40 protein-coding genes are annotated in these 45,441 nt (G+C 41.7%); 36 read left to right on the top strand and 4 right to left on the bottom strand.

The features are described from left to right. Window positions 1–129 precede the first annotated feature (129 nt). The 3 genes from UB32_RS06270 (at window position 130) to UB32_RS06260 (ending at window position 3,553) form a co-directional block, all read left to right on the top strand. Window positions 130–468: an acyltransferase gene (locus UB32_RS06270; protein WP_241768436.1), complete on the top strand. Its 339-nt coding sequence runs from the start codon at window positions 130–132 to the stop codon at window positions 466–468. A 156-nt stretch (window positions 469–624) separates the two neighbouring features. Next, entirely contained in the window at window positions 625–1,833 is a 1,209-nt protein-coding gene (locus UB32_RS06265) for a glycoside hydrolase family 88 protein (RefSeq protein ID WP_044392132.1), read from the top strand. A 175-nt stretch (window positions 1,834–2,008) separates the two neighbouring features. Next, entirely contained in the window at window positions 2,009–3,553 is a 1,545-nt protein-coding gene (locus tag UB32_RS06260) for a lipopolysaccharide biosynthesis protein (protein WP_044392131.1), read from the top strand. A 52-nt stretch (window positions 3,554–3,605) separates the two neighbouring features. Here the strand turns inward: UB32_RS06260 and UB32_RS06255 are convergent, their stop codons facing one another. Next, window positions 3,606–5,930, bottom strand: coding sequence for a right-handed parallel beta-helix repeat-containing protein (locus UB32_RS06255; RefSeq protein WP_241768435.1), 2,325 nt, complete (start codon window positions 5,928–5,930; stop codon window positions 3,606–3,608). 129 nt (window positions 5,931–6,059) lie between these two features. On the opposite strand from UB32_RS06255, the gene UB32_RS06250 reads away from it, so the two are divergent. The 12 genes from UB32_RS06250 to UB32_RS06195 all read left to right on the top strand — a co-directional run bounded on the left by UB32_RS06250 (window position 6,060) and on the right by UB32_RS06195 (window position 17,356). Continuing rightward, window positions 6,060–6,497, top strand: a complete 438-nt coding sequence (locus UB32_RS06250) for a VanZ family protein (protein WP_241768434.1) — start codon at window positions 6,060–6,062, stop codon at window positions 6,495–6,497. Window positions 6,498–6,645: 148 nt separating this feature from the next. Further along, a complete protein-coding gene (locus tag UB32_RS06245; RefSeq protein WP_044392130.1) occupies window positions 6,646–6,849 on the top strand; it encodes a hypothetical protein in 204 nt (67 codons plus the stop codon). A 48-nt stretch (window positions 6,850–6,897) separates the two neighbouring features. Then, window positions 6,898–7,677, top strand: coding sequence for a hypothetical protein (locus tag UB32_RS06240; protein WP_044392129.1), 780 nt, complete (start codon window positions 6,898–6,900; stop codon window positions 7,675–7,677). Then, window positions 7,677–7,937, top strand: coding sequence for a PqqD family protein (locus tag UB32_RS06235; RefSeq protein ID WP_044392128.1), 261 nt, complete (start codon window positions 7,677–7,679; stop codon window positions 7,935–7,937). Before UB32_RS06240 ends, UB32_RS06235 begins: the two co-directional genes overlap by 1 nt. Beyond that, window positions 7,927–8,406: a S24/S26 family peptidase gene (locus tag UB32_RS06230; protein WP_044392127.1), complete on the top strand. Its 480-nt coding sequence runs from the start codon at window positions 7,927–7,929 to the stop codon at window positions 8,404–8,406. The genes UB32_RS06235 and UB32_RS06230 overlap by 11 nt, the downstream gene beginning before the upstream one ends. Next, window positions 8,382–10,178, top strand: a complete 1,797-nt coding sequence (locus UB32_RS06225) for an ABC transporter ATP-binding protein (protein ID WP_044392126.1) — start codon at window positions 8,382–8,384, stop codon at window positions 10,176–10,178. Before UB32_RS06230 ends, UB32_RS06225 begins: the two co-directional genes overlap by 25 nt. Before the next feature lie 15 nt (window positions 10,179–10,193). Further along, the gene (locus UB32_RS18960; protein WP_052806969.1) at window positions 10,194–11,192 is read left to right on the top strand and encodes a nucleotidyltransferase family protein; all 999 of its coding nucleotides are present in this window, start codon (window positions 10,194–10,196) and stop codon (window positions 11,190–11,192) included. Window positions 11,193–11,238: 46 nt separating this feature from the next. Further along, window positions 11,239–11,535, top strand: a complete 297-nt coding sequence (locus UB32_RS06215) for a DUF5658 family protein (protein WP_044392125.1) — start codon at window positions 11,239–11,241, stop codon at window positions 11,533–11,535. Between the two features lie 134 nt (window positions 11,536–11,669). Next, window positions 11,670–13,208 carry a SulP family inorganic anion transporter gene (locus UB32_RS06210; RefSeq protein ID WP_052806968.1) on the top strand — a complete coding sequence of 513 codons (1,539 nt, stop codon included), beginning with the start codon at window positions 11,670–11,672 and terminating at the stop codon, window positions 13,206–13,208. A 174-nt stretch (window positions 13,209–13,382) separates the two neighbouring features. Further along, on the top strand, window positions 13,383–14,612 hold the full coding sequence (locus UB32_RS06205; RefSeq protein WP_044392123.1) for an ATP-binding protein: 1,230 nt from the start codon (window positions 13,383–13,385) through the stop codon (window positions 14,610–14,612). Window positions 14,613–14,826: 214 nt separating this feature from the next. Further along, on the top strand, window positions 14,827–16,017 hold the full coding sequence (locus UB32_RS06200) for an HD-GYP domain-containing protein (protein ID WP_044392122.1): 1,191 nt from the start codon (window positions 14,827–14,829) through the stop codon (window positions 16,015–16,017). A gap of 118 nt (window positions 16,018–16,135) precedes the next feature. Next, window positions 16,136–17,356, top strand: a complete 1,221-nt coding sequence (locus tag UB32_RS06195; protein ID WP_044392121.1) for a hypothetical protein — start codon at window positions 16,136–16,138, stop codon at window positions 17,354–17,356. A gap of 375 nt (window positions 17,357–17,731) precedes the next feature. Here the strand turns inward: UB32_RS06195 and UB32_RS06190 are convergent, their stop codons facing one another. Next, window positions 17,732–18,784, bottom strand: coding sequence for a M20 family metallopeptidase (locus UB32_RS06190; protein WP_044392119.1), 1,053 nt, complete (start codon window positions 18,782–18,784; stop codon window positions 17,732–17,734). A gap of 285 nt (window positions 18,785–19,069) precedes the next feature. Here UB32_RS06190 and UB32_RS06185 point away from each other — a divergent pair, with 285 nt between their 5' ends. From UB32_RS06185 to UB32_RS20690, 5 genes are all read left to right on the top strand, one after another. Then, window positions 19,070–22,561 (top strand): bifunctional 2',3'-cyclic-nucleotide 2'-phosphodiesterase/3'-nucleotidase, encoded by a 3,492-nt coding sequence (locus tag UB32_RS06185; protein WP_241768433.1) that lies wholly within the window; start codon window positions 19,070–19,072, stop codon window positions 22,559–22,561. Between the two features lie 305 nt (window positions 22,562–22,866). Then, a complete protein-coding gene (locus UB32_RS06180) occupies window positions 22,867–25,260 on the top strand; it encodes an immune inhibitor A domain-containing protein (RefSeq protein WP_044392115.1) in 2,394 nt (797 codons plus the stop codon). A gap of 302 nt (window positions 25,261–25,562) precedes the next feature. Further along, window positions 25,563–26,705 (top strand): DEAD/DEAH box helicase, encoded by a 1,143-nt coding sequence (locus UB32_RS06175; protein ID WP_044392113.1) that lies wholly within the window; start codon window positions 25,563–25,565, stop codon window positions 26,703–26,705. A 115-nt stretch (window positions 26,706–26,820) separates the two neighbouring features. Then, window positions 26,821–28,308 carry an amidase family protein gene (locus tag UB32_RS06170; RefSeq protein WP_044392111.1) on the top strand — a complete coding sequence of 496 codons (1,488 nt, stop codon included), beginning with the start codon at window positions 26,821–26,823 and terminating at the stop codon, window positions 28,306–28,308. A 24-nt stretch (window positions 28,309–28,332) separates the two neighbouring features. Next, a complete protein-coding gene (locus UB32_RS20690) occupies window positions 28,333–28,467 on the top strand; it encodes a hypothetical protein (protein WP_260983522.1) in 135 nt (44 codons plus the stop codon). A gap of 107 nt (window positions 28,468–28,574) precedes the next feature. Here the strand turns inward: UB32_RS20690 and UB32_RS06165 are convergent, their stop codons facing one another. Then, entirely contained in the window at window positions 28,575–29,441 is an 867-nt protein-coding gene (locus UB32_RS06165) for a YitT family protein (RefSeq protein ID WP_044392109.1), read from the bottom strand. A gap of 154 nt (window positions 29,442–29,595) precedes the next feature. On the opposite strand from UB32_RS06165, the gene UB32_RS06160 reads away from it, so the two are divergent. The 14 genes from UB32_RS06160 to UB32_RS06095 all read left to right on the top strand — a co-directional run bounded on the left by UB32_RS06160 (window position 29,596) and on the right by UB32_RS06095 (window position 42,662). Further along, on the top strand, window positions 29,596–30,468 hold the full coding sequence (locus tag UB32_RS06160; protein WP_241768432.1) for a CBS domain-containing protein: 873 nt from the start codon (window positions 29,596–29,598) through the stop codon (window positions 30,466–30,468). A gap of 193 nt (window positions 30,469–30,661) precedes the next feature. Continuing rightward, on the top strand, window positions 30,662–31,804 hold the full coding sequence (locus UB32_RS06155) for a trans-sulfuration enzyme family protein (RefSeq protein ID WP_044392107.1): 1,143 nt from the start codon (window positions 30,662–30,664) through the stop codon (window positions 31,802–31,804). Window positions 31,805–31,910: 106 nt separating this feature from the next. Then, window positions 31,911–32,483, top strand: coding sequence for a general stress protein (locus tag UB32_RS06150; RefSeq protein WP_084221738.1), 573 nt, complete (start codon window positions 31,911–31,913; stop codon window positions 32,481–32,483). A 502-nt stretch (window positions 32,484–32,985) separates the two neighbouring features. Further along, window positions 32,986–33,843 (top strand): MurR/RpiR family transcriptional regulator, encoded by an 858-nt coding sequence (locus tag UB32_RS06145; protein ID WP_044392105.1) that lies wholly within the window; start codon window positions 32,986–32,988, stop codon window positions 33,841–33,843. Window positions 33,844–33,857: 14 nt separating this feature from the next. Beyond that, complete coding sequence (locus UB32_RS06140) at window positions 33,858–34,991, top strand: M20 peptidase aminoacylase family protein (RefSeq protein ID WP_044392104.1); 1,134 nt, start codon at window positions 33,858–33,860, stop codon at window positions 34,989–34,991. After that, window positions 34,988–35,794 (top strand): GNAT family N-acetyltransferase, encoded by an 807-nt coding sequence (locus tag UB32_RS06135; RefSeq protein ID WP_044392103.1) that lies wholly within the window; start codon window positions 34,988–34,990, stop codon window positions 35,792–35,794. Before UB32_RS06140 ends, UB32_RS06135 begins: the two co-directional genes overlap by 4 nt. A 16-nt stretch (window positions 35,795–35,810) precedes the next feature. Next, a complete protein-coding gene (gene menC, locus UB32_RS06130) occupies window positions 35,811–36,926 on the top strand; it encodes an o-succinylbenzoate synthase (protein ID WP_044392102.1) in 1,116 nt (371 codons plus the stop codon). Window positions 36,927–36,964: 38 nt separating this feature from the next. Further along, on the top strand, window positions 36,965–38,140 hold the full coding sequence (locus UB32_RS06125; protein ID WP_044392101.1) for a YkvI family membrane protein: 1,176 nt from the start codon (window positions 36,965–36,967) through the stop codon (window positions 38,138–38,140). 344 nt (window positions 38,141–38,484) lie between these two features. Then, the gene (locus tag UB32_RS06120) at window positions 38,485–38,739 is read left to right on the top strand and encodes a hypothetical protein (RefSeq protein WP_044392100.1); all 255 of its coding nucleotides are present in this window, start codon (window positions 38,485–38,487) and stop codon (window positions 38,737–38,739) included. Between the two features lie 359 nt (window positions 38,740–39,098). Further along, complete coding sequence (locus UB32_RS06115; protein WP_044392099.1) at window positions 39,099–39,443, top strand: hypothetical protein; 345 nt, start codon at window positions 39,099–39,101, stop codon at window positions 39,441–39,443. 43 nt (window positions 39,444–39,486) lie between these two features. Continuing rightward, window positions 39,487–40,131, top strand: a complete 645-nt coding sequence (locus UB32_RS06110) for a PspA/IM30 family protein (protein ID WP_044392098.1) — start codon at window positions 39,487–39,489, stop codon at window positions 40,129–40,131. A gap of 127 nt (window positions 40,132–40,258) precedes the next feature. Continuing rightward, window positions 40,259–40,993 (top strand): cell wall-active antibiotics response protein LiaF, encoded by a 735-nt coding sequence (liaF, locus tag UB32_RS06105; protein ID WP_044392097.1) that lies wholly within the window; start codon window positions 40,259–40,261, stop codon window positions 40,991–40,993. After that, window positions 40,990–42,033 carry a sensor histidine kinase gene (locus UB32_RS06100; protein ID WP_044392096.1) on the top strand — a complete coding sequence of 348 codons (1,044 nt, stop codon included), beginning with the start codon at window positions 40,990–40,992 and terminating at the stop codon, window positions 42,031–42,033. Before liaF ends, UB32_RS06100 begins: the two co-directional genes overlap by 4 nt. Further along, the gene (locus UB32_RS06095) at window positions 42,030–42,662 is read left to right on the top strand and encodes a response regulator transcription factor (protein ID WP_044392095.1); all 633 of its coding nucleotides are present in this window, start codon (window positions 42,030–42,032) and stop codon (window positions 42,660–42,662) included. Before UB32_RS06100 ends, UB32_RS06095 begins: the two co-directional genes overlap by 4 nt. 76 nt (window positions 42,663–42,738) lie before the next feature. Here UB32_RS06095 and UB32_RS06090 read toward each other — a convergent pair whose 3' ends face one another. Then, window positions 42,739–42,933, bottom strand: a complete 195-nt coding sequence (locus tag UB32_RS06090; protein ID WP_044392094.1) for a hypothetical protein — start codon at window positions 42,931–42,933, stop codon at window positions 42,739–42,741. Window positions 42,934–43,105: 172 nt separating this feature from the next. Between UB32_RS06090 and UB32_RS20755 the strand changes: the two genes are divergently transcribed. Together UB32_RS20755 and abc-f are read left to right on the top strand one after the other, a co-directional pair. Beyond that, entirely contained in the window at window positions 43,106–43,261 is a 156-nt protein-coding gene (locus tag UB32_RS20755) for an RAxF-45 family protein (protein WP_307192150.1), read from the top strand. A 143-nt stretch (window positions 43,262–43,404) separates the two neighbouring features. Then, window positions 43,405–45,291 carry a ribosomal protection-like ABC-F family protein gene (abc-f, locus tag UB32_RS06085; protein ID WP_044392092.1) on the top strand — a complete coding sequence of 629 codons (1,887 nt, stop codon included), beginning with the start codon at window positions 43,405–43,407 and terminating at the stop codon, window positions 45,289–45,291. Window positions 45,292–45,441 lie beyond the last annotated feature (150 nt).

Here is a 45,441-nt window from a genome sequence, read left to right as displayed (position 1 = left end):
AGGTAATTACTTTTTTGGCTCTTAAAGATGAAAATTATTAAACTGAAAATTGTGACATTATTTATGCAACACTAGTGAGGGAAAGTAAGTCCTGAAGAATTAACTGTGCAAGCATGTAAAGAGTTGGGAATGAGAGTAGGGAAGAATTGTCACGGATTAGCTGCGAGCACGATTGATGTGGCTCATTGCTGGTTAATTGAAATTGGCGATCATGTTACCTTTGCGCCTCAAGTATATTTATTAGCGCATGATGCTAGTACCAAAAAATACTTAGACTATACGAAAATTGCCAAAATCATCATTAAAGATCATGCGTTCATTGGAGCAAGAGCGTTAATTATGCCTGGAGTAACAATTGGTGAGAATGCAATTGTCGCTGCGGGAAGCGTCGTAACAAAGCAGTACCCGATAGATGTGTCGCTGGTGGAAATCCAGCAAAAATACTTGCGAAAACGGAAGAATACCTAGATAAACACCAAAAAATGATCGCTCAATCGAAGGTATACGATCAAAGTTGGACAGTTAGCGAGAAAATAACGGTCGATAGGAGAGAAACGATGTCTAAGGAACTTGAAACTACTATAGGTTATGTAAAGTAAAACCGTACCCGGAAAGGAATCAAAAATGGTATTCCAAACATTTGTTTACATCATTACCTGTCTAGCGATATTGGTTGTGTTAATAGACTTTATATTGATAGGAACAGATTGGCTGTTCAGAATAAAGATAGGAAGGTTCAAAAACGATTCAACTTGGAATCAATCGATTGTCAATAAAGGGAAGCGGTGGCTGAATCATACTCCGAGAATCAGAGTTACTGATAATACCAGATTAATCGTGATCGATATGGTAAGAGGGAATTACGCTAATACAACCATTCAGCATTGGCAGGAGGCGGCGTTGTTATTAGGGTTGGCAGAGGCTGCAAAACAGGATGAAGAGCTACAAGAAGAAATAATCAGATATATGGACCGGAGCTTTACTAAAGCGGGGAACTGGAGAAAAAAGCCTCAGCATATTGACGGAGCTATTCTTGCTTATGCGTTATTTAAGCTGGACTTCATAGAAGTAGATAAATATAGACCAGCACTCGATGATACTTGGAAATTAATCTTGGACCATATTGGCGACGACGGAACCGTCCAATATCGCAAGGCCAATAAAACTTATAGATACGTGGATACGATCGGTTTTATTTGCCCATTTTTAGTTGCGTACGGCTTGCGGTATCAAAAGGAAGAATGTATTTCTTTAGCCTTTAAGCAGATCATGGAGTACAAAAAGTATGGACTTATGGAGAAAAGCTTTATCCCTTGCCATGCTTACGAAGTAAACAATAAACTTCCTCTAGGAGTTTATGGCTGGGGAAGAGGTCTGGGATGGTTTGGGCTTGGCTTAATTGATACATGGAAGGAGCTCCCAAGCAATCATCCAGCTAAAAAGGAACTGGAACATCTTGTAGTAGATTTTTCCAGAACGATCCGACAATTTCAAAATGAGAATGGCAGCTGGAACTCAACGGTGACAAGGACTGAAAGCAGAGCGGATTCTTCTGCAACAGCCACACTTTCCTGGTTTTTACTGAATGCTACGGAAGGTATTCAGAATCATCAAGAGAACTGGTTAGCTGCCGAGAGAGCAATTCATTATCTGATGACAGTAACGAGAAGGGACGGCGCGATCGATTTTTCCCAAGGAGATACGAAGGATATTGGCGTTTATGCATCGATGTTTACTATTATGCCTTTTACCCAAGGATTTGCTATTAGAAGTATGAATTTGTATAGGCAAAAAGCAATATCACAAAATAGCAAGATCAAAAATGTTTCATAACTTATATTATGAGTTCGTGAAGGATGAACTACAGGTCAGTCAAATCGCTCGTTATTTGGAAATACAAAGATTTACTCTGTTATCGGCAATTTCAATGGTTCGATTCAAAAAGCTAATCCGATTTTTACAATCGTAAGTTTACAGTTAAAGATTAGATAGAAAAGTGGAGAAGACAATGAGAGTAAAAAATTCCATGCTAAATATCGCCGCAGGCTTGGCTAACCAATTCATTATTACAGCACTCAGTTTTATCTCAAGAACTGTATTTATTTCGACTCTCGGGATTGAATATTTGGGTGTAAATGGCTTGTTCACGAATATACTTGCTATGCTGACTCTTGCTGAGGCAGGCCTTGGGGTAAGCATCATGTATAGTCTGTATAAACCAGTTGCCGAAAATGACCATCATCGAATCAACGTGTTAATGAAATTCTATCGCAATACCTATATGGTCATAGCTGCTGTCATTTTAGCATTAGGTCTTTTGATTATGCCATTCTTGGATCTCATTATAAAAGACACAAACGTGGAAGATATTCATCTCATCTATTTGATCTTCCTGTTAAATACTGTTGCCCCATATTTCTATGTTCATAAAAATTCTTTCTTAAACGTTTCGCAAAAAGGCTATATTGTAACGGGAATCTACTCGGTTTCTTCGATTATCTCAGTTTGTATAAAAATTGGAATCCTTCACTATACACAAAATTATCTTTTATATTTGATCATTGATAGCATCATCACGATAGGGAATTCTCTCCTATTAGCGGTAATCGTAAACCGGATGTATCCATATTTAAAAGCTAAGGTAAAAGATAAACTAGATCCGGAGACAAGGAAGCAAATTACCACCAATGTAAAAGCGATAGTGCTTCAAAACATTGGAAACTATTTCATTTTTGGGACAGATAATATTATTATTTCTTCTTTTGTCAGTGTTGCTGCGGTTGGCCTTTACTCAAACTATCAGATGTTAATTGAAATCTGTCGTACATTTGTAAATCAAGTATTTACTAATATTTATCATAGTATCGGAAATCTCGTGGCGAGTGAAAATGCCGATAAGGTATATGCCATTTATAAAATTTATCGGCTGGTAAACTTCTGGCTTTATTCTTTCTTCACCATTTTTCTAGCAATCATACTAGAACCGTTTATCTCTATCTGGTTAGGTGCGGAATATTTATTAAATGGATCATTGCTGGCGGTATTATTGGTCATTTTTTATGAGAGAGGGATGAGGAATTCCATTACAACGATGAAAACAACTGCTGGAATATTTCACGAAGATCGGTTCGCGCCACTCTTGCAGGCTGTCATTAATATAGGCTTTTCTATTATTTTGGTTCAGAACATAGGGATTACGGGTGTCTTTGCAGGTACATTAATAAGTGCGATAGCTGTTCCGTTTTGGACGACTCCATACCTAGTGTTCCAAAAGGTATTTAAAAAACCGTTGTGGATGTATTATAAAGTCTATATTGCCGATGTTTTTATTTTAATCGGTACGTATTTTATTACCGCTAAAGCAGCGGATTTAGTGCCGATAGATGGGTATCCCTCCTTCGTTGTTACCATATTTTTCTGTCTGGTCATTCCTAATATTATTTATGTCCTCCTCTTTCACAGAACCGCTGAATTTGCCTATTTAATGGGAGTAGCCAAGAATGTATTAGCAAAAATATTCGTTAGAAGGTTCAAATGGAATTATAAAGTATAGAAAGCAACATAAAAAATCTCACCCGAATAAGAATAAGGGTGAGTGGAAAAAGTCAGATTTTCGTTACGACAACCTGTGCCTTTTGCGGTTGGCTATCTTGTAATAAAATCGAATTAGAATCGACAACTTTTATTAACGGCTGAATCATAGTCTTTGTGTCTGAAAAAATTAATATAAAGGGATATTCTGTATTTAAATTGTGAACGACAAGCGTTTCTTCCTGTAAGGTAACTTCTGTTTTAAAGGTAGTTTGCGGATTATAATCCAGGAAGATTGCTGGATCTGGCTGTGGGAGCAAGATGTTTTGAAAGTCATTATCTGCAGAAATGAAAATTTCCATTGGTTTTATATGATTATAGTAATTTAGTTTAAGTGGGGACTCCCCTTTATAAACGAAGTTGTTCTTATAAAGTGAAATGGCAAAAACTTTGATTACAACCGGCTTATCATGATGAATTAAATAGGAGAAATCAGCATTGTCTATCTCAATCGAACAATTTCTTACTTCAATAAGCGCTTTTGGCTGATTCAAATCAGTTGCAAATAGATACTTGTTAGCGATAACTTTTAATTGACAATCTTCGAGAAGGATCGTTGCTATTTTGCCAGCTGTATTAATGTTTCCTGCTTTTATAATAGTATCTGTAAATATCGATCGAGTAATTTTAACATACCTTTCTTTTGTGGCAAGGATGAGATTAAATACAGTACTATTCAGGTATTCACAGTTGTCAATAAAAACACTTTCCCCTTGCGTTGTTCCATTTTGGGTCTGGAGGGAAATAGTAAGATTCTTAAATGTACAGCCATTTTGATGGTATATGCGCAAGACTAATTCTTTTGGAGAGGAAGATTCAATAATACAATCCTCTATACTATATGCTGTAATAAATGGAGTATTTGTAAGAGTAGAGTATTTGATTCGATTTTGTTTAAATACGCATTTTATCGGATCGATTCCTAAGTTCATACTCGGAACATCGACAAAATTATTATTAGTCACCGTCACCTGATAAGTATTATTCGCGAAAAAGGACATATTGCCGCCAGTAAAACTATTTTCTGAAATATTCACATATGCATTGGCGAAGTGGGAGGTCATCAATCCAATATTGGTTGTGCAATTGGATAGGACATTTCCTCGGATATTTGCAAATAGCAAGCTATATAGATTAATCCCGATGGAATCTATATTGTAAATATGATTGTTTTCAATCTGAATCGAGTAACAGCCTGCCAAAATTCCATGGTTGCTTCCATAGATGAGATTATTTCTGATGACACAATTGTCTCCAAAGGAATCCTCCTGATTGATGCCATATCTTGTCGGATCACTAAAAATCGGCTTTCCATCCAAAAAACTATTGCTGCCTTTGCCATTATCGCGAATGACATTGTGCTGAATAATATTATAGCTGCCTCCTAGAGAAATCCCACCCCTATGCCCATTGAAAACTTCATTGTATTCAACCAAATTATGATGAGGAATGGATCCGAATTTCAAGGTGATTTGCATATTTTTTGACGGATTCGTCTCATTAAAGAAAACCATCCGCATTTTTGCGGCGCCAACAGGAATAGAGATATCAGTATATATTCTCCGTTTCTTCAGTACCCCTATAAAGGTATTGTCAGCCCGGAAGAAGAACACGTCGACTTCTTTTGTCATTAATGCGGTTAGTCTCGAATATCCTGCCCCGGTAATAAGAAAAGTGGAAATATTCGTATCTTGAGGGATGGCAATGAATCCGGTCGTCAATGTGTTGGCAGCTGATATTGCTTCTCCAGTTGCATAATCTAAATTGTTCTGACTTAGGTTTAGATTAAACTCGGCAAGTTCTCTAACAGCTGAGCTGGAAAAAGTGATATTATCCCCCATATAATCTCTGACAACGCAATTTTTGATCGAACTGTATTTGGTGCTCTTGTTGAAAACAACTCCATATGTGTGTTCCATCTTTCGTTCAGCGGCTACATTAGAAAAGCTTCGATCATCGCGGTCTCCAATAATTGTTCCGCCAATCAAGTGACTATTGTGTACATTGTCAAATTCAATACTATTTCCTTTAAAATTGTAATAGTCAGTTGTCGTTCTAGTATCAAATGGTGATTTTCTGTCAGAGTCATAGATAACCTTTAAAATAGAGCCGTTTAAGTCGAATGTCAGGTTGCTTACCATCTTTATGACCCGCGGAAAACATAAAGCATACTCCCCTTTAGGCAAAATTGCTTTAGAATATCCAGCCGTGCGAGCGTGCTCCAGTGCATGATTGATTCCGATAATATTAGAATCTGCCATTCGATAATCTGCATCTGTATAAGGCTTTGCAGGGATCCCTTGCGTAATATTCCACCGCTGTAATTCAATAATGTACAATTTACTCGTCTCCTTTTTCCTAGTAATCTTGTTGAATTCTTTATAAAATATGACTATTGTTGCTCGATTGCTTGGACTTGCTGTAGGAAAAAAGACTATTTGTCGGATAATTGGGGAGGGACGTATCTTTTGAGCTTAAGAAGAATATTTTTTATTGGATGGACCATTGCTTATATGACTTTCATCTGGATTCAATCCAGTTACTTTGATCCTGAAAGCCTTGCTGCCATTACTAGCACTTTAAACCGATCCGTTTATTTGATAATCGGCACGAGCTTAGAGCTAGCCCATCTCTTTCAATTTGGATTGTTGTACTTATTTATCGTGATCGTCTTCCTCAGTTTCGGCCCGTTGAGAACCTGGCAAGAGCTTACTGCTGCGGCAATCGCATTGGCGTATGGAGTGATAGATGAAATACACCAGTTGTATGTTCCGTTCCGGTCTTTTTCGATAGCAGATCTAGTAAAGGACACCATTGGGATTGTCTTTTTTTGGTGGATGGTGCATCGAAGTTATTTTTCTACGAAGCGTTCAAAATTAGGGCACTGGTTAAAAAGGGTGACGTAAATGCTGAAATTTGTCGAAAATATATTCTTTAAAAAGAACAAAAGAAAGGTTACACTTAATAGAGAGTTAGGTAACAGCCAAGGTGCGTAAAATACGCGCTATTATTTTGACTTTATCGTTCTTTATAATGAACAAAGGAGGGTATTCAATGAAAAAGGAAAAAGCGAGCATAAGTCCATTGGTTTTGAGTCATCAACCAATTAAGTTTGAAACTGCCCATAGCTGGAATAAAGGGCGTGGTAATAAGAACCCAAAAGGTGATGGCGATCATGGAAATCACTATCCAAATGAACCTCGACCTGGCAAGCCAGGACCAGGACCATTCCCTGACAAGCCATGGAAAAATAAATGATCATCGTTTTTGCTCTATTAAATTAGTACGACATTGAGGGATTATCTGATGAATACTATTTTCGTGAAAATGGCAGCTCATAGTTTACGTATATCCGCTGATTGGAATACATTGGAAGGTCTTGCCGCGCAATTTCTTCCTGTCTTGAAAAGAAAAGAGGAAGATGTAGATATCCAGTTAACCGTTTTGCCTGGATATGGAACGGTGTTTCAAAATTTCGATGTTCAGGTTGGAAAAGAGCCGAACAAAATCACCTTCAAACGAGCGGACTACCTAATAGAATCCAGCCCAGACTACACATCAGCTACCATCCAAGTTCATGACCAACTAGCTTTAAAGCATGCGTTAATGAATTTCTATAGCTCTTTTATCGTCTACCATAACTGGGGTCTATTAATTCACTCTTCCTGCGCAATTCAGAATGGCAGGGCCCACATCTTTGCCGGTCATTCCGGAGCAGGGAAGTCGACTGCTGCTAGACTATCAGAACCACGGGCGCTATTATCGGATGAAGCCACTATTGTGAAGATCGCCGCGGATGGGATGGTTGTTTTCGATTCCCCTTTCCGCAGTGAGCTGCAATCCACGTATCAACAACCAGCCCCGTTGGCAGGCATTCAGCTTCTGCACCAGTCTGAAAGAAACAGGCTGGAAAGGATGGGAGGGCCTGATGCGCTTGTTGCACTAATGGATAAGGTGTTTTACTGGAACGATGATCCGGCTGAGACGCATCGAATTATGGGCTTACTGCGGAATTTAGTAGAGAAGGTTCCTGTTTATGAACTGTATTTTCGCAAAGATCCTACATTTTGGGAGCTGATTTCGTAATGGTTCAATTTGTTCAAAAAAAGAATGTTGCTCAAATCGAAGTGGAGAATGAGTGGATCATTCTGGATACTGAGCAATATACGGTCACGAGGCTGAATGATCTTGGGGGATTCTGTTGGCAGAAGCTTAGGGAAGCCCAGACGGTGGATAGTCTGTACAAGGCAATTGACCTCGAATACGGGGTGGAATGCGAAAAAGATGCGATTGATCACTTTTTAGCGGATTTAACCAAATACGGGCTGATTTCCCATGCTGTTTGATCAAGAAACGATTCTTTTTTTAAAGATGGCGATTGACAAAGATGGCTTTCTCGAATTGCCTGCTGATGGCAACAGCATGTTTCCGTTAATCGAGAGAGGGGATGTATGCAGATTTGTACCTTGCAGCCGTGCTTCTTTTCAGAGAGGAGACATTATTTTGTATCACACTGGTCAAGGGCAATTAATAGCCCATCGGTTCATTCGCCAGGTAGCAAACGATTGCTTTTTCAAAGGGGACACGAATCTGGGATATGACAAGGCCGTCCAATTTGAACAAATAATTGGAAAACTGATGCTTATTAAAAAACAAAGATGCGAAGTCTCCATGAATCATTCCTCGGTGAAACGATGGGGAAATCTGATTATGGCCTTGCCTGCTTTGTCAGGAATGTTAAGGAAATACCTAAACGGGAAATCTCATTTTGCAGAAATGTGGAGTACGCTATGGCGAAAAGTAAACAGCTTATGAACCAGTATTTTTCACTCAAGGATATTCGTAAAACCTTTTCGATGTTGAAACCGTTTTTTCAAAGGCATTGGAAGGCTTATTCGGCACTCCTTTTTTTATTATGTTTCGATATTTTGTTCACGATTGCGTTTGCCTGGTTTTTCGGAAGGATCACGGACGCAGCAATTCGCGGTGATTTCGAGGAGTTGAAGAGACTGATCCCGATCGGAATTGGCCTTACTGTTTTGAATATCATCGCGAATTTCTGTGATATTTATTTTGAAACAATTGCTTCTAACGGCTTGAAAAAGGATTTGAAAGAATATTTATTTAAGCATATTCTCAGCCTGCCTGCAGGTGTTGCCTCTAATCTTCGTTCCGGCGACCTTCTTTCTTATTTTACCAATGATATCCACAGCATTGATGGGGTTACTGGCAGCAGTTTGTTGAATCTAATTCGCCTGCCGCTCACCTATCTTGCCGTCCTTATTTATCTCTTCCAATTAAACTGGGTTTTATCGATGATCAGCATCGTGATCGGTCCAATTGCGATGGTCGCGGGAGCGGGATTTGGCTTGCTGCTGAAACGAAATGGGCGCAAGCTTCATAGTTTGATTGCTCAAATTAATAATACGTTAAGTGAAACATTCCAGGGCTTCCAAGTCATCCGTTCGTTCACGCTTGAAAAAAAGGTTTTTGAAAAGTTTACTCGCGAAAACGATGCTTATTTTAAATTGGAACTTGAAAATGCAAAGCTGCAGGGCTGGTATTATTCCGGAGGGTACTTAATCAGTTCTGGCGTTTTTCTGACCTGTCTGTCGCTCGGTGCTTATTTTGTCTACCAAAAAGAAATGTCGATTGGCTCATTACTGACGTTTACCAATCTTGTTGGCTATCTTGTTTATCCGCTGACTGGATTAGCAGGACAATGGGCCGGTTTCCAAAGGTCGATTACAGCGATCGACAGAGTCATTGAGTTGGTTGAAAAACCAGTAGCATCATTGGACTTGCCAACCCATATACCGGTGAAACGCAAGCCGAAATCGATCGAATTTCAAAGGCTAACTTTCAGTTATGACGAAAATAAACAGATTTTTTCAAACTTAAGCCTGCAAATTCCACCGGGGAAAATGATCGCATTGGTAGGTCCGAGCGGAGCGGGGAAAACGACGTTGTTCCATCTGCTTCAAGGTGTTTATCAGCCGCAATCAGGAAAAATTTTGATCGATGGAATTCCAACAGAAGAAATGACCCTGTCAGAATTAAGAAGTACGATTGCTCATGTGCCGCAGGAGACATTTTTATTTGCGGGATCCATCCGTGAAAATCTTTCGTTAGCGAGAGAGGGGATTTCAGAGGCAGAAATGATCGAGGCTGCAAAACAGGCCTGCATTCATGACTATATCATGAGCCTCCCTCAAGGATATGATTCGGAAATTGGGGAACGTGGCATGAAACTGTCCGGCGGTCAAAAGCAGCGAATCGCAATTGCAAGAGCGATCTTAAAGGATGCCCCGATCCTGCTCCTCGATGAAGCGACATCTGCCTTGGATAGCAATACGGAATCAATCGTCAAACAAGCACTCGCGCAATTAATGAGGGGAAGAACAACGATCGTGATTGCCCACAGATTATCGACCATCCAAAACGCAGACGAAATTATCGTGCTCGATGAAGGGGAAGTAATCCAGACAGGCACCCATGAACAGCTAATTGCCGAAACTGGTCTTTATCGGAAGTTGAATGGCACAAAACCGAACCAAAAGAAATCTCTGTATCTTGTATCAAAGTGAGGGGAGTGGTGAAAAATGACGAATCAATTGGTAGCAGCGCTATATACAAAAGAGACTGGGTTGCCGAAAGAGGAAGCCTATTACAAACAGCTCTTACTTGATCGGCAATTCACTTCCATTGCTCCTCAGATTTATCATTCTTTGAAGGAAAAAGGCAGGTTAGAGCAAGTACCAGACTTTTTTAGCCACTATCTTAAAGGGCAGTACGATCAAACCATGCAGCTGAATTTCTTTGTAAAACACGAAACAACGCAACTTCTCGATGCATTTGAAGAACGCGGGATGGAAGTTATTCCTTTGAAGGGTGTTTGTTTTGCTGAAGACTATTTCGGAAGCCTCGGTGCAAGGAAAACATCAGATATAGATTTGCTCGTGAAGCACGGCCACATTGATGCAGCTGTAAAATTAGCAAATCAACTAGGTTTTACAGGGGAAGAAGCGAAGATTCCCGGTCATTTTCATTACAGTTACAGCAAGAAGCTTCCTTGGTCAGAGATCCCTCTCGTTGTTGAACTGCATTGGGATTTACTGAAGGAGTCGACGGCGCAGCTTGCGATCGAAGAATTTTGGCAGGCATCAGAGCCATTAGGACAGTACTCTTCTGTGAAAAAGTTATCCAGTCTCCATGTATTTTACATGATTGTTCTGCACGGATGGCGCCACAATCTTGACTCTCGAAAATACTATTTGGATATCATTCAACTGCTTCACTTTTTACAAGATGACTTAGACTTCGATCAATTGATAAATATGTCAGAAATGCACAAAACAAGAAAACGGCTGGTCCGAACGCTTTCCGCCGTGTATCAAGAGTTTCCTTTTCTTCATCAGCTCAAGCCTTTTCCATATCAATCTTCACGGAAATACCTGGAATTTACCTCGAAACAGGATGGAAGCAATTTTTACAAGAAATATACCGATTACGTCGATTACCAATTCTTTAGCTATGATACTCCGAGCGATACGATGAAGGAAATAATGGCAATCCTTTTTCCAAGCAGGAAAAAGTGTTAGCAGCAAGGTTGGATGGGAATAATAAAGGGAAAAGGGGGTGAGCAGCGTGGTCCTGTTATTCTATTATCTTGCTCTTCTAAACCTCGCCGATGCAGCCTTGACAGTTGCCGGAGTGGAAAGCTCGCGAATAACAGAAGCAAATCCTTTAATGGAGACGCTCTATGTCAATGATATCGGGCTCTTCCTTGCGCTAAAAGTTCTTCTTTCTGTGGCGTTAGTATTGTTTGTACTGTATAAAAAAGTTCCGCAATCAAAGTTCGTTAAGGGTCTGACTATGCTTGCAGCAGTTAGTTATACAACCGTCATTGGCTTGCATAGCTTATGGCTGGTCCAGCTTGCTTGACCAGTCAGCTCTTCCGTTCCCTCCTCGTATTGCTCCGTAAAAAATTCATTTCTTTTCTCAGTTTCCATATTCATTATCCGGGAAAAGGCGTATAATTTTTCTCATAAATGGATAGGAAAGAAGGCGTATTGTGGATGTTTCAGACGCTCAAGCGTGAACTGTTAGCCGGGATTACGGTTTCGGTTGTGGCGCTGCCGTTGGCACTGGCTTTTGGGATGCAGGCAACGGGCAATTCTGATGGTGCGATCATTGGATTGTATGGCGCAATCATCACTGGGTTCTTTGCGGCTTTATTTGGCGGGACGAAGAGCCAGGTTACAGGTCCGACTGGGCCGATTACGATTATTTTTACAGGAATTGTTGCGACACAGGGGCTGGAGTATGCCTTCATTGCTGCATTCATGGGCGGACTGTTTCAAATTGTCTTTGGGTTGCTGAAGGCAGGAAATTATTTAAAATTCATTCCGTTGCCGGTGGTCAGCGGCTTTATGAACGGAATTGCGATTATCATTATTATCGGACAGCTGCAGTATGTGACTGGCAGTTTTTTGGTCGTCATTTTAACGATTCTTTTCATGCTTGTGGCGATGAGATGGATTAAGGCGATTCCACCCAGCCTGATGGCGCTAATTTTAGGGACAGTTGCTGTGGTTCTTTTGGAAAAAGTGTTGCCGGCGATTCATTTCACACTTCCATTCCTCCATGATGTAATTTTCTTTGACAGTGTTGAAAGAATAGGAGAAATCCCTAAAGGACTGCCGCAATTCCACTTTCCTGCAGCCGATCTCTCAACGATGATTCAGCTGATTCCGGCGGCTTTAAGCATTGCAATCCTTGGTTCGATAGACTCGCTGCTAACGTCTGTCGTCATGGACAATATGACGGGAACAAAGCATAAGAGCAACAAGGAATTGATTGGGCAGGGGATTGGCAACACGCTAGCTGGAATGTTTGGGGCAATGCCAGGTGCTGGTGCTACTGTTCGCTCAGTTGTTAATTTGCGCAGCGGTGGACAAACAGCTATGTCAGCGATGGTGCATAGTGTTACCTTGCTGCTTTTCATGCTTGTGTTCGGGCAGCTAGCGGCGGAGATTCCGCTGGCGGTACTTGCTGGAATCCTGATCATGACAGGAATTACGATGTTTGATTACGACAGTTTGAAGATTTTAAAGGATGAACCAAAAACCGACGCTGCCATCATGCTGGTAACGATGATCCTAACTGTAGCGATTGATCTGATGGTTGCAGTCGGTGTTGGCATCGTGATGAGTGCACTCATCTTCATGAAGCGGATGAGTGAAGAAGGTTTTAAAATAAATCACACATCGGAAAGCGGATTGAAAATATATAATCTCGAAGGCCCGCTTTACTTTGGAGCCACAGAATTAATAGCGAAAACGATCAGTTCGGATAACAGTCCAGACATAGCGATAGCGATCGAAAAAGTAACCATTGTCGACGCTTCTGGTGCCTTGCTGCTACTGCAATTAAAGGATCAATTAAAAGAGCGGGGACAGAGCCTATATCTTGTCGGCAATGACCTTGACCTCGGCGGAATTCTAAGAAAGATGAATGTATTCCACGAATTTGGCACAACTGGCCATTTTGAAACACTGGAAGAGTTAATTACTTATCTGAAGTTTCATCAAAAATTAGGTACCGAGCCTGAATAATCTCAGGCCCGATTTCTTTCTAAACCCTTTCGTTTCTAAGTTTCTCTTTATTTGGTATAATATGAAAGTTACTACATAAAAGGAAAATAAGTTGACAATCAGACATAAAGCAACAAAAGATGACACATCCTGCTATAATAAGGCTATCAAGACATCAGGCTTAAGGAGACCCGCATGAACCCGTTTAAAAAAAATTCAGCTTTAGTATATGAAGAAGTAAAAGCAGTAAAGTTCTTTTTGTGGACTTTTTATATTATTTTATTTGCATATGATTTAGCATATTATTTTGTTGTTCCATATTATAATGATTTAAGAACTGGTTTTCCAGAAGGTAGTATGGGTTTTGTTATGCATTTTCTCCTACTGTTTTTGCTACCAATAGCCGTTTATCTGATAAAAACGAATTCACCCGAAAAAATTAAATACATCTATATGTTTAGTTTTATGTTCTTAGATATCACGAATAACGCGATGATTTTTTATGGAAATGATAAGGAATTTACAGGAGGGCACATTCTAGAAATATACTTTATACTTTTTTCACCTATCTTTGTGGATAAACGTTTTTTCAAGGTAACAACAATAGGTTTTACAATGAAATACCTTTTAGATGGAATTTTATTTCATTCGAATAATGTTCTTTTCCCTATCGCACTTATTCTTTTTATATCAGCTATTACGTGGGTGCTGTTATCAAGATTTCAATCATATTTAGCAGCAATTACTTCGATTCATGATGATTTAAGACAAAAAGAAAAATTAGCAGTCATTGGACAAATGGCTACGGCCATCGCCCACGAAATCAAAAATCCTCTATCGTCTTTAAAGGGTTTCACTCAACTTCAACAAGAGAAAGATAAGGAAGATGATCAATATTATTCTATTATGTTAAGTGAAATTGATCGAATAAACGCGATTGTAACGAATCTTTTAATCTTAGGAAGACCAAATTCAGGTGTGAAAAGTGTAAAAAATCAAAGAGAGATTATAGAATATGTTCTTTTGATGATAGAGCCTCATGCTGATAGATTGAATGTGAAAATTAAGTTGGATCTTACTGATAACCCAATGTTAATGTGTGATGAAAATCAATTAAAGCAGGTATTCATCAATTTAGTCCAAAATGCTATAGAGTCAATGCCTGAAGGGGGTATAGTAAATATTACCTCTCAAGTCGATAAAGATTTTACAACTATTTACATAAAAGATAAAGGTTGCGGAATTGAACCAGATAAATTACAAAAGCTAGGTGAACCATTTTATACTACTAAAGAAAATGGCAATGGGTTAGGGTTAATGGTTACCAGGAAAATCATTGAAGAACATAATGGGCAATTTTTTATTAAAAGTGAACTAAACAAAGGCACAACAGTTGAAGTAAAACTCCCGGTTATCCATAAATAAGATTAAATTTTAATGCGATTCATTTAAATAAACCAAAAGGACTATTCTTTGCATAGTCCTTTTGGTTTATAATGAAGAAAAATGTCGATTCTAGTCGTATTTTGATAGGTGAATTTACTTATATTAAGCGAGAGTCACTTTAATCTATTAATTTAGATAGTAATTTGGCGATAAGAATGATAGCGACAGATTAAGGAAGTAATGTGAGGTAACTATGTATAAAGAGAAGATTAGTCGAACATTTATTTATGAAGAACAAAGAGCATTAAAATGGTTTTTGCTGCTATTTTATATAATCTTTTTTCTTTATGAAGTGTTTTACCATTATTTTTATAAAAATATTGATTTGAATTTACCCCGGGAAGTAAATTATTGGATGTATTTTTGGTTACTTTTTTCTTTGCCGATTTTCACGATTTTTATGAGAAAAGAAAAGGTTTATTTCGTTAAATATATATTTGTAATAGGATATTTTTTTACTTCAATCCTCAGTGAAATATCGATTTATTCGATGAATAATCTTGAATATCAAAGTGGGAATGCCGTAGAGGTTTTAGTTGTATTATTCACCCCTTTTTTTATAAATATTCGTTTTTTCAGGGTGGTAACAAGCACAATAGTATTAAAATACATTTTTCTTGGGATTTATTTAAAATCAGAAAACACGATTGGTCCAATAGTATTAGTATTAATCTTAAGCTGGATAGCCTATTTAATTTTAATACGCTTTCAAGATTACCTAAAAGCCATAAAAGATTTGTATGACCACCAATTAAGTGGTATTGTAAAGGGAGTAATAGCAACCATAGAATTGAAAGACCCATATACAAGAGGGCATAGTGAACGAGTGGCATATTATGCACAAACATTGGCTAATGAGACGGGAAAATTCACACCAAAAGAATTAAGTTCCTTTCACTATGCTTGCTTATTGCATGACATAGGAAAAGTAAATATACCTGATTCAATTCTAATGAAACCAGGAAAACTGTCAAAAAATGAATTCGAAGTTATTAAAACACATCCTTCTGTTGGAGAAGAAGCGATCCTTAAAGTAAAGGGACTAGAAGATAGTTTACCTATAATAAAGTCCCATCATGAAAGGTGGGATGGTAAAGGTTACCCAGAAAAACTTAAAGGGGACTCGATACCATTCTTAGCAAGAGTAGTATCTATAGCGGATGCGTTCGATGCGATGACTTCCTCAAGATCCTATCGAGATGCACTTTCAGTTGATGAAGCTTACTCTAGAATAATCGAGGGTCAAGGAACACAATTTGATCCACAGTTAGTAGAGTTATTTAAAGAAATCTTCCCTTCATGGGTTAAGTTTCATAGAAAATATGATTGGACTAATACCCTTTCAAGTGAAGATGATAATGATGGAAAGGAGGTACCCTCATGAAGATTCGAAAACTGAAAAAAATAAAAACAACTTGTTGGTGGTGCATACTTTTATAAAGTCATATAAGAAAGGGAAAAGGTTAATCGCCTTATCCCTTTCTTAATATTTGGAGGCTTATATGAAGCTTACCTATACTTCAAAAATTTCACTTATACCACTGAAAGTTAGAAATGAAAAAAAAAATTTCATAGTGGAAGACGAATTGACAAGTGCTTTCTACGAAATGCCAGAGGTGTGCATTTCGGCTATCGAGTTAATAAACAAGGATATTCCACTTCAAGAAATAGAAAAGTCATTAATTCTACAGTACCCAGAAGAGGATATAGATATTATTGGGTTTGTCAACCAATTGATAGATTTTGATTTAGTGAGTGAAATTAATGGTGTAGCTATTACACAAGCTCCAAAAGTTAATTCTGAAACGGGCTTTAATTGGATTCCCAAAAATCTCGGCAGTTTTTTCTTCCCTTCTTTCAGCTCTTATCTTTATCTCGCTTTATTGATTGCTAGTATTGGTTTACTTTTGTACAATCCTGCATTGTTTCCGCGTTACTCGGATTTATTCGTTTTTGACCTTATGCTGCAGAATATTGTTGTAGTGCTGATCATTACGTTTGTTCTTGTCCTGCTCCATGAATTCGGCCATGTTTTGGCAGTTAGATCAGAAGGTCTGCCTGCTAAGATAGAAGTCGGGCATCGGCTCTTTTTGGTGGTGTTGGAAACGGATATGTCTCACGTTTGGAAGCTTCCGGCTGACAAGCGGAATAAGCTTTATTTAGCTGGAATGTATTTTGATTCTGTTGTGTTGTTTATAGGATTGCTGGGGCAAATGTTTACAAGTGAAAATGCACTTCTCGTCGGTTTATTAAAGCTGGTGGTGCTGGATACTTTCATTCGCTTAGTTTATCAGGCAGCTGTTTTTATGAAAACGGATCTTTATTATGTGATCGAGAATAGGACGGGCTGTTATAATTTGATGGAAAACGGCCGAAATTTCCTGGCGCGCTGGCTGCCATTTTTGCGGGTGCCGCAAACGGAAACATTTGCAGGAGAGGAACGGTTTGTTCGTGCTTATTCAAGTTTCTATTTGGTCGGAGTCGTCTTGACCATCGCCATCACCGGCTACTACTATGTTCCGCAAATGGTATTCGCAGTGAACCATATTATGATACCGGGCTTTTTGGCGCCGGTGACTAGTCTCCGCTTTTGGGATTCAGTTGTCTTTTTGCTGCAAATTCTTTTCGTTTCGGGATTATTAATTTATTCATGGAGCAAGAAATATCGTTTCAGCAGGAAGAAAAGCACAAGCGACTCGAAGGCATATGAGTCTGTCCAATGAAAAATTTGTCATTATTCCTATTCAATCGTTTTTTTTGAATAAAAAAATCCGTGGATTTCGCTCCGACAGACAGACTCCCAGGCGCTCGAGTTGGGCAAAAAGAAAAAAACAGCAGGTTTGGGTGTGTAGAGCGAAAAGTTTTCAAGAAAGCCTCGTTATTTTGACAGGTTCTACGTTCTTATCAAAAAACCGAGCCTGTGTGGGTTTGGGGTAAAATTATTTATTTGGATGGTGTAGGCTCGGTTGCTATCGGAGTAGGTTTGATCGAAGCAAGGAGGAGGCTCACCTGTCGCCCCGCGGAAAGCAAGTGTCTGGAGTGGAAATCGATTATCAGCCAAACCAAAAAAAGGCCGGGCGGTTTTTGCCCGGTTTTTCTTACCACGTTTTACTATATTCTATTAATATGTTTTTATACTTTTCCAGCGATTCAAGTAGCACGAACTCATCGTCTCCATGCCAGTTTGCACCGCTTGGTCCAAATTCAATAGCCGGGATTCCATGGATTGCGAAATACTGGGTGTCTGCTGCTCCGTGCTGGCCGAATAAGATGGCGTCACCGTCCGTATGCTTTTCTAAAACGGTCTTTAGTTTCGTAATGAACGGATCGTCCGACTTTGTCGCGACAGGAATCCCTTTTAACCCAACAGTAATGGTACCGTCGACAATGCTCTCAATTTGTTGGATGATGGTTTCTGCTTTTTGACCGGGAAGATAGCGAATATCAAGGGACATGACACAGTGGTCTGGTACTTTATTAAAAACTTCACCGCCAGAGATGATGGCAAGATTAATGGATGGCGATTGGTAAAACGCTGAGCTTTCTTTTGTGAATGGCAATTCCAGCAGCTTTTCGTAGGCTTGGAACGCTTTGATAATTGCATTCTCGCCTTCCCATGGGCGGCTTCCGTGCGCCGATTTTCCAATTACGTCTACTTCCAGTCTTAAGACACCTTTTGCCTGCAAGGCGATCCCGAGCTGGGTCGGTTCTGAGGCGATCACAAAATCACCGCGATAGCCATTTTCGACAAGGTAGCCTGTGCAATTTTGACCACCGATTTCTTCATCTGAGACAATTTGCAGCTGGATTTTCACTCCGAGTTTTTGATCCAGTAATTCCTTCATCGCGAACATCATCGCTGCAACGCCAGCTTTCATATCGGCTGCGCCTCTGCCATAGAGTTTGCCATCCTTCTCAACTGGCACAAACTGTTCTTTTTTTCCGCTGACAACATCTACATGGCCATTCCATACAAGCGTTTTATCCCCTTCGCCCATCTCGCATACGAGCATTTTATAGCCATTATTCTCTATCAAACTCGGTTTCAATTTTTGCTCAATTAGCCATTGTCTGCAAAACTCGATCGCCTGATTGGCCCCTTCCACGGTGGAGCTGTCTATCAGGATTAGTTCTTTTACTAACTCCTTCATTTCAAAAACACTCCCAACGGATTCTTTTATACATTACCACGTAAATCGACTTTTAATCATATATCCATGTTAGTCTTTTTTGCAGAAAAAGCATAAAAATACAATTCGTCAACAGTGCTTTTTTTCTGGCGGTGTTCGTAATTTTCAGGAGGTAAGTCCTGAATTGACAGATAAACTTTACAAAAAGTTAAGAAAATTCAGGTCCATTAGTTCATTTTCTTCCTGTCCATTCCTACTATAATTAACTCGTACTCTACCAATTTACTTATTAAGGAGATGAATTTCTTGAAGAAGCCTTTGCGCAAGTTAGGAAAAACCGTTGTTGCTACGACAATGGCATTGTCAGTTTTGGCAGGACCAGCTTCCTATACAGCATTTGCTGCTGGAAAACCTAGTCATGCCGGAAAACCTGCACAACCAGGAAAGCACGAGGTACAGCTTCGGATCATGGGAACGACCGATATTCATACGCACCTATATAATTATGATTATTATAAGGATGCCGAGACAAATGAATTTGGTCTTGCCAAAACAGCCACGCTCATCAAACAGGCGAGAGAAGAAAAACCGGGCAAGAACAATCTCCTTTTTGATAATGGCGATTTAATTCAGGGCAATCCGCTTGGCGACTATAAAGCCAAGGTTGATGTGCTGGAAGATGGGGAAATGCATCCGGTTTTTGAAGCGATGGAACTATTGGATTATGATGCAGCTACCGTCGGCAATCATGAATTCAACTACGGTTTGGATTATCTTGATGAGGTGCTGGATGACGCGCCAATGCCATATGTAAATGCCAATGTTTTCAAGGATGATGGCGACGATAATCCTGATAATGATGAAAATTACTTTAAGCCTTATACGATTTTTAACAAGAAGGTCACGGATAGTAACGGCAAAACACAAATGATGAAGATAGGCGTTGTAGGTGCTGTCACGCCGCAAATCTTGCAATGGGATAAAGCCAATCTCGATGGCAAGGTGGTTACAAAGGACATTGTAACATCAGTTGAAGCGCAAATTCCGAAGATGAAGGAAGAAGGTGCTGACATCATCATCGCTTTAGCCCACTCTGGAATTGGCGATGAAAAAGTGGTGGAAATGGAAGAGAACGCTGCCTATGACCTTTCCCTAGTTGATGGCATTGACGCAATCATTACCGGACATAACCACTTAACATTTCCTGGCAGCTTTACTGACTTGCCTGGTGTGGATTCGGAAAACGGAACTATCAATGGTGTACCTGTTGTTATGGCAGGGAACTGGGGCAATCAGCTTGGCGTGATGGACTTAACGATTGCCAAGGAAAAAGGCAAATGGAATGTGAAAAATTCCAAGTCTGAGGTAAGGGCCATTTATGACAAAGCAACGAAAACATCATTGGCAGACGCAGACGAAGAAATTTTAGCTGCTGTAAAAGAAGACCATGAGGGGACAGTGAATTATGTCCGCCAGCCTGTTGGCCAAACTGCTGCCAATATCAACAGCTATTTTGCGCTCGTTCAAGATGATCCATCCATTCAGATCGTGACGAATGCCCAGAAATGGTATGTAGAAAAGCAAATCAAAGGCACTCCCGATGAAAACCTGCCGATCCTTTCCGCTGGAGCTCCATTCAAATCAGGCAGAGGCGGAGCAAGTGACTATACTTACATCCCGGCAGGTACGATTGCGATTAAGAATGTAGCCGATCTTTATCTGTATCCAAATACCGTGTCAACGATCAAAATCAAAGGAAGCGATGTAAAGGAATGGCTTGAAATGTCTGCCGGACAGTTCAACCTTATTGATGAGAACAGCACGGGGGAACAAGCGCTGATCAATCCGGATTTCCCGGTTTACAATTATGATGTAATCGATGGCGTGACTTACGAAATCGATGTAACGGAACCGGCAAAATATGATAAGAATGGAAAGGTAGTAAACGCGGACGCAAATCGTATCAAGAATCTGGAATACAACGGGCAGCCAATTAACCTTGAGCAGGAATTCTTAGTTGTAACAAACAATTATCGTGCTACTGGAACATTCCCGGGTGTGAAAAATCAAACAGCAGTAGAAATGTATCCAGATGAAAACCGTCAGGCAATCATCGATTATATCCGCGAAGTGGGAACGATTGATCCCTCTGCGGACAATAACTGGAGTTTTGCTGGTGTGAGCAAAGATCTGAATATTACCTTTACCTCTACTCCAGATGCACAAAATGAGCTGCCAGAGAGTGGCCTAATTGACTATGCTGGCGAAGCTGCAAATGGCTTTGCGAAATTCAAGCTCCATTTGCCAATCGCCCTTCAGCTTTTAGGAATCAATGACTTCCATGGTCAGCTGGACACGTACAATGCGAAAATTAATGCAGGCGGTGTGGATTATCTTGCTGCCTATTTAAAAGAACGGGAAGCGACTAATCCAAACACCTTGCTGCTGCATGCTGGTGATGCTGTAGGTGCAAGTTCCCCTGTTTCCGCTTTGCTTCAGGACGAGCCTACGATCAAGATGTTGAACGAGCTTGGTTTTGATGCGGGTACGGTCGGCAACCACGAGTTTGATGAAGGTGTAGAAGAAATGCTGCGTTTGATCAATGGTGGAAGCCATCCGAAAACAGTGGAAAAGTACGGGGAATTCGAAGGAGCTGACTTCCCTTATGTTGCCGCTAACCTTGTCTACAAAGAGACAGGTGAGAATGTCTTAGATCCATACAAAGTCATCGATGTAAATGGCATTCCCGTTGGCGTAATTGGAGTCGCGTTATCCGATACTCCAAGCATCGTCATTCCGAGTGCAGTCACTGACGTGGAGTTCACAGACGAAGCGGAAGCCATCAACCGCTATACAGAGGAGTTAAAGGCGCAAGGTGTGGAAACCATTGTTGTTTTGGCTCATAATCCATCCACTTCAAATCAAGATGGATCGAATCCAGGGGAAGAACTTGTGGACATCGCTCAAAAGGTGGATGACGAAGTGGATGTGTTATTGGGCGGACATAACCATGCTTATACAAATACAACAGTGGATGGCAAGATTGTTGTCCAGTCGTATTCTTCCGGTACCGCTTTTTCTGATGTCGATTTACTGATCAACCCGGTTACAAAAGATGTCATCGCTGGAAAATCTGAAATTGTCACAACATACCGCGACAAAATCCAGCCTGACCCGGAAATAAAAGCAATACTCGATAGCTATGTATCAGAGGTCGCGCCGATTTTGAACGAAGTAATTGGAACCACCCCTTCCGATATTAGCCGAGAAACAAGTGTTGCTGGTGAATCTGCGATGGGCAATTTGGTTGCGGATGCCATGCGCTGGCAGACGGGGACTGATTTTGCCTTTATGAACTCAGGAGGCGTCCGTGCTGACATTGACGCAGGGGAAATCACATGGAAAGAAGCTTTCACTGTGCAGCCATTCGGAAACGACCTGGTGAAAATGAACGTGACGGGAGAAGTCATCAAAACCTTGCTTGAGCAGCAATGGGGCAGCAAGGTCCGAATCATGCCAATCTCTGGTTTGAAGGTAACTTATGATGATTCCAGAGCGGCTGGAGACCGCATTGTTTCGATCACGAAGAATGATGGAACACCTGTTGAGATCGAGAAAACCTATTCTATCACCGTCAATAACTACATGGCAGGTGGCGGGGATGGCTATGCAATCCTAGCAACCATTGCTGATAAGCAAATCGATGTAGTCGATTTGGATGCATTGGTAAACTATATCAAGGCGCACGGAGAAGTGAACCCGAAAATCGAGGGCCGTGTAATAAAAGTAAATCAATAGATTAAAAGAGAGCACAGACTTCTGTGCTCTTTTTTTCGTGAAAAAAGGATAGGTCTATCGAATCAAATTTCGAGACACGAAGAAAAATTTTTCGACGCAATACATGTCTCGACGCAAGTTTTTACGATAAAAAAAGGCCGAAAGAGTTAGATTTCTGTTTAAATAGGCTGATTTTGACAAAGAATCATGAGTTCTATAGGTAAATGTTATTATATTGATAATATTTACAATATTTAAATATCTTGCTACAATATCAATCAGAATATGTATCATCAAAACTAGGAAACTATCAGGAGGTAATCTTTTTGAAGAAAAAAAGTTCGTTGAAGGTTCTTTCCAGCGTTGCTGCTAGTGCGGTGTTCGCTTCGACATTACTTGCTGGGTCATTTCAAGGTACACCAGCAGCAACAAAGAATGTTGCTGCCGCCACAGCACTGGAATCTGCACCAATCGACCTGAATATCGTCGACCAGGATCGCCTGGCGGAAGCTTTACAGAAACGCGGGCTGATTTCAAAAGGAGCTTCTCCGGAAGAAGTAAGCAAGGCGGTCAATGATTATATCGAAAAGAAACAAGGGGAAAAGCCAGGCAAGTCCGATAAAGCTTTGACAAAGGAAGAGAAAGCTTTCGACAAAAAAGCCAAAGATTTTGTTTCAAAACAAAAGGACAAGCTTGCGAAGCAACTCGATAAGGGCCACGAAAACTTCAAGAAAGGAAAGCCAAATGGAGCGGTAAAAGTTGACTCTGCTAAGCAGGCTGACTACAATGGGGGCGTTCGTGAGGATAAAGTCCTCGTCCTTCTTGTCGAGTATGCGGACTTCCCGCACAATAATATTGATCAGGAAGATGGCTATATGTGGTCGGATGACTTTAATCGCGAACACTATCAAAAAATGCTGTTTGGCGAAGAAGACTTTACCCTTTTTAATGGGGAGAAGGTAAAGACATTCAAGCAATATTATGAAGAGCAATCAGGAGGAAGCTACACGGTAACAGGCAAAGTCTCTGACTGGCTGAAGGTGCCTGGAACTGCTGCTGAGTATGGCGGCGATAATCCTAATGGTGGCCATGATAACGCTCCTGGAGCAAAGGGTGCTCGCGGACTTGTTAAGGATGCTTTGGTTGCTGCAGCTGAATCTGGAATGGACTTAGCTGACTATGATCATTTTGATCCGTATGACTTAGATGGTGACGGTAACCTCAACGAGCCAGACGGTCTTGTGGATCACTTGATGGTACTTCACTCTGGTGTTGGCCAAGAAGCTGGCGGCGGCAAGCTTGGAGACGATGCAATTTGGTCACACCGCTGGACAGTAGGAAACGCACCTTACCGCGTACCAGGAACAACGGCTGCAGTTCCGTACTGGGGCGGACAAATGGCGGCATTTGATTACACTGTAGAACCTGAAGACGGCGCAGTAGGGGTATTTGCGCACGAATTTGGTCATGATCTTGGCCTTCCAGATGAGTATGACACTCAGTATACTGGACAAGGAGATCCAGTAGCTTCTTGGTCGATTATGTCGGGCGGAAGCTGGAACGGGAAGATTGCTGGAACAGAAGCGCCAAACTTCTCTCCTCAAAACAAAGAATTCTTCCAAAAGACAATGGGCGGCAACTGGGCAAATATTTCAGAAGTGAATTATGAAGACATTGATTCAAAAGGCTTAGCAACGATCATTGATCAAAGTGTGACAAAGTCTAATAACCCAGGAATTGTAAAAGTAAATCTACCTGGTAAAGAAGTAAAGGGTATGGAGACTGAATTTGGCGAACAGTACTACTACAGCCAAAAAGGGGATGACCTTCATACAACACTTGTAACACCGGAATTTGATCTAACAAACGCAGCAAGTGCTGAATTTTCATACAAAGCAAATTATGAAGTGGAATTCGATTACGATTATGTGTATGTAAATGCAATAGTGGATGGTAAAGAAGTAGAAATCGACAAAATCGGCGATAAAAACGTTGCTGGTGGAATGGATACGACGGAAGGCAACTGGGTTGATGTAAAGTATGACCTCAGCCAATTTGCTGGTAAAAAAGTAAAACTTGTTTTTGAATACGTAACCGATGGCGGCCTTGCTCCAGAAGGATTTACGATGGACGAGCTTAAGCTGACAATCGACGGGCAAGTGGTTTTCGCGGACGATGCGGAAGGTGAAGCAGCCGTAACGCTTGATGGCTTCTCCCAAACGAACGGAATCTTCTTAAAAGACCACTACTACTATCTTGAGTGGAGAAACTATGCTGGTACTGACAAAGCCTTGCTTGAAGGACGTGGCGTAAAGTATAACACTGGAATGGTTGTTTGGTACGCTGATGATTCCTTCACAGATAACTGGGTTGGCATCCACCCAGGGGAAGGCTTCATAGGACCAGTAGATTCCCATCCAGAAGCAATTGTTGGCACGCGCAACGGGGAGCCTTCCGTTTACCAAAGCACTCGCTACCAGGTAGCAGATGCAGCATTCTCAATGGATCAGACACCAGCCTGGTACATCGATTCTCCGTTACGCGGAATCTTTGACTACAAGGGACTTCCAGGAGTAACAGAGTTTGATTCTACTAAATCTTACATGAACGACTTGATCCCAGATGCAGGACGGAAAGTACCTGCTACATTCCCGATCAAGTTCCAAGTGATCGGCGAAGCGAAAGACAACTCTGCTGGTGCAGTGTGGATTCATAAATAAGGATTTAAGACATCGGGTGATTTTTCGTCCGATGTTTTTTTATGAATTGGAAAAAAACGCATGGATTTTCCAGTTCGCCAATAAAAATTGAAAATCGCCAATATATTAAAATTATTGCTAGAAAAATTGTGAAAATCGCCAATAAATTTTTATTTTCGCCAATAAAATTGTGAACTCCGCCAATAAAATAATTCTTGAGTGTATAACCTCATGAAAAAACGTGATTCAGTGGGGGAATACTGGACTTATACGCAGGTTTTAGCTAGTATCAATATTAGAATGTTTACGTGAAGGAGAAAAACATGTCAGAAACTCTACCAATAATTGCTCAATTGAAACCTTCTCTGCAGCTAGCCTGGGAGAAGGCCGGATTCGGGGCGCTAACTGCTGTTCAGTCGGCGACAATTCCGTTACTGCTAGACGAAAAAGACGTTGCTGCTGAATCACCGACTGGCACGGGTAAAACGTTAGCGTATTTACTTCCTGTCTTAAATAAAATCGATACGACAATGCAGAATACACAGGCAGTTATCCTCGCTTCCTCACAGGAGCTTGTCATGCAGATCCTCGGCGAAATCCAAAAGTGGGGAGAAGGCAGCGGCATTAAATCGGCAAGCCTGATCGGCGGGGCAAATATAAACCGGCAGCTGGACAAGCTGAAAAAGAGCCCACACATTATCGTCGGAACCCCTGGCCGTACAAATGAATTGATCAAGCAAAAAAAACTGAAAATGCATAAAGTCCGCATCATCGTGCTCGACGAAGGGGATCAACTGTTGACCCCTGAGCATATGGAAACAGTAAAGAGTATCGTAAAATCGACACTTGCCGATCAAAGGCAACTAGTCCTTTTTTCAGCTACACTGCCTGAGACTGTTGAAAAAGCGATCAGCAGGCTGGCGAATGATCCTGAAATTATTAAAGTGAAGAAGGATGATACATTTGACGCGGCAAAAGTGGAACATATATACTTCCGGAGCGAGCAGCGTGATAAAATAAAAATTCTTGAAAAAATCGCACGTCTTGATGGAACAAAGTCGCTCGTATTCATGAAAGATATTCCAAATTTGATTATCGCTGCCGAGAAGCTGAATTTCAAAAACATCCCGGTTGGGCAGCTCCATAGCGAATTGACAAAGCAGGATCGCCAGAAATACTTACAGAAGTTCCGTGATGGCAACAGTGAGATGTTGCTAGTCACTGACATTGCAGCTCGTGGCCTCGATATTAAGGGCGTAACCCATGTCGTCCATTTCGATTTTCCAAGGGAACAGGACCAGTATGTCCACCGTTCTGGACGTACGGGCCGTTTAGGTGCAAAAGGAACGGTCATCTCGATTGTCAATCAACGAGAAGAGCGGGATTTAAAGCGATTCTGTACTACGCTGAATATCGATCCAGTATTCAAGGAATTTTACGGTGGCAAAATAGTCGATGCAAAATAAAAAAGTGCAAGCTATAGGATCAGAGCCTATAGCTTTTTTGCTGCATTTAAAGGGATTTTCGTTAAAAATCGAGAATATATATTTCAAAGTTTATTAATCGGAAGGAACTGTTGACATGAAAAATCCACGCTTACATACATTGATGGAAGAATGGCTTCCGGAAGCGACAATCGATGACATGCAGGAAAAAATGGAGAGAGGTGAGCTGACAAGTCATGATCTTGTGCTCATGTATCAGGCTAGGATCGCTGCATTTGATAAAACAATCAACTCTGTACTTGAACTGAATCCCGATGCGCTGCATATTGCAGCTGCTCTTGATGTAGAGCGAGAACAAACGGGACCAAGGAGTCCGCTGCACGGCATCCCAGTACTGGTTAAAGACAATATCGATACTGGTGATAAAATGCATACAAGTGCCGGATCATTAGCTTTGAAGACTTCTATAGCGGAGAAAGATTCGTTTGTTGCTTACAAGCTACGGGATGCTGGTGCCGTTATCCTCGGAAAAACCAATATGACCGAGTGGGCTAACTTCATGGCAAATGGCATGAAAAGCGGCTACAGTTCACGAGGCGGCCAAGTTGAAAATCCATATGGTCCAGGCAAGTTCGACGTTGGTGGCTCAAGCTCAGGTTCTGGCGCATCAATTGCCGCCAATCTTGCAGCGGCTGCGATTGGTACGGAAACGGACGGCTCGATTTTAAGTCCAGCTTCGCAAAATTCACTGGTCGGCATCAAGCCGACTGTCGGACTTGTCAGCCGCAAGGGCATCATTCCGATAGCCCATACCCAGGACACAGCAGGTCCGATGGCGAGAACTGTCAAGGATGCGGTATATCTTTTAGAGGCGATTTTCGGGCAGGATTCGCAAGACCCGGCAACAATGGTAAGATTACCTGAATTCAACCATAACGATCTTTTCGACAAAAAAGCATTAAATGGAATAAAGATTGCTGTAGTCCAGGAAGAGTACATTGGCAAATGGACGAAGGAACAGGAGCGAATTTTCCAAAAAGCCGTAGAAAAACTGAAAGAACTGGGAGCGGAGATGATGGAAGCGGTCATTCCTGCAGCAAAAGCGAAATGGGGATACAATGTGTTAAGTTATGAATTCAAGGCAGATCTAAATGCTTATCTGAACAGTCTGACACCGACTATTCCAATCAGAACACTTGCCGATGTGATTGCTTATAATGATGAACATGAGCAAAAAACGCTGAAATATGGACAGGAAGTTCTGCTGGAATCAGAAGCGACAAGCGGAGAATTGACAGAAACAGAATACCTTGAAGAACTGGAATTCAATCTATATATGGCTAGGGAACAGGGAATTGACTATGCCCTGAAGGAATACGGAGCGGATGTCGTGCTTTTTCCAATGGCTGGCTCGACAATCGCCTCCAAGGCGGGATATCCGTCGGTTACGGTACCAACTGATTACACAGAAGAAGGTGAGCCGGTCGGGATTACTTTCACAGGCACCGCTTTCAACGAACCGCTGCTGATCCGGCTTGCCTATGCCTACGAACAGGCAACAAAGGTCCGCCGCTCACCCGACCTTAGAATAAACGCCAGCAAAAAAATCCATACTACACCTTGAATTCATTTAAAGGAGCGAGGAAGCATGGGTAAGCAAAAGCTTGGCAACGGCAACGCCCAACGAAACAATAACAAGAAAAAAGGCAACAACACCCCAGAAGAACTGGTCGAGTTTACAACCGGACAGAAGGAGAAAAAGTTCAATAATCCGATCGATTAACGAAAAAAATCCTCCGGCGGTTCACTCGCCAGGGGATTTTTTTCGCTCTTTTCATTTTTATGGACCTTCATTTTTACGACAATTATCGATCATACCAAGTCATCATTCTAATGCTCGCTGATCTTATCAAAATTACTGCCCGAAACATCGGCGATATTCTCGATCGCGACGAGTGCGTTTGAATCGATATCATCGACCACCGATCGCAGAGTGGACAATTCAATCCGGCTGACAATGATGTAAATGATTTTCTTCGGTTCACTGGAAAAAACACCTTGGCCATGAATATAGGTCATGCCACGCCCTAATTGCTTCAACAGAGCTTCCGCAATTTCTTCCGGGACATCGGAAATGATCGTAACTGATTTAAGTTCCTCCATACCCTCGACGACAACGTCAATCATCTTAAAAGCGATAAAATAGGTGATGATCGAGTACATGGCGGTTTCCCAGCTGAACACGAGCAGGGCAGCTAAAAGGAAGATGAAAAAGTTCATCACCATGACGATCTGACCGACAGACACGGTGCGCTGCTTACTGACAAGAATGGCGATAATTTCGGTGCCATCAAGAGCTCCGCCAGCGCGGATGACGAGACCGACACCGGTACCAAGGATGACGGCGCCGATGATCGTCGCCAAAAATAGGTCATCCGTTACCTGATCGAAAAGATGGAAATAAGCTGTTGCTCCGGATAAAATAATGACGCCGTACAGCGTCCGCAGCGTAAATTTCATGCCCATCCTCTTATATCCGATATAAAGAAAAGGCAGATTAAATAGGATCAGGAAAATACTCATGGAGATGTTGGTCAATTCCGCTGCAATAATAGAAAGACCGATGACACCACCATCGAGGATGGCATTTGGCACAAGGAACAAATCAAGCCCAAAAGCAGCGATGACGGCCCCAATCGTAATCGTTACAAGCTGAGTGATTTCTTTTATCAATCTTTTTTTCTTCTGTTTTGCCACTATATCAAACCCTTTTCTATTGTATATACTATTATACTCATTGTACCAAACTAAAAAGTCTTCTGGAAATTTTACAATATCTATCCATGCTTAGGAAAAGAGTATTTTTGGGTAATAAACTAGGGAAGTGATTTGAAATAACGGAGGGACTAATTTGACGAATGAAACTCAGACTAAACATAGAACAATCAAGCAACAAACACGAACGAGTCAGCAAAGTAAAAAAAATGCAAATCAAAACAATGAAAAAGCTAAAAATCAAAACACCGATACGGAAAAAACTGCTTCGTTTTCTTCAGCAAATCAAGAGGTAAAACACAAAGAACAATCCGGCAAGTTCGAGGCCGCTTTCAATCGTATCCATAAAGCGCTGAAGGAAATGGTAAAGGGGACGGACAGCGATGCGTTTGTCGAACTGCTATACTCTGGTTATAAAAATCATTCCTTGATCCGCAAGTATAAAAGTGAGCTGCATCAGTTTGCGAAGCTGCGAAATGCGATTGTCCATGAGCGGGTGAATGCGGATTATTATATTGCCGAGCCGCATATTGAGGTCGTCGAACGAATGGAGGAAATCGCCAAAGAGTTTGAGAAGCCGCAGACAGCATTATCGATCGCAACAAGTCCCGTTTTCTATTATTATGAAGATGCTTATCTGAAAGATGTGCTTAAAGTCATCAATAAGTTTGATTTTACCAGATTTCCGATCTATGACAAGGATGATAAATATGTCGCTCTACTAACTTCTACAGAAATTATCCAGTGGATGGCGCAGCATTTTTCCGACAGTGTCGTTCCCTTTGAAAATGTTCAAATCAAAGAGTTGCTGACGAAGGGAAAAAATTATTTCGTGACCTTTGTAGATGAAAAAGCCTCCCTTTATCATATCGAGGAACTATTCGAACGCTATCATACGAGGGGCAAGAAGCTTCAGGCAGTCATCATTACGGAAACAGGCGACCGACATGGAAAACCAATCGGAGTCATCACACCATGGGATTTGCTGGACAGTGATTCAGAAGACTGAAAAATCGGTCATTGACGAAATCAAGACGATATTGGTATACTTCTGCTATTATCAATGAATGAATCTGTATCAAAGTGTGGAAGGACAGACCATGAGAATATCAAAGGGCTGATTCCTAAAGGACAGGAGAGGATTGCGGTTGAAGCCTCTCCTTTTTAAAGATTGTTCTATCTTTTAGAAGCGGGTGAATGTGATGACGAACAAGTTTGAAACGGAAGTGATTCATTCCGTACATACGAAGCAACAAGGAATTAAAAGCAAAGCAACACCAATTTACCAGACGTCTGCTTTTACTTTTAACGATCTTGACGAACTGGAGGGTTTTTATCAAGGAGAAGGGAATTATTTGTACTCCAGGGTCGGCAATCCGAATACGGATGAGCTTGGACAGGCGGTTGCGGCTTTGGAGCATGCGGAGGATGGTGTCGCTGCTTCTTCCGGATTGGCGGCGATTTTGGCAGGCGTCCTTGCAGTGGTAAGGAGTGGTGACCACATCGTTGCCGCGGATGACGTATATGGCGGAAGTTTTCATATGTTAAAAGCAGAGCTGGAACGATTTGGGATTGAAACAACATTCGTGCCATTTTCTGATTTGGACAACGTTACAAATGCCATCAAGCCTAATACAAAGCTTTTGTACACAGAGTCGATCACCAATCCGCTGCTTAGGGTGGAAAAACTCGAAGAAGTTATCGCTCTGGCAAAAACCCAAAACCTTGTTGTATTAGTTGACAACACATTTGCAACTCCGCTCCATGTACGCCCATATGAGCTCGGTGCGGATCTCGTTGTCCACAGTGCGACTAAATACATTGGCGGACATAGTGATGTTACTTCCGGAGTCATTGTCGGCAGAAAAGAGCTGATAGAAGCGGCGCGGGCGAGAGTCATCAACCTTGGAGCGAATCTGAGTCCGTTTGAAGCATGGCTGACTTGCAGAGGCTTGAAGACGCTGGCATTAAGGATGAAGGCCCAATCGGGAAATGCCCGGATGCTAGCAGAAAGTTTAAGGGAGAATAGCAATGTCGAAAAAGTATATTATCCTTTTACAGAAGCTGACCAAGGTTTTGGTGCCATCGTCACAATCGAGCTCGCCAATCATGTGGACACAGACCAATTTTTCAAATCTCTTGGCTGGGTAAAAATTGTTCCGACACTTGCAGGCGTAGAAACAACGGTCTCCCATCCGCTGAAAACTTCCCATCGCGCACTTCCCCCTGAAGCGCAGGCGGAGCTGGGAATTACCTACCGGTTGGTGAGGATTTCGGTTGGCATTGAAAATGGTGAGGATATCGTTGCCCAGTTCACTGCAGCATTGGAACTTGCTGTGAACTAAAATTTTTTTAAAAAAACATATCAACAGGAATCCTTCAACATTATGTTTACGCCTCCTGTATGCGGGTATCTTTAAAAGGACTACTCGTCTAAAGGAGGCTTTTACTATGTTTGAACATGAAAAACATCTAGTTGGAGTATATGATAACGAGCAAGACGCAATTCAGGCCGTTGAGGATCTGAAAAGGCAGGGATACCATCCTGATGATATCTCCGTTATTGGCAAAAACGACGATGAGGTGGATCACGTCAACGAAGCAACCGGTACAAAGACGGAGGAAGGCCTTGCCGCAGGAGCTGCAACTGGCGGTGTATTAGGCGGTCTTACAGGATTGCTAGCAGGCATTGGAGCATTGGCAATCCCTGGCATCGGCCCAATCGTCGCGGCAGGTCCGATTGCAGCAACGCTGACTGGCGCTGCAGTAGGGGCCGGAGCTGGAGGCTTGGCCGGAGCATTGATCGGAATGGGCATTCCGGAAGAGGAAGCAGAACAATACGAAGGCTATGTAAAAGAAGGGAAAATCCTTGTAGTCGTCGAGCGGGAGGAGAACAGAGTTGGTCTGAACGACGGAACAACGACCGTTGGAATGGACGGCGCAAGAACCAACAACCCGGTTGATGCACCCCTAACCTCGGACAACCCTGCAAATACTCGTTTTGACAAAACACGTGATTTTTAATTCATGAAAAAAAACTGCCTTTTGGCAGTTTTTTTTGGAGATAAGTAAAAAATGAACTCAAGGAGCACTCTATCCTGTTAGCTGTCAAAATAAAGGAGGTTTCTTGACAACTTTGCGCTCTGCTCTCCAAACCTGTCAAAATAAAGGTGTTTTCTTGACAACTTTCTGCTCTGGACCCCCAAACCTGTCAAAAAAACGTTCGATTCTTTTCCAAGCCTCGCCTCTCGAGTTATCGCCGCTCATAAACACTCCAAAACTTCAACTCTCATCCGGCAAATTTTCGTTTGTCCATCTCAGACCCGCCCTTCAGATTGAAAATGTTAGTATGAGGAAAACTATCGGCCATGTCCGCTTTTTGATTGAACTTTTAAACAAAGTATTGTGAAAATTCAAACTTAATGTTAAAGTAATAAAAAAGCAATTCCTTCATAAATCAAAAAAATGAAGGAAATACTTCGCTAAATTGACAAGCATGCCAATTAGAAATTAGGTGATATTTTTAGTGGAAGAAATTATTTCAGAATTGAAGAAGCATTATAATCAGTTTTCAAAAGGACAGTTAAAGGTGGCGCGCCTTTTAGAGTCTGATCCAAAAATCTTTGCCATCTCTTCCGCAAAACAAGCAGGAAAGCATATAGGGGTGAGTGAGACTACCATTTTTCGTTTTTGTCATACACTAGGATATTCAGGTTACAGTGAATTTCAGAAGAGAATAAATAAAAGCTTGTTTGATGATAAAAGTAGTTTAAAGGAGTACGGGGATCAAAAAGCGTTATTAAGCGATACATCTAGTTTTCACAAAAAGATAATGTTCTCTGATTCTCATCATATCCAAACAGTTGCTGATCAAATAAGTGAACAGGACTTCAATTTAGCGGTTAATAAGCTGGCTACAGCGGAAAAAATTTTAGTTTCAGGATCTCGTTCTTCTTTTTCGGCAGCTCAATGGCTTGCTTTTTCATTGAATGTAGTTCGAGGAGGAGCTACATGCTATAAGCCCAATATAGACGATGTGATTTATGAGTTGTCTAAGATAGATGAACAAAGCGTGTTTATCGCTTTATCTTTCCATCGTTATGCACGGGACACGATCTACTTAGCTCAGGAGGCGAGAAAGAAGGGAGCCTACATTATTGGAATAAGTGATTCGGATTTTGCTCCGATCCGAGCACAAGCCCATTTAATTCTTGCGGTTAAACTGCCGTTTACATCCACGTTAGACACAGCGCCGGTTGTTTTCTCGCTTATGAATGCTCTTGTTGCAGGGGTGACTATGACTAATCCAAAACAATTTGAAATAAGACGAAAAGAATATGAAAACTTCCAAGCGAGCAACTTTTTTGCATCACTACATGAATAAGGAGTTTTTTTAAAATGAAGGAATTTATAAAAAGTATAGAACCTAGAATCATGGAAATCTTTCATCATTTACATTCTCATGCTGAAATTAGCTGGCAGGAATACCAGACGACAGAATACCTTACACAGTTGCTAGAATCGGAAGGAGTACGTGTGAAAACGTTTGATGATCATACCGGCCTTATTGGAGAAATGGGGAATGGAAAGCCGGTAGTGGCCCTTAGAGCAGATATTGATGCACTGTGGCAGGAAGTAAACGGAACCTTTCAAGCGAACCACTCGTGCGGTCATGATGCTCATATGACCATGGCGCTCGGTGTCCTGTTCGTATTGAAAAAATTCTATCCGAAGCCAAACGGGACGATCCGCTTCATTTTCCAGCCTGCAGAAGAAAAAGGGACTGGTGCCTTAAAAATGGTAGAAAAAGGTGTTGTTGACGATGTGAGCTATTTGTATGGTATGCATTTGCGACCGTTCCAAGAAATCCCTGATGGAACCGCTGTCCCCTCTATTCTACACGGGGGAGCTCGCTTTGTAAGTGGGAAGATAAAAAGTGACGATGCCCACGGTGCTCGCCCGCATCTTGGACAAAACGCGATTGAAATTGGTGCGAATTTCGTTAGTTTCTTAAATAGTATTCATATTGATCCGATGCAATCATATTCAGCAAAAATGACGGCATTTCAAGCAGGTGGTGAAAGCAGCAACATTATTCCAGGATCCGCAACATTTAGTCTTGACTTACGAGCGCAGAACAACGATACGATGGAAGAGCTGCAAAAGAAGGTGGACGGAATTGGTCAACATCTTGCCAATTATTACGGCGTTGATCTTTCTCTTGAAATAGATGCAAGTGTAGCTGCAGCAGAGGTTAGTCTCGAGGCACAAGAGAAAATGAAAGCTTCCATCATTGATGTACTAGGGGAAGAAAAATGTTATTCCCCATTAGTCACAACAGGTGGCGATGATTTTCATTTTTACACGATTAAGCGCCCGCATTTAAAAGCAACCATGCTCGGAATTGGCTGTGATTTAGCACCCGGGTTGCACCATCCGAACATGACTTTTAACCATAAGGCGATGTTGACAGGGATTGAAATCTTAGCAAAAACCATCATTAAAACAGTCGAAGGAGAGGGAACAGCGTGAAAAAAGGGATAACGATTAAGCAAATCACCCAACTGGATGAAGTGAAGCAAGTCCAACACATTGAACAGCTCGTTTGGCAAATGAATCCGATTCCTTTTCACCAAGTCTATACAGCAGTGAATAACGGGGGAATTTTAATCGGCGCTTACGATGGTGACGAAATCATTGGGTTTTTATACAGCTTTCCTGGGTACAAGGAAGGAAACGTTTATCTTTGTTCCCATATGCTTGGGATTCATCCGGATTACCGTAAAAATGGCCTCGGAACTAAAATGAAAAAGTTACAAAAGGACATTGCGCTTCAAATGGGTTATAAGCTCATCGTGTGGACTTTTGACCCGCTGGAAAGCGCCAATGCTTTTCTGAACTTGCACAAGCTTGGAGGAATAGGAAGAATCTATATTGAAAATCATTACGGAGTGATGGATGATGCACTGAATTCAGACCTCCCAACAGATCGTTTCCTGGTCGAGTGGTGGATTGATTCGAAGCATGTGGCAGACCTACGGGACAAATCTAAAAAAACGGATTTCCCAACTAATGTGATTGAGTATACAGATAAGGGATTTCCAATTATAGCTGATAGTTTCAATCCAGTAACAGACGCTACTGTCCCTGTACCAATACAATTTCAGAAAATGAAGAAAGAGGATTTACAGCTTGCAATAGATTGGCGGTATAAAACCCGGAGGTGGATCCAGCAGTTAATAGCAGATGGTTATGCAGCGGTTGACCTTACTCAATATCCTGAGGAGAAGATTAATCTTTACCGTTTTGAAAGAGTAAGCATGCTTTTACTATAAATGAGGAGGAGTACAGATGAGTATTACAATCGAAAAAGTAATTTTACATAAGCTTCAGATGCGGTTAAAGCATGCATTTACGACTAGTTTCGGCACCTTCCAGGATAAAGACTTCTTTGTGGTGGAAGCAATAGATGAAAAGGGGAATATCGGTTTTGGAGAAACGGTTGCCTTTTCAAGTCCTTGGTATAGTGAAGAAACCACTCAAACAAATGAGCATATCATGAAGGATTTTCTTATCCCACTTTTGCTGAAGAAGCCTATCGAACACCCGGATGAAGTGTTTCCCCGCTTTTCATCCATCCGAAAAAATCATATGGCTAAATCAGCTCTTGAAGGGGCGGTATGGGATCTCTATGCGAAACGGAACAACATGACTCTTGCCGAAGCCCTGGGCGGAACGAAAAAAGAGATCGATGTGGGGATAAGCATCGGTATTCAGCCGACTGTTAAGGAATTAATCGAAGTGATCGGAAAGCATGTCGAGGAAGGCTACAAGCGGATTAAAGTCAAAATAAAGCCAGGCTGGGATGTAGACGTGATGCGTGAAGTACGCAATGTATTCCCGGATATTCCGTTAATGGTCGACGCGAACTCTGCGTATACCCTGGAAGATGCTGATCATTTAAAGCAGTTGGATGATCTGAACCTGATGATGATCGAACAGCCGCTTGCGCATGACGATATTTTTGACCATGCAGAACTTCAGCGTCTGCTGAAAACTCCAATATGTCTTGATGAAAGCATTCATTCCTATGATGACGCAAGACGAGCGATTCAACTCGGCAGCGCGAAAATAATCAACCTTAAAATTGGACGTGTAGGCGGTCTGAGTGAATCGGTGCGCATTCATGATCTCTGCCAAAAGAATGGTATTGAAGTATGGTGTGGTGGCATGCTAGAGGCTGGAGTGGGACGAGCTCATAACGTTGCCTTGACAACATTGAAAAACTTTACACTCCCAGGTGATACGGCAAGCTCCTCGCGCTATTGGGAACAAGACATTATTGACCCAGAGGTAACCGTAACAAATGGTATCATTCAAGTTCCGGAAAAACCGGGCATTGGTTATGATATTAACCGGCAAGTTCTAGAAGCTCTGACGGTCGAAAAAACAGTATTTAACAACTAACTTGGCAAGTTAAAAAATTTAGGAGGAGGCGAAGAAAGATGGAAAAACAGAAGATAGGGTTTTTCGAGGGGCCTTTTGGCAGGTATGTTCTCCCGGGTGTCATCCTGCAGTCAGTACTAGTGGGCGGCGGATTTGCTACAGGCCGGGAGATTGTAGAGTATGGTGCGAAATATGGAGCCATGGGCTGGATTGGCGGTATCGGTATTTTTATCGGTTTTATCGTTATGGCAAGCTTATCCTTTGAGCTAGCCAGACATTTCAAGGCATATGACTACCGGTCCTTATTGAAACATTTAATCGGGAGAGCGTGGATACTGTATGACATCGTGTATCTCCTGTTAGCAATCCTCATCATTTCCGTTATGGCAGCGGCAACAGGGGAAATACTAAACAGCACATTAGGTTTAAACTATTGGATAGGGGTACTTGCAATTGCTATAGTTGTGGCTCTTTTAAACTTTTTTGGGGCAGATGTTATCGAACGCTTCAAAACGTTCGGCACAGTAGCTTTACTCGTCGGCTATGTTGTTTTTTCCGTAATGGTCCTCAGCACTACCTGGGAAAACGCCCAAGAGGTTCTTTCTTCAGGTGATACGAGCTTTATTGAAGGAGAAGTACTTGTTTGGCCAGTACTATGGAGCGGAATCTTGTATGTAGGGTATAACCTGGCAGTCTTTCCTGCGGCACTCTTTACGATAAAACGGCAAACATCACGTAAAGAGTCGATTATATCTGGAATCATTGCGGGCGTTCTCATGACTGTTCCTTGGTTTCTCACATACTTCAGTTTACTCGGGTTTTATCCATCAGAAGAAGTACTGGGTGCTTCAGTGCCATGGCTCCAAATGCTGCAAGGTTATGGAGCATGGGTAGTAGTTCTCTTCGGTATTGTCGTAGGCTGGACACTAATTGAAACAGCGACAGGCATGATTCATGCGTTCATTGACCGTGTGAATACACAAATGGAAGAGAAGTCGAACAAACAGCTATCAAAAAAGCAAAATGGAGCCATTGCAATTGGTGCGCTCGTTTTATCGATTATCTTTGCACAAGTTGGAATTATTGACTTGATTGCTATTGGATACACGTGGTTGGCTTACGCTATGATTGCAGTATATGCAATTCCAATGCTTACAATCGGTGTTTACCATATAGTTAAAAGCAGTAAGAAAACGAAAAACAGTGGGACAGCTGAAAAAGTAATTGCAAAGTAAAACACAAAAAGAGCGAAATGCTAATGTACTTTACCGGCGGAATGGATCACAAGACCGATAACGATTACGTCGACAAAGGGAACGACATAGTGAATTGCAACGAAGAATATTTTTTAATTATTTGAATATTAGGATTTTATATAGCGGAAATTCTTTCATCTTTTTGTTTACGGGTGCTTGTTAGTGTTTAGTTAAATTCATGCACCGCCGCCCCCTAAGAGTCTGTCCATTTTTTAGCGTATAATTACGCGACAATGCTTCAAAATCATCCGTTTTATTGTATAAAAACATTCATTTTGAATAAAAATACGTGGATTTTACTCCGTCGGGCGGACTCCTAAAAAGTGAAGGCGGATAAAAGAATTGCGCATGATTTATCAAAGATGGATACCTCGCCCATAGATGGCGTGGTGATGACACGGACAATTTTTCTGTTTAGCACAGTGATCATATTGGCTTTGATGGCTGGCATCAAAGCCAATATGAAATATCCAAAAGTCATTATACAGCCGGTTGTTACGTTTATTGCACTTAGAGCTATCTGTATTACTGGTCTAAGTCTTTTTTCTAGTCACTCGAGTGAGTGGCTTTTTGTGTGACGGGCAGTTATAAGTGACACTTACCAAAGGCTTGTACCAGAAGTCAGAACGAGAAATGATAGCTATATTGGTGAAGATGCAGGGTTGTTCCCTCCATCCTCTTAAAGCCATAAAAAATTTGCAACTTTCCGCTCTGCCCCTCCAAACCTGTCAAAAAAACGTTCGATTCTTTTCCAAGCCTCGCCTACCGAGTTATTACCGCTTTATAAACACTCCAAAACTTTAACTCTCATCCGGCAAGTAGAAGGTCCGGTATGCTGCTAAGCCTTAGGCCCTACCTGAAAATCAAGCTTAGGCACGTTATCGATTTTTCGCGAGGAAGGTAAGATAAGTACATAAGAGATAAGGAGGAATTGTTAATGAAAAAATTTGGTTTGCTGCTTGCCGGTTTCATCGCTGTCAGGGTGCTGATGTCCAGCATTGGTCCGCTTGCCGGTCTCGGCATAAGCTTGCTGGTGCTCTACTTTGTCATCAAGCAATTTTTAAAAACTCACTCGACTGCTGGAAAAATTGGCTGGGGAATTGCCAGTGTTATCGTCCTTTTGGCCACAGCAGCCAATGTACCAGCGATACTAGGAATTGCTGCAGCTTATGTTCTTTACCTAATTTACAAGAACTGGGGGAAAAAAGCAGAAGCGGTGACTGACAAGAATGATCCATTTGTTAACTTTGAAAAGCAATGGGCAGAATTAAAAAACAACTAGATGATTAAAAAACAATAAAACACAAAAAAGGGAGAGTTTGTAAATGGCTAATCTATTAACAAGAATGAAAAACACGATAATGGCAGATCTTCATGAAGCACTTGACAAAAAGGAAAGAAAGAACCCAACTGCACTGTTGAACCAATACCTTCGCGAATGTGAGGCGGAGACGGATAAGGTCAAACAGCTGGTTGAGCGTCAAAGCCAGCTGAAGGAGCAGTTCAACCGGGAATACCAGCAGGCACTTGAAATGGCAGCCAGACGAAAACATCAAACAGAAATCGCAATAAGAGCGGGTGAAGCAGAACTACAGGAGTTTGCCAGCAGGGAACAGGTTCAATACGAGGAACGCTCAGCTAGACTGAAAGAAGCGATGGAAAATGCGGGGAAACAGCAGAGTGAACTGGAACGTAAATACGAAGAAATGAAGCATAAATTGAAGGATATGCACATCCGCCGTCTCGAATTAATGGGCCGTGAAAATGTGACCCGAGCTAATTATCGGATGGATCAGGTGCTGGATCAAAACACAGGTTCTGATAAAGCCTATGCCAGATTCACAGAAATGGAAACCTATCTTGATCAGCTAGAAGAAAAGGTGAACAATAACTATCATGGAACTACAATTGATGCAAGAATTGCTCAACTTGAAAAAGAGTATAAAAATAACGAAACTCATACTATGTAACAGGCTAAAACATGGTATTCTAATAAGGCGCAGGCAGCTGCGCCTTTTAGGTATTGCCTCTATTGATTCTCCACTTTATTCACTCTTCATTAAATTCAACTAATTTTTACGGGAGGGGGAAAACGGCATGTTAAAAAATTGGAAAAATGATCTTGTCAGTTGGATTGTGATTACCGGACTGTTCCTGCTTTTGCTGGAAGTTACATTTTTCAATAAAGGGCTGATTTTCTCCCTTCTAGCTAGCGGAGCGATGGTCTACTTCGGACGCTCGTTAATGCCAAAAAAATCGGGTAAGGCATTATTTTGGGTTGGATTGTTCTTTTTCCTGAGCAGTGTGTTCAGCATGTTTACATTCAGGTTTTTCCTGTTGGCGGTGTTGATCTACCTGATATACCAGTATATCCAGTCAAAGAAAAAACCGGAAATGATTACGCCAGTATTGCAAGAGCCTGAAAAGGAATCTAAGCAGGAAATGTTGATGGAAAAAACGCCGCTTTTTAAAAATCGCTTGTTTGGAGATCAAGAAACGCCTTCTCATGTATATGAGTGGGATGATGTCAACATCCAGACGGGAATTGGCGACAGCGTAATCGACTTGAGCATGACGGTGCTTCCAAAGAGCGAGACGGTGATATTCATCCGCAATATCATCGGGAATGTAAAAGTATATGTGCCCTATGATGTAGAAGTAAGTCTCCGTCACTCTTCGATATTCGGTACTGCTGAAGTTTTCGGACATCAAGACATCAGGATGTTGAATCAAAATTTATTCGTGCAGACCCCCGGTTACGAAGAGGCAGGGCAAAAGGTGAAAATCTTTACCTCGATGATCGTCGGGAATATCGAGGTGAAACACATATGACAACAACGATGCGTCAAATTTTATGGGGTCTGGCCCTTGGCATCATTTTGTTTCTCGCGTTAACATTGTCGTATTGGCTAGTTTTTCCGGCAGCACGTTTTTCCGATTTATGGAGCCATGAGTTAATGGACATTCCGTTTGTCATCTTTACTTTCAGTATCAGTGTAGTGCTTGGCATTGCTATTGGTATGGCATCGGGTATATACTGGCGCAATCAGTTTGCAGCGGTGGATAGTTGGCTCTTTCAGCTTGAGGAAGGGCAGCAGCCTAAATATGACTCAAACCAATTATACGCTGAAATTTCATCGATTTCGAAGCGCATTAGCAAGTTGTACAAGCAAATTTCAGAAAAGGCACTGCTTTCACAAAGGCTTGCAACCGAAAAAGCGGAGGAACAAGAAGCGCGGATTCAAGACATTATTTCTCAGGAGCGCAATAGACTTGCAAGAGAACTGCATGATTCGGTGAGCCAACAGTTATTTGCGGCTTCCATGCTGATGTCGGCAATCAATGAAACGAAGGGAACGTCTGAGGTGAGAGAAGCAAAGCAGTTGAAGATGGTAGAGGAAATGATCCATCAATCTCAGCTTGAAATGAGGGCGTTGCTTCTGCACCTCCGGCCGGTCGCACTCAAAGGGAAGAGCCTGCAGGAAGGAATGGAGGAACTGCTGCTCGAATTAAGAGAAAAAGTAACGATGACTATTACTTGGAAGATCGAATCCATACCGCTTGATAAGGGAATCGAGGACCATTTATTTCGGATCTTGCAGGAGTCAATTTCGAATACGTTGCGCCACGCGAAGGCGGACCAACTGGAAGTTTTGCTGATCCATCGTGACGATAATGTCATTTTGCGAGTGGTTGACGACGGAATGGGCTTTAATGTAAACGAAGCAAAAGCCGGTTCATACGGGCTTCAGAACATGCAAGAGCGTGCCGGCGAAATTGGCGGGACATTGAAAATCGTAAGTGTTGAAAATAAAGGAACCAGGCTTGAGGTCAAGGTTCCAATAGTAGTGTTGGCAGGTGAGAAAAAATGATTAAAGTAGTGTTTGTGGACGACCATGAAATGGTGCGGATTGGAGTATCATCTTATTTATCGGCACAGCCGGATATCGAGGTGATCGGGGAAGCTGATAACGGCCGGGCAGGTGTGGAAATGGCACTTAATTTGCGGCCAGATATCATTCTCATGGATCTGGTCATGAAGGAAATGGATGGAATTGAAGCAACAAAGCAAATTATGGAACAGTGGCCAGAGGCGAAAATCATCATCGTTACCAGCTTTCTTGATGATGAAAAAGTCTATCCCGCACTTGAGGCTGGTGCAACAAGCTATATGCTGAAGACTTCAAAGGCAAGTGAGATCGCAAAAGCAGTGAGGGTTACCTATTCTGGACAGCCAATGCTTGAGCCAGAAGTGACCGGGAAAATGATGAGGAAGATGCGCCAGAAAAACAACGTCGAATTGCATGAAGAGCTGACCGAGCGCGAGATGGAAGTTTTGAAGCTGATCGCCGAGGGCAAGACAAACCAGGAAATCGCCGATGAACTATTCATCGCCTTGAAGACCGTCAAGACACATGTAAGCAATATTTTAAGCAAACTGCAAGTTCAGGACCGTACCCAGGCAGTTATCTATGCGTTCCGGCATTCACTTGTAAAATAATGAAGTTTTGATGCTTTCTTAAATACAAGTGGCATCCATTGAAAAACAAAAAGAGGCCAGTGGCCCCCTGATGAATCTAATTAACTTTTTCTTCGATTATATCTAACTTCATAAGCATTTCGCTTAACGCAATGGATATGACTTCCCGTTCTTCAAATTCATTTGGATAATGGGAAGCACTATTTATATAGTTATGCCTTTCAGCTAACTTTTCCTTAATTTTTTTGCACATCCAGAGCTGGTAATCTGAAAGTTCCACCTGTCTAAGCATTGCCACCCACTCCTTCGTTAGTTATCCTTACCCGGTGTCCAAGTCCATATAAACACTTTATCCACAGAATTATTAGACTGGGAAAAATTGATAAAATGCTAGGAAAAACTTGCTAAAATAATGATGAGAATGTAGAATAAACCTAACTAATATTGAACGGAGGTGAGAAGAGATGATCAAGACTGTTTTTGTACGCGGATTTTGGAGTAAATTCCTTTATTTTTGTCGTGCAAAATTTGCTGTTGCAGCTGTCGACGGGATACGTATGCCCTTTTTTACCAGCTCAATTTCAAAACTAAACGGTACGATCACCTCTTTTCCCACTTAGGTCATGGGGAGGGCACACAGGCCCTCTTTTGCATTCATGCAATCCAAAAGCCAGGAGCAGAGTCCGTCTGCCCCTGGCTTTTTTTGTTTCCGATAAACCTGATTCAGGAAAAGAGGAGGATCGATTTTTAGGAGGAAATCTTAATGATCACATGCAGTGTTAACCAGATAAGCAAAACGTACGGCGCCAATCAGATTTTTGAAGATATGTCGTTTGAAATAAAGGATAAGGATCGAGTTGGCCTTGTTGGACCAAATGGCTGCGGCAAAACGACATTGCTGCGTCTAGTTGCCGGCATGGAACAGCCTGACAACGGAGAGATTCACTGGAAGAAAGGCTTGAAGATTGGCTATCTGGCCCAGATACCAGAATATGAAGCAAGGATGACGACGAGAGAGGTGTTGATGACAGCCTTCGATGACTTGCTGGATGTTCAGGATGAGATGAAGCAGATGGAAGTGGAGATGACGGATGCTGGCGAGGATTCGGAACAGCTTGAAATGCTGTTGGCAAAATACGGCGTTCTTCAGGAGAGATTTGCACTTGGTGGCGGTTATGAAATGGAATCAAATATTGATAGGGTAGCCACCGGCTTGAGAATTGGAAGCTTGCTAAATGCTAATTTCAACAGCTTGAGCGGCGGTGAGAAAACGAAAGTTGGACTGGGACTGAGCCTGCTGCGGAATCCAGAACTGTTGCTTCTCGATGAACCGACCAACCACCTTGATATTTTCGCTTCCGAATGGCTGGCAGAATTTCTGAATAACTATGCTGGAACTGTCGTCATCATTTCTCATGACCGTTATTTTCTGGATGAAACGGCAACGAAAATCCTCGATATGGAGGATGGAAAAATAGAACTTTATTACACAGATTACTCGGGTTTTGTGCAGGAAAAGGAAGCAAAATTACTGAGGGAGTTCCAGGCATACGAAGAGCAACAGCGAAAAATCAAAAAAATGAAGGAAGCGATTAAAAGATTGAGGGACTGGGCAAACCGTTCGAATCCTCCAAGCTCTGCGCTTCATAAGCGAGCAACAAATATGGAGAGGGCACTTGCCAGGATCGAAAAGGTAGAGCGGCCGGTCTTGAACAGAAAGAAAATGAATTTTGAACTGGACTCCGGAGTCCGCAGCGGAAAAGATGTGCTGTTTTTCAAGGAAGTGAAAAAGTCTTTTGGGAGCAGAGAGCTTTTTAACGGTATCCATCTGCAGTTGAAATATCAGGACCGGGCGGCGATTATCGGCGAGAATGGATCAGGAAAAACAACGCTACTGAAATTAATTAAGAATGAAATTTCACCTGATCAGGGAGAAATCCGCCTCGGTAGCAATGTCAAGATCGGTTACCTGTCACAGCATATGGAGCTGCCGAACAAGGGTGGATCCGTACTGGATGCGTTCAGGAGTGAAGTCATCATGAATGAGGGGGAAGCGAGAAATGTGCTGGCAGGATTCCTGTTCTATGGACCAGCTGTTTTTAAAAAAGTGTCCCAGCTTAGCGGTGGAGAACGGATGAGGCTACGGCTTGCCCAACTGATGCATCAGGATCTCAATTTCCTAATACTCGATGAACCAACCAACCATCTGGATATTGACTCCAGGGAGGTGCTTGAGGAAGCGCTCGAAGGTTTTGAAGGAACTCTTTTGGCCGTTTCCCATGACCGCTATTTCCTGAATAAACTTTTTGATAAGGTATATTGGCTGGAAAGCGGAGACTTAAATGAAATAACCGGCAACTACGACCGAGCGAGAACCAAGATGGCAGAAAAGCGGAAGCAGAGGGCGGCTGTAGACTCAGAAATGAAAGATTCTGTAATCAGGGAAAAGTCTGTTGAGAAAACATCTGCTACTCTCAACGAAGAGGAACTGCTCGAGCTTATCGAAGCACAGGAAGCAGCCCTTGCCTCAATCGAAAATCAGATGACTGTGATTACAGATTTAGCCGTCTTACAAGAGCTACACACGCAAAAAGAAGAACTGCAAAGCAAATGTAGCCAGCTGTATCACAAGCTAGAGGAACTTTCATAGGACCGATAAAGAACTGCTGAGTGTCAGCAGTTCTTTTTTATAATATCAGAATTTATATTTTATTTTTAAAGTCGTAATTGGTTTTATAGTTAACAAGAAGGATACAAGTTTGGACAAAGAGGTTGCCTCCACTGCCTTTTGACGGCTGTA

Source organism: Mesobacillus subterraneus (genome assembly GCF_000934845.1).
Lineage (GTDB): Bacteria > Bacillota > Bacilli > Bacillales > Cytobacillaceae > Mesobacillus > Mesobacillus stamsii.
Note: the sequence above shows the minus strand (reverse complement) of the source record. Positions and strands in the feature narration are given on the sequence as shown.

Excerpts from the sequence above, each read along its gene's own strand:
- UB32_RS06270 (WP_241768436.1), top strand. The coding sequence starts at position 130 with ATGAGAGTAGGGAAGAATTGTCACGGATTAGCTGCGAGCACGATTGAT.
- UB32_RS06265 (WP_044392132.1), top strand. The coding sequence starts at position 625 with ATGGTATTCCAAACATTTGTTTACATCATTACCTGTCTAGCGATATTG.
- UB32_RS06260 (WP_044392131.1), top strand. The coding sequence starts at position 2,009 with ATGAGAGTAAAAAATTCCATGCTAAATATCGCCGCAGGCTTGGCTAAC.
- UB32_RS06245 (WP_044392130.1), top strand. The coding sequence starts at position 6,646 with ATGAAAAAGGAAAAAGCGAGCATAAGTCCATTGGTTTTGAGTCATCAA.
- UB32_RS06240 (WP_044392129.1), top strand. The coding sequence starts at position 6,898 with ATGAATACTATTTTCGTGAAAATGGCAGCTCATAGTTTACGTATATCC.
- UB32_RS06235 (WP_044392128.1), top strand. The coding sequence starts at position 7,677 with ATGGTTCAATTTGTTCAAAAAAAGAATGTTGCTCAAATCGAAGTGGAG.
- UB32_RS06230 (WP_044392127.1), top strand. The coding sequence starts at position 7,927 with ATGCTGTTTGATCAAGAAACGATTCTTTTTTTAAAGATGGCGATTGAC.
- UB32_RS06225 (WP_044392126.1), top strand. The coding sequence starts at position 8,382 with ATGGCGAAAAGTAAACAGCTTATGAACCAGTATTTTTCACTCAAGGAT.
- UB32_RS18960 (WP_052806969.1), top strand. The coding sequence starts at position 10,194 with ATGACGAATCAATTGGTAGCAGCGCTATATACAAAAGAGACTGGGTTG.
- UB32_RS06210 (WP_052806968.1), top strand. The coding sequence starts at position 11,670 with ATGTTTCAGACGCTCAAGCGTGAACTGTTAGCCGGGATTACGGTTTCG.
- UB32_RS06205 (WP_044392123.1), top strand. The coding sequence starts at position 13,383 with ATGAACCCGTTTAAAAAAAATTCAGCTTTAGTATATGAAGAAGTAAAA.
- UB32_RS06200 (WP_044392122.1), top strand. The coding sequence starts at position 14,827 with ATGTATAAAGAGAAGATTAGTCGAACATTTATTTATGAAGAACAAAGA.
- UB32_RS06195 (WP_044392121.1), top strand. The coding sequence starts at position 16,136 with ATGAAGCTTACCTATACTTCAAAAATTTCACTTATACCACTGAAAGTT.
- UB32_RS06190 (WP_044392119.1), bottom strand. The coding sequence starts at position 18,784 with ATGAAGGAGTTAGTAAAAGAACTAATCCTGATAGACAGCTCCACCGTG.
- UB32_RS06175 (WP_044392113.1), top strand. The coding sequence starts at position 25,563 with ATGTCAGAAACTCTACCAATAATTGCTCAATTGAAACCTTCTCTGCAG.
- UB32_RS06170 (WP_044392111.1), top strand. The coding sequence starts at position 26,821 with ATGAAAAATCCACGCTTACATACATTGATGGAAGAATGGCTTCCGGAA.
- UB32_RS20690 (WP_260983522.1), top strand. The coding sequence starts at position 28,333 with ATGGGTAAGCAAAAGCTTGGCAACGGCAACGCCCAACGAAACAATAAC.
- UB32_RS06155 (WP_044392107.1), top strand. The coding sequence starts at position 30,662 with ATGACGAACAAGTTTGAAACGGAAGTGATTCATTCCGTACATACGAAG.
- UB32_RS06150 (WP_084221738.1), top strand. The coding sequence starts at position 31,911 with ATGTTTGAACATGAAAAACATCTAGTTGGAGTATATGATAACGAGCAA.
- UB32_RS06140 (WP_044392104.1), top strand. The coding sequence starts at position 33,858 with ATGAAGGAATTTATAAAAAGTATAGAACCTAGAATCATGGAAATCTTT.
- menC (WP_044392102.1), top strand. The coding sequence starts at position 35,811 with ATGAGTATTACAATCGAAAAAGTAATTTTACATAAGCTTCAGATGCGG.
- UB32_RS06125 (WP_044392101.1), top strand. The coding sequence starts at position 36,965 with ATGGAAAAACAGAAGATAGGGTTTTTCGAGGGGCCTTTTGGCAGGTAT.
- UB32_RS06115 (WP_044392099.1), top strand. The coding sequence starts at position 39,099 with ATGAAAAAATTTGGTTTGCTGCTTGCCGGTTTCATCGCTGTCAGGGTG.
- UB32_RS06110 (WP_044392098.1), top strand. The coding sequence starts at position 39,487 with ATGGCTAATCTATTAACAAGAATGAAAAACACGATAATGGCAGATCTT.
- liaF (WP_044392097.1), top strand. The coding sequence starts at position 40,259 with ATGTTAAAAAATTGGAAAAATGATCTTGTCAGTTGGATTGTGATTACC.
- UB32_RS06100 (WP_044392096.1), top strand. The coding sequence starts at position 40,990 with ATGACAACAACGATGCGTCAAATTTTATGGGGTCTGGCCCTTGGCATC.
- UB32_RS06095 (WP_044392095.1), top strand. The coding sequence starts at position 42,030 with ATGATTAAAGTAGTGTTTGTGGACGACCATGAAATGGTGCGGATTGGA.
- UB32_RS06090 (WP_044392094.1), bottom strand. The coding sequence starts at position 42,933 with ATGCTTAGACAGGTGGAACTTTCAGATTACCAGCTCTGGATGTGCAAA.
- UB32_RS20755 (WP_307192150.1), top strand. The coding sequence starts at position 43,106 with ATGATCAAGACTGTTTTTGTACGCGGATTTTGGAGTAAATTCCTTTAT.
- abc-f (WP_044392092.1), top strand. The coding sequence starts at position 43,405 with ATGATCACATGCAGTGTTAACCAGATAAGCAAAACGTACGGCGCCAAT.